Source organism: Arthrobacter oryzae, assembly GCF_031454875.1.
In the GTDB taxonomy this organism is placed as follows: Bacteria; Actinomycetota; Actinomycetes; order Actinomycetales; family Micrococcaceae; genus Arthrobacter; species Arthrobacter oryzae_D.
The window spans coordinates 173,015-230,685 of record NZ_JAVDRQ010000005.1; the positions used below are offsets into that span (position 1 = coordinate 173,015).

The following is a 57,671-nucleotide window of genomic DNA, read 5'->3' on the forward strand; positions in this document are numbered from 1 at the left end:
GCCACGCCGGAACAGCAGGAGAACCTGCGCACGCTCCTGGAATCACCCGCAGTGGCCCAGTACATCAACGACTTCCAGTTCGAGTCCAAAGACGACGCGTACAGGCACTTCAAAGAGCAGTTCTCCAACTCCCCGATTGTTGACTCGGTGACCCCGGACCAGCTGCCGGCCTCTTTCCGGATCAACATGAAGGATCCGGAAAAGTACCAGATCATCAGCGAGACGTTTTCCTCGCAGCCAGGCGTTGAGACCGTGATCGACCAGCGACAGGTCCTGGAACGCCTCTTCTCGGTGATGAACGCCGCGTCCCTGGTGGCCGTGATCATCGCCGGCGTGATGATCATCTGCGCGATCCTGCTGATCGCGACTACCATCCGGCTCTCCGCTTTCAGCAGGCGGCGGGAGACCGGAATCATGAGGCTGGTCGGCGCCTCCAAGATCGTTATCCAGCTGCCGTTCATTCTCGAAGGCGTCATCGCCGCCGTGATCGGAGCTGCGCTGGCATCCGGCACCCTCTGGGCCGTGGCCCACTTCTTCCTTGGCGAGTACATGTCCAAGCAATATCCGGACACGGCGTTCATCTCGCCGGCGCAGACGCTGATCCTCGCCCCGGCGCTGCTCGCCTTGGGCGCAACTTTGGCTGGAATTTCGTCTCTCTTGACCTTACGTAGATATTTGCGGGTCTAGGCTGTGGCTACCAACGAAGGAATGATGATGACAGCTATGGACCAAAAGGCCCGCCGGTTTCGGCCTGCCGGCCGGGGCAGCCGCATAGTCAGTGCCGCCCTGGCCCTGATCCTGGCCGCCAGCCTGGGTGCCTCCACGCCCGTGGCCTTCGCGGACGAGCTTGAAGACAAGCAGGCCGCCCTCGAAGCCGAGGCAGCCCGTGTGCAGCAGTCCCTTGAGTTCGTGGACGCCAAGATTGCCAAGGCCGCAGGGGACCTGGTGATCTACCAGGGGCAGCTTCCGGCCGCACAGCAGGCGCTGCTTGAGGCGCAGGGCCGGGTTGCGAGTGCAGTCAAGGAAGTCGAGGCCCTTGCCGCCCGCGTGGATCTGGCGCAGCAGAACAAAGCCAAGATCACGCAGCAGCTTGAGACGGACAAGCAGAAGATCGCCGACACCAAGAAACTCATCGGCCAGATTGCCACCCAGGCCTACAAGTCCGGCGGCGTTCCGTCCAACCTCACGCTCTTTTTCGGGTCCAAGAGCGGCGGAAGCCTGACGGACACCATCGACCTCGCCGATCAGGCGATGCGCAGCCAGAACTCGGCAATGGACAAGCTGTCCCAGCAGAACGCAACCAACGTCAATTCGCAGGCACGCCTGCAAGCCGTTGAAGCGGAGATCAAGGACCTCAAGGCCAAGGCTGACGCCGCCCTGGCCCGGGAGAAAGCAGCCCGTGACGAGGCCGCGGCCAAGAAGGAACAGGTGGACAAGCTCATCGCTGACACCACCCGCCTCAACAACGAGCTGCAGGCAGCCAAGCCCGGCATCCAGAACCAGCTCTCCAAGGTCCAGGCGGCGCAGAATGCAGTAGCCGCCGAGATCGTCGAGCGGGACCGGAAACTCCGGGAAGCCTGGGAAGCCGAACAGCGCCGCATAGCCGAGGCTGCCGCCGCAGCAGCAAGGGCGGCCGGACAGGCAGCCCAGCCGTACGTCCCGCAGATCGGGCCGCCCTCAGCTTTCGGGCTGCGGCACCCGTTCTCGTCCGACGTCGCCATCACCTCGGGATTCGGCTGGCGTGCGACGCCTCCCGGTACCGTGGACTTCTACGGCTCCGGTGGATACATGCACACCGGTATCGACTTCGGCGCAGGCTGCGGCACTCCTGTTTATGCTCCGGCTGCCGGCACCATTGTCTCGGCGGGCTGGAGCAACGACGGCGGCGGCAACAACGTCAAAATTTCACATGGCGTGGTCCAGGGCAACTCATTGACCACCATCTATTACCACAACAGCAGCGTGGTGGTCTCGATGGGCCAGCAGGTCAGCCAAGGCCAGCTCATTGCGTATTCAGGAACCACCGGCAACTCGACGGGCTGCCATTCGCACTTCGAAACCTGGCTCAACGGGCAGGCCGTGGATCCCATGATCCTGCTCTGACGGTCCCCGCGTGCCGGGCGATGACCGGCACAAACGGCATGCCCCCGGGCCTGCCGTAGAATTAAGTAGCTCCGAGCCACGCGGCCGGGGCGTCCATCCAGACCACGAGCTGAGGAGTTCTACCGTGCCGAAAGAAAGTGGCCGTAAGGTAGTGGCCACCAACCGGAAGGCCCGGCATGACTACCATGTCCTCGATACCTACGAGGCAGGCATCGCCCTGATGGGGACGGAAGTGAAGTCCCTCCGTGAGGGGCATGCGTCCATGGTTGACGGGTTCTGCACGTTCTACAATGACGAGCTGTGGATGGAGGGCATCCACATCCCTGAATACAATCAGGGAAGCTGGACCAACCACTCAGCCCGCAGGCGGCGCAAACTGCTGCTCCACCGCGAGGAACTGACCAAGATCTCGCATAAGATCCGTGAATCCGGCTTCACGATCGTCCCCCTTCAGCTGTACTTCCTGGACGGCCGGGCGAAAGTGGAGATCGGCGTCGCCCGCGGTAAGAAGGAATACGACAAGCGCCAGACGCTCCGCGAACAGCAGGACAAGCGCGAAGCGCTGCGCGTCATGCGCGAGCGGAACCGCGGCTGACCCCGGACCCCGGCCGCGGGCAGTCGTACGAAGCTGCCCCGCGCAACCAGCAGCGGCTCGGAACACGCAGGTGCCGCCGGGAATGATTCCTGGCAACAGTGCGTTATGATTGGTAGTCCGGGAAGGAACGGCGCGGAACCCGCAAAACGGTTCCGCAAGGGTCCTGACCGGTTTGATAACAAAATACGGGGATGATCGGTTTCGACGATGTTAGTCGCGACAGGTGAAGCGGGCCGAGGATGCAGAATTATCTCGTAAACGCTGTCTGCAAAACAATAAGTGCCAAACAAACGCGCACTGACTTCGCTCTCGCTGCCTAAGCAGTAAGACAGTCCGTCAGCCCGGGAATGCTATCGTCCCGGATCCTGGCGTCATTAAGATAGCCACTGCTGTTTACCTTCGTCATTGGGGTGAACGGGACTCTTAAATGACTGGGCCCGGATCAGCTACTTGTTTGCAGGATAGCTGGGGCCGAGAAAATCCGACGCAAACTGCGCCCGGAGAAGCCCTGACAACACGACATCGGACGGGGGTTCAATTCCCCCCATCTCCACCATCGGGACGGCGGCAACGCCGTCCCACCCCGTGCAAAAGGCCGGAAGCGAAAGCTTCCGGCCTTTTGTGTTTTCAACACCGTTTCCGCATCCCCTCGGCCACCAGCGGCCGCGGGGCGTCAGCGCTTCTTGATGTGCGCGACAGGGTCCACGTGGGCGTCCGTCTCGTGCTTGGACTTCTTGTCGGCCCTTTTTTGCTTGATAGTCTTGTCCGATTTCTTGGTGACCTGCCGGTGCGGCGATTTGTCAGGCATGTCGCCCTCCCTAACGTCGGGGCCCTGAATAGGCCCCGTGCTTGTAAGGTACGCCTGTTTCGTCGCGAATGTAACTGGCACCAGCGCCGGATTCGTGCCTCGCTCCGTTCACGCCCGGCAGCGAACCCTGCCCGGCGCGAAGGCCGTCAGGAACCAGGTACTTCAACGTCTACGATGCCGACAAAACGGCTGCCGATCCCCTCATATTCGCTCCGAACCAGTCCCGGCAGAACCGGCGGGAGGTCATTGAGCGCGTGGTGGGCGCAGCAGACGTACGTAAACGGCGGCCACCATTTCTTTGGCCGCGCGGCTTCCGAGAAACCGCAGACGGCGCAGGTCAGCTGGACCCAGACGGGGCGCTTGCCGGTCCGGTTGGCCTTGGACTGGACCAGCCAGGCCGGGGGATTGTCCAGGAGTTCGGACAGCTCGGCGTCGGACAGCCTGGCGGGGATACCGTGACGGTGTGCCATTTCCAGCGGGATATCAAGGATCTGAGCTGCTTCACGTCGCGTAACCATTCGTTTAACGATACGGGATGCGGGGCCGCCGCGGATTCACGGTTCACCCGCGGCGCGACGCACGCGCACCGTTTGGGAATTCACAGGCACGTCAGCCCGCGAGGGCTATGCCCGCCGCTGCCGCGGAGAGCCCGGCAACGAGATTTGCGGCGACGTTCAGCGCCGCTGCCGGGTACCGCCCTTCACTGACCAGCCGGATGGTTGCCGTGGTCCAGGAGCTGAACGTCGTCAGGCCGCCAGCAAGTCCCGTGGCGATCGCCGCGTGCCATTCCTCGCCGAGCCCCAGCCGTCCGCTGACGCCCACGGACAGCCCGATGATGAGTGATCCAATGACATTCACCAGCAGCGTGGCCCATGGCCAGTGCCGACGCGTGCCGGTGCGGTGCGCGAACCAGGTGTCGATGGAAAACCTGAGCAGTCCTCCGGCGACGCCAAAAATACCCACGAGTACAGCCGTCATGAGGCTCCTCCGGTCCGGTCGCTCAGGGCCTTGCCGGCCTTCCACCCTGCAGCCGCGGCGCCGAGGCCCAGGACCAGGGAAAGGCCAAGATAGACCAGCAATATCAGGTGGTGACCGGAACGTGCCTGCTGGTCAACCGAGAAGACCACCGCCGAGAAGGTAGTGAAGGACCCGAGCAGCCCCGGACCGATCCCGGCCCTCAGCCAGAACGCCGTCGTCGGGCGGGCGATCCAGAGCGTGGTGAGGGCCGCGAGGATAAAGCTTCCGCAGACATTGATGACCAACGTGGTCCAAGGGACCGTTCCTGCGGTTTCCGGGAAGAGGAAGCCCAGGCCGTAGCGCAGCTCCGTCCCCACGAGCGCGCCGATGGCCACCGCCGCCCACGCCCGCCAACCCGGGCCAGTGACAGCCGTCATGCAGGCAACACCGACGCAGGAAACACCGACGCAGGCGTCACCGGTTCAGGCGTCGGCAAGCCGGCAGCCGGCATGGCCCGTGTCGCTGTGTACCCACAGCGCTGATGAAACCTCATCGGCGAGGTCGAATTCGCGGTCGGCACCGGCCGGACCGATCCGGACCACAAGCGCTCCGCCGAATGGTTTCCGTCCGAGGACTTCGATGTCGGCGTCAAGGTCGATCTTCTCGGCGGACAGATAGCGCAGGAGGTCGGGGTTTTCGTCGCTGATCCTGGTGATCCGGCCCCGGTGGCCCTCATCGAGCTCGCTCATCCGGTGGGCTCGGGGCATGTGGACGGTGCCGTCCGCTGCGGGGATGGGATCGCCGTGCGGGTCGCGGAGGGGATTGCCGAGCTTCCCGGCCATCCGCTCAATGAAGGTGTCGGACACGGCGTGTTCCAGGAGCTCGGCTTCGTCGTGGACTTCGTCCCAGCTGTAGCCGAGTTCCTGGACGAGGTAGGTCTCAATGAGGCGGTGTCGCCTGACCATGGACAGCGCCAGCCGGATGCCGTCGTCCGTGAGGGTGATGGCACTGTAGGGCTTGTGGTCCACCAGGCCCTGGTCCTTGAGCTTGCGGACCATTTCCGACACCGAGGAGTTGGCGACGCCGAGCCGCTGTGCCAGTTGGGAGGAGGTAATCGGCTTATCCTGCCACTCCGTAAAGGAGTAAATGACCTTGACGTAGTCCTCGATCGAGGAGGAGGGCGCGCTGGTCTTCACGAGTCCAAGCCTACCGCTTTGCCTGCAGCACTCATGCCTTGAATGCCCGCCAGGTCTGGGTGAGGTAGGGGAGTCCGATGACGTCCCCGCGCGCGTGGGCCAGATGCTCGTGGAGGTACCAGTCCAGGTTTCCCCGGACTTTGGCCCTGGTGCCCTCACCGGCAGCCAGGTAGTAGCTGCGGGATTTGGCCAGTTCGACAATATCCTCGGTGGTTACCGCATCTTCCCAGCGTGTCAGGTGGCTCGCCAGCCCGGTGAACTCCGGCCCGATCGCAGGGCGGAAGTCCGGTTTGTGCACATCGCCGGCATGCATGATCCTGGAGAGCCGGTGGACCCACGGGACGGACGTATCCAGCTGGTTCCAGACCAGGCCCAGCACGCCGCCGGGCCGGAGGATACGGGAAAGTTCCGTGCTCGCCAGCCGCGGGTCGCACCAGTGCCACGCCTGGGCAACGCTGACGACGTCGAACGCACAGTCCGCGAGTCCGGTAGCCTCTGCGGTGCCCTCCGTCGCGGGAACTCCCGGAAGGGCGAGCCGCAGTTGCGCCAGCATGTCCGGCGAGGGGTCCACTGCCGAGACAGCCAGTCCGCGCTCCACCAGCAAGGCGGTGAACTTGCCCGTACCGGCTCCGACGTCGGCGGCAGCGGCCACTCCGGCTATGCTGCCGATCAGCCAGTCCGCCGAATCGGCAGGATAGCCGGGGCGGACACGGTCGTAGTGCTCCCCGCCGTCCTGGAAGCTTTGGCCGAGTTCGAACCGGCGCTGGTGGTGCAGTTTGGGGCCTCCCCGTGCCACGTGCAGTCTCCTTCGGGCAGGCTGGATTTCTTACCCCTCGAATTTACCGCACGCGCAGTGGCCTAGTCGTCGGTGCAGGGCGCAGCACCCGCGGTGCCGGGGGTGTTGGGTGCCCAGTCCGGGTAGGTGCGCGTGTCGTTGGCCGGCACCCACCGGCCCGCGTCAACCACGTAGTCCCAGCCGAGGCCGGTGCGGCGGAGTTCCTCGATGCCGGCGAGCAGGCGCTGGGCATCCTCCAGCCTGGACCCGACGCCGAAGCTTGCACGCAGCGAGCCGGACGGGAGTCCTAGGCGCTTGAGCAGCGGGTGGGCGCAGAACCGGCCATCACGGAGGCCAACACCGTGTTCGGCGGAAAGGTAGGCGGCCACCAGGCCCGCGTCGTAGCCCTCGACCGAGAAGTTGACCACGCCGATGGTGTCTGTCGCCTGGTCGGTGTCGCTGAAGATCTGATGGACGGTGACGCCGTCGATCTTCCGCAGGCCTTCCACCAGGAAGGACCTGATGGCGGTCTCGTGGGCGTGCCACAGCTCCTGGTCCAATGCCCCGATGACCTGGGTGGCACGGGCCAGCGTGGCTGCACCGAGAACGTTGGGCGACCCGCCTTCATGCCGTGCCGGTCCGGTGGCCCAGCTGACGGAATCCAGCCGCGCCTCACGGACGGCTCCGCCGCCGGCAAGGTGGGGAGTGCCGGCGTCGAGCCAGTCAGGCCGGCCCACCAGGACGCCCGAGCCGAACGGCGCGTACAGCTTGTGGCCCGAGAAAGCGAGGTAATCGACGTCGTCCGCTGCGATGTCAATGCGGCGGTGCGGAGCGAGCTGCGCTGCGTCCACAGCGATCCTTGCGCCGTGTCGGTGGGCCAGCGCCGCCAGCTCCCGGATCGGGAGGATCTCGCCGGTGACGTTGGAGGCCCCCGTGACTGCCAGGAGGCTGACGTCGCCCTGACTGAGCTCGGCGCGCAGGTTCTCCAGTGTGGCGCTCAGGGTGGGAGAGGCAACAACGCTGCGGTGCGGCACTCCCTGCCAGGGGAGCAGGTTGGCATGGTGTTCGATGTCGAGGTACAGCACCTCACCGGTGTGGCGGCCGTCGGCTACCGGCAGGCAGCCGGCCAGCAGGTTCAGGGAGTCCGTGGTGTTCCGGGTGAAGATGACGGAATCGTCAGCCCTGCCGCCGACGAATTCGCGGACGATGTTCCGGGCATTCTCGTACACCGAGGTGCTGATTTGCGATGCGTAGCCGGCGCCGCGGTGAACGCTGGCGTAGTACGGCAGGATTTCGTTCAGGTAGGCAGACACCACGGACAGGGCCGGAGCGGACGCTCCATAGTCCAGGTTCGCGTAGCGGACGTGGCCACCCTGGATGAGCGGAGCCTGGATCTCCGCCCCTGTGACGGCCGAGAGCGGGCGCTTGGCAACAGCAAAGCGTTCGTCCAGCAGGCCTGCGGCGGGGGCGGACGCGGTTCCGGGGTTTGCGGGGAACGTGGCAGTAGTCATGGGGACCTCACTGTAAAGGACCCCTCACTCCGGGGATCCGCGCTTGCCGGGTCCGTTCCGGACCGGCCTGGTCGTCACCCGGGGCACCCCACCGCGAATGGAGGGTTGCCGGCCAGCAAACCGGGGTTTAGCGCTGGCACTCGTGACCTGTTTCGAGATTAGGACATTCACCGCTCCGCGGGAAAGCCGCGGCAATTATTAAGCCTTTTGTTACGCCCGCCGAAAGAACGGGATTCGGCCGAATAAACGACGGCGGACACCCCTTTGGGAGGGTGTCCGCCGTCGTTTGTTCTGCGGTCTGCCGGTAACGCCGCACCGGGTAGCGGTGCGATGCGCCTGTCAGAACAGGTCGTCGAGGTCCGGGTTGAGCCGTTTAAGGACTTCGGAGTGGAGGATCGAGTTGGTGGCGAGTGCGTTGCCGCCGAAGGGGCCGTCCACTCCCTCCAGTGAGGTGAAGCGGCCGCCCGCTTCGGTAACAATCGGCACCAGGGCAGCCATGTCGTAGAGGTTCAGTTCCGGTTCGCAGGCGATGTCCACCGATCCCTCGGCCACCATGCAGTAGGACCAGAAGTCACCGTAAGCGCGGGTCCGCCACACCTCCTCGGTGAGGCCAAGGAACTCGTCCAGGTTGCCGCGCTCCTTCCAGCCGCCCAGGCTTGAGTAGGAGAGCGATGCGTCCGACAGCTCGGATACGTTCGACACTTTCAGGCGCGTGGCAGCAGCAAGGGACCGCCCCATGTAGGCGCCGGCGCCCTTGGCGGCCCACCAGCGCTTCCCCAATGCCGGCGCGCTGACCAGGCCGACCACCGGTTCGCCCTCATCGACGAGCGCGATCAGGGTGGCCCAGACGGGTACACCGCGGACGAAGTTCTTAGTGCCATCGATCGGATCGATGATCCAGCGGCGGGAACCATGCCCCGAACTGCCGAACTCTTCGCCCAGGACGGCGTCTCGCGGACGGGAGCGCGAGAGCTGTCCGCGGATGGATTCTTCAGCTGCCTTGTCGGCATCCGTTACCGGCGTCAGGTCCGGTTTGGTTTCAATCTGAAGGTCCAGCGCCTTGAAACGGCTCATGGTCTGGGAGTCAACAGAGTCGGCCAGGACATGGGCGAGTCGCAGGTCATCGTTGTAGCTCGTAGCGGGTTGGGTCATGGTTCCAAACTACCGTCTCTGCGGCCGGCCGGCCGGGATGCCACGTCCTGCACGGCGCTTACGCGGCCCTGAGCCATGGTGCGGCCGAGGTGCAGGCCGCGAAAACGCTACGAAACAATGCCGAGTTCTTTGGCTTCCTGCGCTTCCATCCGGGGATCGGTGCCGAGCAGGCGGCGCAGCGAGGCCAGCCGGGCTGCGCCGGACGGCCCTGCATGGCCTTCGGACACCCAGGCGTCCACTCCGCAGTTGACGGCGGAGGCGTCGTGCTTGCATCCGCGTTCACAGGCATCCGTGCCGGGTTCCAGGTCGGGGAAGGACCGCAGGATCCGGTCCGGGTCCACGTGGGCGAGGCCGAAGGACCGGATGCCGGGTGTGTCGATAATCCAGCTTCCGGTGGGCGCGTCGCTGATCCGGAGGGCAAGGGCCGACGATGATGTGTGCCGTCCCCGCCCGGTAACGGCATTGACGCCTCCGGTTGCGCGTTCGGCTCCGGTGAGGGCGTTGACCATGGTGGACTTTCCCACGCCGGAGTGGCCCAGCATGACTGTCACCTTGCCGTCGAGGTAGGCGCGCAGCTGCGCCACGGCGTCGCTGTCGAGCCGGGCGGAGAGCCCGTCATCGGAGCGGGCATCGATTCCCGAGGCGGCCGCATCGGCGGTCTTGCTGATGATGACGGGGAAGTCCAGGTGCCGGTAGTTGGACAGGAGTTCGGTGGGATCCTTGACGTCCGCCTTGGTGACGAGCAGCAGCGGCTCGATCCCGGCGTCGTAGGCCGCTACCAGGGCGCGGTCAATGAAACCGGTGCGCGGTTCGGGATTGGCGGCGGCAACCACAACCACGAGCTGGTCCGCATTTGCGACGACCGCGCGCTCGATGGGGTCGGTGTCATCGGCGCTGCGCCGCAGGAGGGTGCGGCGGTCCTGGATCTTCACGAGCCTGGCGAGGGTGTCGGGCGCGCCGGAGACATCGCCGACGAGGGACACGAAATCACCGGCTACCACCGGCGAACGGCGCAGTTCACGGGCCCGCGCGGCGATGACGGTGCGTTCGTTCCCGGTATCCTCGCCAACCACGGCCGTGTAGCGGCCGCGGTCCACGGTGATGATGCGGCCGATCACGGCGTCGTCGTGGCTGGGACGGTCCTTGGTCCGGGGACGCGACCCTTTCTTGTTGGGCCGGATCCGGATATCGGACTCGTCCCAGGAACCGGTGCTACGCCCCACGGGCCTGTTCCGTCTGCTGGCCCGGCCGCGGTGTCAGCATGGCTTCCCACAGTTGCGGGAAGTCCGGCATGGTCTTGGACGTGGTGCCAATATCTTCGACTTCGACGCCCTGGACGGCAAGGCCAAGGATGGCGCCGGCCGTGGCCATGCGGTGGTCAGCGTAGCTGTGGACGACGCCGCCATGGAGTTTCACGGGCCGGATCACCAAACCATCGGCGGTTTCTTCGGCATCACCGCCAAGGCGGTTGATTTCGGTGACGAGGGCCGCAAGCCTGTCTGTCTCATGGCCGCGGAGGTGGGCTATGCCACTGAGCCGAGAGGGGCCGGTGGCCAGCGCGCAGAGTGCGGCGACGGTCGGCGCAAGTTCACTGGTGTCGGCGAAGTCCGCACCCTTGATTTCGGGCCCGCCGGTGACCGTGAGCGTCCCGTTGTCCAGCGTGACGGTCGCGCCCAACTTGGTCAGGATGCTTCGCCAAAGATCGCCGACCTGGGTGGTGGGCGCGGGCCAGTTGGGAATGCGGACCGTGCCGCCGGTTGCCAGCGCCGCGGCGAGGAAGGGGCCGGCGTTGGACAGGTCCTGCTCAATCCGGCAGTCGAACGCACGGATAGGGCCCGGCGCCACAATCCAGTGGTTTGGGACGGAATCGTCGACGGACACGCCGACTTCCCGCAGGACGGCCACGGTCATGTTGATGTGGTCCAGGCTGGGGACGGGCTTGCCCACATGCTCCAGGTGCAGGCCCTCAGTGAAACGGGCGCCCACGAGGAGCAGCGCCGAGACGAACTGCGACGATGCGCTCGCGTCGATGACGAGGTGGCCGCCCCGGACTTCACCCGTGCCGTCCACGGTGAAGGGAAGGGACGACGGCTTGGTTCCGTCCCCTGCACTGACCTCCACGCCGAGGGCAGCCAGTGCCTCAATGATGGTGCCCATGGGCCGCTTGCGGGCGTGCGGATCGCCGTCGAAAACGGTGGCACCGTTGCGGAGCGCAGCCACGGGCGGAACAAAGCGCATGACGGTTCCGGCAAGTCCGCAGTCGATGGCGGTATCGGCCGCCGCGGCGTCCGGGCTGAGCGGCGTGATCTCAAGATCGGGCCCGAACGATCCGTCTCCCGGGACTTCCCGGATGCCGGCTCCCAGCTGGCGCAGGGCCTGGATCATCAGCCCGGAGTCGCGCGAATGCAGTGGCGCACGGAGGCGGGACGGACCGTCGGCCAGGGCGGCAAGGACCAGATACCGGTTCGTCAGGGACTTGGAGCCAGGGACGGTAACCGTCGCGTCAACGGGTGCCTCGGCGAAGGGTGCGGGCCAGTGGGCGGCCCCGTCTGCCGGAGCGGACGTTGCCGGGGTGATGGGGGCGGTGCCTGTCATTCGTGCCTATGCTTTCACTGCGTGGTCCACGGCTTTGCGGACGGCCTTGTCGGCCTTCTTGAGCTGTTTGCCGGTGGTCTTCCGAACATCTGCGGTCAGGTGGCTGGCACCCTTGCGGGCATCAGCGGCCAGGTGCTCGGCCCGCCAGGCCAGGCTGGGCCTGCCGGCGGTGTCCACGGATGCCAGCAGGACTCCGCCGGTGAGCGTGACGTTCTTCAGGAGCTGGGTGCGACGGGCGTCGCGGCCTTCCTTCGACGTGATATCCGCGCTGCGCCACTCGACGAAGGCATTCAGCGCTGAAATGACTGCGAGCACGGAGGCAGCGAGCCGGGCTGACTTCCCCAGGGCGAAAAGCACGCCGGCACCCACCTGGGTGCCGCCGATGACCCGTGCCAGGACCTTTTCGTTCGTGGCGAACGGGAGGGACTCCGCCGCGCGGCGCAGCAGGGGGGACAGCTGAGTCGCAGTGTCATCCGCGTTCTTTAGCTTGTCCAGGCCGGCGAGAACGAAACTTGAGGCCAGCATGGGCCGGGCGAGAAAACGGACTAAGGACATGAATTTCCTCCTGGGTGGACGAGCCGCTGAACTTCTGCGGGGGAACCGGTTCTAGTCTTGCACTTTTGCGGAATATTTGCCTGCCGGACGTGGTTGTGAAAAGCAGGTCCCCATGAGTCAGGGGCCGTGCATGGGCGCGGCCTCGGGTCGCCTGCGGATGCCGGGCGGGTTTCCACGCTGAAGCTGTCAGCGCGCGCGTCGGCACGGCTTCCGCAGCATGGAAGCCGACAGTACACAGAGCGGAGATGGAGCTTTGACATTTGTTAGGGACAGCGTGGAACTCCTCGCCCCACCGGAGTTCTCCGGACGCGACGGCGAGGCCGGCGGTGGTCCGCCGGGAACCGCCGCACGCGTCACAGTAGACTTGAAGGCAATGAGCACCATCGATCCGGCCGTTGCGGCCATATACGAGGCCGCCGGTAACGACGCCAAGACCACGAGCAAGTCCCCGCGGGACGCTACGGTCCGTCCTGACTCCGGGCCGCAAGCTGCGGAGGCTGAAGCTGCGGACGCTGAAGCTGCAGCGACTGACGCTGTGGAGGCCGGCGAGGCGGAGGCCGAAGTCGACGTCGTGTCCGAAACCACTGAGCAGCGCAGGCAGCGCTTCGAACGCGACGCCATGCAGTACGTTGACCAGCTCTATTCCGCTGCCATGAGGATGGCGCGCAATCCTGCCGACGCCGAGGACCTGGTCCAGGAGGCGTACACCAAGGCCTTCTCCGCGTTCCACCAGTACAAGCCCGGGACAAACCTCAAGGCGTGGCTCTACCGGATCCTCACCAACACGTACATCAACCTCTACCGCAAGAGGCAGCGCGAACCGCTGCAGTCGAATTCGGACACGATCGAAGACTGGCAGCTGGCGCGTGCGGAGTCGCACACCTCAACAGGGCTGCGCTCCGCGGAAGCGGAAGCACTGGACCATCTCCCCGATTCTGACGTGAAACGGGCCCTGCAGGCGATCCCGGAGGAATTCCGGCTGGCGGTGTACTTTGCAGACGTGGAGGGGTTCGCCTACAAGGAAATCTCGGACATCATGAACACCCCCATCGGCACTGTGATGTCCCGGCTCCACCGCGGCCGGAAAATGCTGCGGGACATGCTCGCGGACTATGCCGCAGAGCGGGGTTTCAAAGCCGCAGCCGATTCCGGCGCAGCGGCCGAAAGCACAAAACAGGAGAACAGGAAATGAGCGACTGCCAGGGACTGGGCGATTGCGACGACGCCCGGATGCAACGTATTTACGAATACCTGGACGGTGCGTTGACACACAGCGACATCGCCGAGATCAAGGACCACTTGGACGGCTGCCCGGAGTGCCTTGAGGAGTACGACCTCGAGTGCGTCATCCGTAAGGTGGTCAAGCGGTCCTGTACGGAGGCTGCCCCGGAGAACCTGAAGAACGCAATCCTGGATCGGATCCACTCGATCCGTCCTGTGGAGGCTTAGCTTCCCCGCGCAGGCCGGAAGGTTTTGCGCCGGTGTACCGGCCCGGCTGGACTCCGCCGGCCGGGCCGGATCTACAGCGAAGGGCCCCGGAAACCATGTGGTTTCCGGGGCCCTTCGCTTTAAAGCTCTGTTCCAAACCGTAGCTTAGGTGTTGGGGCGCTTCCCGTGGTTCGCGCCGCCACGCTTACGGTCACGACGTTTACGTGCACGCTTGCTCATAGCTGGCCTCCTTAATCTTGGTACTCAAAAGAGCTGCCCTCAAGTCTCCCACATCACGCGACGGCCCGCGAACCGAGTCAGGCTCAGTGACTGTCGGCCTTGAGCGATTCGCGGATGGATATCCGCGCCTGATCCAGGACCGTTCGGATCGTTTCCAAGGTGACGCCGCTGATGGGGGCGGAGCCGGCGCGAACCCGAAGCTCCACCCTGAGGCCGTCCCTGAAAGCCTGGAGCAGCATTTCGGCTTCCCGCAGCGTTCGGTCACTATCGGAGGTATGCCGGCTCCCGCGGTCCGGAATGCCGGCGGAACGGGCCGAGGACCTGGCTGCTTCGGCTGTGGCGGCAAGGTCGGCCCGGAGTCCGCGCATGTTGGCGCGGATGTCCTCGCGCAGGTTGTCGGCGAGCCTGCGCACCGAAGCGGAGATGTCATTTTCGACGCCGGCGAGTTCGTCCCGGCGTCGGTTGAGCTCCACCAGTCCGGCCGGTGTGATGCGGTAGTTGGTGCGGCGTCCCTCGGACTCGGTGGCCACCAGGCCCTCTTCTTCCAGCTTGCCGAGCCGCGGGTAGATGGTCCCGGCGCTGGGGGAGTAAGTTCCCCCGAACCGCTCGCTGAGCGCTTTGATGAGTTCGTAGCCATGTTTGGGGCCGGACTCCAGGAGGGAGAGGAGATAGAGGCGTAGCGCGCCATGCGCGAAGACGGGAGGCATCTAGACCCCTGTTTCTGCTTCCGGGGGCATCTGGCTGTGGATGATGGACGTTTTTCCGGACACGGAGTTGGTGCGGACCAGCATGAGCTGGGTATCCGGGCCGGCGATGGTTTGGACCTTGCCGCCGGGCTGGACGTACTTCCGGTCATCTATGACCACTGCGCCGCTGGCGGACTTGGCCACGATGTCCACGCCGACGTCGTGGGGCAGCCGGACGGTGAGGTCACCTGACACCGAATTCGCCCCGAAGTCGTGGGTGAAGCCGTGCAGGTCGAAGCTCATGTCGCCGCTGACTGTGTTGGCGCGGATGTTGGTGAAGCGGCCGGACGCGGTGACTTCGCCGGAGACGCTCTTGGCGGTGAGGACGCCGTCGTGGTTCCTGGCGATGACTTCGCCGCTGACGGTGTTGACGTGGAGCTCGCCGGCGGTGCCGTCCGCCATGACGGAGCCCGAGACGGTGTTCAGCTTCGTGTGCCCGCTGATCCCCGAGACGAGGCCGTCGCCGCTGACGGTGCCTGCTTCGACTTCCACTCCGGCGGGTAGCGCAATGCTGATCACCGCGGTATTGGTGCTGCTGTTGCTGACTGTTTCCATGAGGTTCTTGAACCAGCCCTGGGCTCCGTGAAGCTGGTGGCGCACCTCGAGGCGACCGTTGGTCAACGTCACGCTCAGCGGATCACCGTGGACCTCGGAGACTTCGATCCGCGTGACTTCCTCGGCATGGGTGACCACATCGAACCGGCCCCGGATGATGCCGAGTTTGAGTGACCTGACGCCGTCGACGTCGATGGTCTGCGGACCGGTGACGGTCCAGGTATTGTCGTCCACAGTTCCTCCAGGTTGCGATATATCGTGAATATTGCTTCACGATATATCGCGTCTGACCGAAAGGCAATACCGACGACGGTTAGCGGTACAGCTTTCCGATGAGGGTGCGGGCGATGGTGGTGGCCGGGTCCCGGCCGTCCGGCGTCGGGGCCAGGCTGGTCCAGACAACCAGCGTGACCTTGTACCCGGGGTCATAGCCGGCGAAGGTGTTGAAACCGGGCAGTTCACCGGTATGCCCGAAAAGCTGCCCGAACTTCGCGATCCCCAGCCCGTAGAGGGCGCCTCCCGGGTCGTCGGCCTTGACCGGACGCAGGCTGTCCAGCCGCTGCTTCTGCAGGTCCGGCCCCAGCACCTTCCCGCCGCCGAGCGCCTCAGCCCAGACGGCCAGGTCCTCAGCCGTCGATATTCCCGCACCGGCGGCCCACCCCCACGAAGGGTTCATGGCCGTCTGGTCCGTGGGCTTGAGTGTCCCGTCAGCCGCTGCCTTTTGCATATCCTCCGGCAGCGCCGGGTCGTCGAGGGTCAGCACGTTGTTCCCGAACATATACCCCTGCGGGTGCGGCGCGGGAATAGCGTTGGACGCCTGCTCGGGAAAGACGGATCCGGTCAGGCCAAGAGGCGTGAACAGCCTGTCGCTGAAGGCCTCGGCCAGGGGTTTGTCGTCCAGGGCTTCCGCGATCAGGCCCAGCAGTACCGTGTTCGTATTGGAATAATGGAAGCCCTCGCCGGGCGGGAAGTACGGCGGATGCCGGAAGGCAACGGCGAGGAGTTCGTCGGTTGTCCAGGCCTTCCCGGGATCTGAGTCGAGAATCTGGTTGACTTCCAGGGCCTCGGTGTAGTTGTAGAGACCGCTGCGCATCGTCAGCAGCTGTTCGATCGTGATGTTGGCACCGTTGGGCACATCGGGGCGGTAGTCCGCCACTGCGTCGTCGAGCTTGATCCTGCCTTCCTGGACCAGCTGCAGAATGACCGTGGCGGTCCAGGTCTTGGTGACGGAGCCGATCCGGACGTGGTCTTCCGGAGTGACCTGCTCGGAACCTCCCACGCTTCGCGTGCCATAGGTTCGGGTGAGGTCACCGCCGGGGGTCCGCAGCAGCATCACCGCGCCCGGGACGCGCAGTTCGCGCGCAGTTTCGCTGAAGACCTGTTCAAGTGCGGCCTGGTCAAAGGGGTGCAGCGCACCGTCGGCCGACGACGGGGCATCGCTCGCGGTGCTGTACGGCGAAATCGAGGCCGAATCCGACGCTGTGCCGGACGGTGCAGGAGCCGGTCCGGCACTGCATCCCGTCAGGGCAAGGATGAGTGCCAGGGCCAGTGCTGCCGGGGCGCTGGAGACCTTGTAATATCCGGGTATGGCCATGACCCACAACCTTCTGTCGACGGCGTTATGGGGCCATTGGGTCACGGGCAGCAGTTAAGTGTAAAGCACTTCCGGAACGGTACAGCCAATTGCTTCCGGCGCCGTGGCAGAAATTTGGTGTCACTCCGGGGCGGCGATGCGGAGCCACTGGAACCAGCCGCGGTGCAGCACCAGCCAGGCCATCAGTCCGTAGCCGGCCTGACCTGGTGTGCCGCTGTTGGCGGCGAGGTCCTGCCGCCATTGTTCGTGGTTAAGCAGGGGTGAAAAAGTGTCCACGTAGAGATGCTTGCGCCGTGTGGTGACGTCTGCGAAGGCCGTGTTCAGTTCACCCAGCCGGCGGTTCTGCGCCGGATCGAGCGACGGCGGCGGGCCCACCACAAAAACCTCGATCTTGTTCTGCGACGCGGAATCCAGGATGTTGGCGAGGTTCAGCCGGCTGCGGGCGGTGGAAAGGCCGAACTCGACATCCCGTCCGCTCAATCCGATAACGAGCCGGTTTTCGTGATTGTTGCCGAAGCGGCGTCCGGCCTCATCCAGCCAACGGCCGGCCAGGCCTTCAGTGCCTTCCTGCGGGCAGGGGAGGGGATAGCACTCAACGGTGATGCCGTCCTGTGGAGTGCGGGCCAGCACGCGGCCCAGCCAGCCGAGCGCGCGGGGATCGCCCAGGCCGGCCAACAGTTCATCTCCAACAGCCGCAATCCGCAGCTTCCTGTCTTCCACGACTACCTCTTTACCTCAATATGCAATTAGTTCAGCGTTCCATGGATACGGGTTTCCGGCCAACTCCGGTGACAGACCGGGGTGCCTTTGACCAACAATCAGCGCTGCCGCTTCCATTAAGCAGCACTGCCCGGCCGGAGTCGTGAATTTCGAGCTCCGGCCGGGCAGTGTTCAAGCTACTTTCGTGCAAACGCCTGCTTGAGGAGGGTATCCTGCTCCGCGGCGTGCCGCTTCATGGAACCGGCGGCCGTGGAGGCCGATGCCGGACGGGATACCAGCTTCACCCGGCGGTCCAGTGCCTCGGGCAGGTTCAGGCCCATGAACGGCCACGGTCCCTGGTTGGCGGGTTCGTCCTGTGCCCACACCACTTCGGCGTTGGGGTACTTGGCGAGCTCGGCGGCGATTTCAGCGGCGGGCAGCGGGTAAAGCTGCTCGACACGGATGATCGCGGTGGTCTTGTCGCCGGTCTTCTGCCGCGTTGACAGAAGATCGTAGTACAGCCGGCCGGAGACCAGCAGCACACGCTCGACGGCATCCGCCTGCAGCAGCTCGTGCTCGCCAATGACGGGCTTGAAGGTGCCTGTGGTGAAGTCCTCCACGGAAGAGGCTGCGGCCTTCAGGCGGAGCAGCTGCTTGGGCGTGAAGATGATGAGCGGCTTCCGCGGCCGGCTGTACGCCTGGCGGCGCAGCAGGTGGAAGTGGGAGGCCGACGTCGTGGGGTTGGCCACGATCATGTTCTCTTCGGCGCACATCTGCAGGAAGCGCTCGATCCGTGCCGACGAGTGGTCCGGGCCCTGGCCCTCGTAGCCGTGGGGCAGCATGAGCACCAGTGAGGAGCGCTGGCCCCACTTCTGCTCGGCCGAGGAGATGAACTCATCGATGATGGTCTGCGCGCCGTTGACGAAGTCACCGAACTGCGCTTCCCACAGGACCAGCGCATCCGGACGCTCCACGGAATAGCCGTATTCGAAGCCCATGGCCGCGTATTCGGACAGCAGGGAGTCGTAGATCCAGAGCTTGGCCTGGTTATCGGAGAGGTTGCCGAGGGGAAGCCACTCGTTGCCGTTCGCACGGTCGTGGAACACGGCGTGGCGCTGCACGAACGTTCCGCGGCGGGAGTCCTGGCCGGCGAGCCGGACCGGGACGCCTTCCATGATGAGGGAGCCAAAGGCTGCGATCTCGCCAAAGCCCCAGTCGATGCCGCCTTCGCGTGACATCTGCTCCCGCTTTTCCAGGAGCTGCTTGAGCTTGGCGTGGACGGTAAAGCCTTCGGGAATCTCGACGTGCGCCTTGCCGATGCGCGCCAGGGTCTCGGCGGAGATCGCGGTGGAGGCCGGTGCGTTGGTGCCGAAGTCGGACTGCTGGGCGATGGGCCGTTCGATGTCCGACACGGCGGCGGAATCCGCAGTGATAATCGGGATCGGTGAGGTCTGGGCCGCGTGGGTCTCGGCGAAAACGCGTTCCAGCCGCTCCTGGTAGTCGCGGAGCAGCTGCTCGGCTTCTTCCTCGGTGATGTCACCGCGGCCGATCAGCGATTCGGTGTACAGCTTACGGACCGAACGCTTGGCTTCGATCAGGTTGTACATCAGCGGCTGGGTCATCGAGGGGTCATCACCCTCGTTGTGCCCGCGGCGGCGGTAGCACACCATGTCGATGACAACGTCCTTGTGGAAACGCTGGCGGAACTCGTAGGCGAGCTGGCCGATACGGACCACTGCCTCCGGGTCGTCGCCGTTCACGTGGAACACCGGCGCCTGGATCATCTTGGCGACGTCCGTGGAGTAGGTGGAGGAACGGGACGAGGACGGTGCGGTGGTGAAGCCGACCTGGTTGTTGACCACCACGTGGATGGTGCCGCCGGTGCGGTAGCCGCGCAGCTGGGAGAGGTTGAGCGTTTCCGCCACCACGCCCTGACCTGCGAAGGCGGCGTCGCCGTGCACCATGATGGGCAGCACGGGGAAGGCCTCGCCCTGGTCCAGGCGGTCCTGCTTGGCGCGGACAATGCCTTCGAGGACGGAGTCCACGGCCTCAAGGTGTGACGGGTTGGCTGCGAGGTAGACCTTGGTCTCCTTGCCGTTGTCCGACGTGAAGGTGCCCTCGGTGCCGAGGTGGTACTTCACGTCGCCGGAGCCCTGCACGGAGCGCGGGTCCTGGGTGCCTTCGAATTCGCGGAACACCTGGGCGTAGGTCTTGCCCGCGATGTTGGTGAGCACGTTCAGGCGGCCGCGGTGGGCCATGCCGATCGCCACTTCGTCGAGGTTGTCGTCAGCCGCATCGGAGATGATGGCGTCCAGCAGCGGGATCAGCGATTCGCCGCCCTCCAGCGAGAAGCGCTTCTGGCCCACGAACTTGGTCTGCAGGAAGGTCTCGAAGGCTTCCGCCGCGTTCAGCTTGGACACAATGCGCAGCTGCTCTTCGCGGCTCGGCTTGGAGTACGGGTGCTCCAGCTGGTCCTGGAACCACTTGCGCTCCACCGGGTCCTGGATGTGCATGTACTCGATGCCGGTGGTGCGGCAGTACGCGTCCCGGAGGACGCCCAGGATGTCGCGGAAAGCGAGCTGGGGTTTGCCGCCGAAACCGCCGGTGGGCCATTCGCGGTCAAGATCCCAGAGGGTCAGGCCGTAGGTGAGGACGTCCAGGTCGGGGTGCTTGCGCTGGACGTATTCCAGCGGATCGGTGTCCGCCATCAGGTGGCCGCGGACGCGGTAGGAGTGGATCAGCTGCTGGATCCGGGCAACCTTGTTGATCTGGTCGGCGGGGTCGATCTGCAGGTCCGGGCTCCAGCGCACGGGCTCGTACGGGATGCGCAGGGACTCGAAGATTTCGTCGTAGAAGTTCTGCGCACCGAGCAGGAGCTGGTGCACAAGCTTCAGGAACTCGCCGCTGCCGGCACCCTGGATGACGCGGTGGTCGTAGGTGGAGGTCAGCGTAAGGACCTTGCTGATGGCGTTGTGGGCGATGATCTTCTCGCTGGCACCCTGGAACTCGGCCGGGTAATCCAGTGCGCCGACGCCAATGATGGCCGCCTGGCCCTTGGAGAGGCGGGGCACGGAGTGCACGGTGCCGATGCCGCCCGGGTTGGTGAGGGACACGGTGGTCCCGGAGTGGTCATCCGCCGTCAGCTTGCCGTTGCGGGCGCGCTTGATCAGGTCCTCGTACGTGTGCCAGAACTCGGAGAAGTTGAGGGTCTCCGCTTTCTTGATGTTCGGCACCATCAGCAGGCGGGTGCCGTCCGGCTTGGGCATGTCGATGGCGATGCCGAAGTTCACGTGTGCCGGCTGGACCGCAACGGGCTTGCCGTCCACTTCGTCGTAGTAGACGTTCATGGAGGGGAACTGGGAGAGGGCGCGGATGACCGCGTAGCCGATCAGGTGCGTGAAGGAGACCTTGCCGCCGCGGGCACGGGCCAGGTTGGAGTTGATCACCACGCGGTTGTCGATCAGCAGCTTGGCAGGAATGGCCCGGACGCTGGTGGCCGTCGGAACTTCCAGGCTGGTGACCATGTTGGACGCAATGGCCTTCGCCGGTCCGCGAAGGACGGAGACGACGTCCTCCTCCGGAGCGGTGGGAGCCTTGATGTTCTTGGGCAGCTGTGCCGGGATGGGCGGCGTGCCGGCGGATTCGGGCTTCTTTGCGCCGTCGCGGGCAATCGTGGCAGGAGCTTTCTTGGCCGGGGCCGCCTGCGGCTGTGCAGCTGCGGGCTGGGCAGGAGCGGCCGGCTTTGCCGGGGCTGCCGGCGACGCTGCCGGTGCCGCCGCAGCCGGAGCTACAACTGGAAGTTCGCGAGTTGCGGGGTCGGCGGCTGCCGGTGCCCCCGAGGTCCCGTTGGAAGACGAGCTGTCACCGGCGTCGAAAGACTCGAACAGCGGCCACCACTTGGCATCCACCGTGTTCTTGTCCTGCTGGTAACGCTCGTACAGTTCGTCAACGAGCCACTCGTTTCCGCCAAATTCCTCTGGTAGACGGTGGCTAGGCTGCTCTGGCACTTGAAATACGCCTCTTCCATGAGTTTGATTTCCCTCTGGTCGCCTTCGGTGCGTCAGCACAACAATCGAACCAGTCTCTGCGTCCTGTGAACCCAGACCTTTGCCAGTCTAGTGACGATTCTTGGTTAACTGCCAATAAGGGTGACCCAAATCATGTAGCTGCGAAACTATTGCGGGAATAAGCCTCCGGGGCCGTCTTTCGCGCTGTCCCCGGCGTCGTCCCTCTGGGGGCGCGCCCTCGCCTAGACTCGCAGTGAGAACCCCTTTTTGACGAGGAGCAGCCGTGCGTTTTCTGAGTGAACCGTCCACCGACCTGACTTATTCAGACGCCTTCCTGGTGCCGTCGCGTTCGGATGTGACGTCGCGGCTGGATGTGGACCTCGCCGCCGACGACGGCACGGGTTCCTCCATCCCGCTGGTGGTGGCCAACATGACGGCCGTGACCGGAAAGCGGATGGCGGAGACGATGGCCCGCCGCGGCGGGCTGGCCGTCCTGCCGCAGGACGTTCCGCTGGAGGTGCTCCGGGATGTCACCGCCTGGATCAAGTCCCGCCACACGGTGTTCGAAACCCCCGTGAGCCTGCTGGCCTCGGAAACCGTCATCGACGCCCTCCACCTGATGGGCAAACGGCCGCACGGTGCCGTGGTGGTGGTGGACGACGCCGGCAAGGTGGCTGGCGTGGTCCGCGCCGCCGATTGCGAGGGGCAGGACCGTTTTGCCTCCCTCGCGTCTGTCATGCGGCAGGCGCTGGTCCTCGACGCGGGCGGATTCGACACCGCTGCGGCGAACGGCGGAGCAGGTTCCGCCCCCCGCGATGCCTCCCTCCGGGCGGCGTTCGGGGCCATGGACACCGCGGGCACGGACTTTGCCCCGGTTCAGCTCGGCGGTTCCCTCACCGGGGTCCTCACCCGCAAAGGCGCCCTGCGTTCCACGATCTACCGGCCCCTCCTGGACGCTGCCGGGAAGCTCAAGGTGGCTGCCGCCGTCGGAATCAACGGCGACGTGGCGGGCCGTGCAGCGGAACTGCTGGCCGCGGGGGTGGACGTCCTCGTCATCGACACTGCCCACGGCCACCAGCAGAAAATGTTCGACGCCCTGGCGGCTGTCCGCGGCCTGAACCCCACCGTTCCCCTCGTGGCGGGCAACGTCGTGACCGCGGGTGCCACCCGGGAACTGATCGACGCCGGCGCGAACATCGTCAAGGTGGGAGTGGGCCCGGGCGCCATGTGCACCACCCGCATGATGACGGCGGTGGGCCGCCCGCAGCTCTCCGCCGTGCTCGAATGCGCCGCCGCGGCCCGTGCCGCTGGAGGGCGGATCTGGGCCGACGGCGGCGTGCGGTATCCGCGTGACGTGGCCCTGGCGCTGGCCGCGGGGGCAAGCCAGGTCATGATCGGCTCGTGGTTCGCAGGGACGCACGAAAGCCCGGGGGACCTGCAGCCCGATGCGAACGGCCGCCTATATAAGGAAAGCTTCGGCATGGCGTCGGCCAGGGCGGTGCAGAACCGGAACCAGCGCGAGGACGCCTTCGAGAAAGACCGCAAGGCGCTCTTCGAGGAAGGCATTTCCACCTCCCGCATGTACCTGGATCCCGCCCGGCCGGGTGTTGAGGATCTGGTGGACATGATTACCGCGGGGCTTCGCAGTTCCATGAGCTACGCGGGGGCCGCCGACCTCGCCGGGTTCCGCGAGCGTGCCGTTGCCGGAATCCAGTCAGCGGCCGGCTACGAGGAAGGCCGGCCCGTTCCGCAAAGCTGGTAACGGACGGCTGACCGGACCGGCAGGAAGGAGCGGCCCGGCGCCCGGCCGCCGCTCCTGAACGCCGCGGCTGCTCCTGTAGACTGAACTTCTTATGGACAGTAAATCTAGGTGCCGGCCTGGGGGCTGTCAGCGGAGCTGGAACATCAGCTCCCCGCAGTCCACCCACAGAGCCGGCAAACCCCGTTCACGCGCCCATCACTCTGCAGCAGTCCGCCATGCCGCAGCCTTCCAGGAAACAGGGTCGGCACCGGCCGACCATCCTCCGCCGGCCCGTCTCCCCGGCAACACCTCCTCCACTTCACGCGCTGGATCCCCGGCATCTGCTGACCCCGGGAGCGCACTTCTGCTGCCCGGTCGTCCGGAGGCCGGCCGCTAATGGAATGGTTACTGCTTGGAGCGGGCATCCTGCTCATCCTTGGCACGGGCTTCTTCGTCGCCGTCGAGTTCTCTCTGGTCGCCCTGGACCAGGCAACGGTCCAGCGGGCCGTGGACAACGGCGACTCCGCGGCCGTGCCGCTGCTCAAATGCCTCAAATCCCTGTCCACCCAGCTTTCCAGCTGCCAGCTCGGCATTACGCTGACCACGCTGCTGACCGGTTATGTCATGGAGCCGTCCGTCGGACAGCTGCTGGAAGGTCCGCTTACCGCGGCCGGCATCCCCGAACCCGCAGCGGCTTCGATATCCCTGGTGCTGGCCATGACCATCGCCACCCTGCTGTCGATGCTGATTGGCGAACTGGTTCCCAAGAACATGGCCATTGCCCTCTCGCTGCCAATCGGCAAAGCCGTTGCCCGCCCGCAGCTGGTCTTCACCGCCATCTTCAAACCGGCCATCATCGTGCTGAACGGGTTCTCCAACAAGGTGCTGAATGTCTTCGGGCTGGAAGCCAAGGAAGAGATCTCCGGTGCGCGGACCCCGGCGGAACTGGCCTCCCTGGTGCGGCGCTCCGCCGCCATGGGAACGCTCGACGCCGGGACGGCCAACTTCATCGACCGGACGCTCAAGTTCTCCGGCCGTACTGCCGCGGACGTTATGACGCCCAGGATCCGGGTGGAAACCATCGCAGCCGAACAGCCGGTATCGGACATTGTGGACGCTGCGAAGCGCACCGGGTATTCGCGTTTCCCGATCATCGGCGAGTCCGCCGATGACATCCGCGGCCTGGTTCACGTCAAGAAGGCGATCGCCGTACCCTGGGACCGGCGCGCCAACCTCGAAGCCGGCGCCATCATGACGGACGTGCTGCGGGTGCCCGAAACCATCCACCTGGATGCCCTGCTTGCCGAACTGCGGGAAGGAAACCTGCAGCTCGCCGTCGTGCTGGACGAATACGGCGGCACTGCCGGCATCGCCACACTGGAAGACCTCGTCGAGGAAATCGTCGGCGAGGTGGCGGATGAACACGACAAAGTCAGGCCCGGGCTCCTTCAGAGCGCCTCGGGCGACTGGTACTTCCCCGGCCTGCTGCGCCCGGACGAACTCTCCGAACAGATTCCCGGACTGACCGTTCCCGATGAGTCCGCCTACGAGACGGTGGGCGGATATGTGATGAGCCAGCTGGGCCGTATCGCGGTAGTGGGGGACACCGTGGACGTCGGAGGCGGAACGCTGAACGTGACCCGCATGGAGGGACGCCGGATCGACCGGATCTGCTTCAAGCCCGCTCCGGTGCACGGCGAAGAGCACGTCGCCGGAAAGGGAGGCACAGTATGAGCGACTGGGCAGGAATCCTGTGGCTCGTCGTCCTCCTGATCGGCAACGCCTTCTTCGTGGCTGCCGAGTTCGCCGTGATGTCTGCGCGCCGGAGCCAGATCGAGCCGCTGGCGGAAGCCGGGTCCATGCGGGCCCAGACCACGCTGCGGGCCATGGAGAATGTGTCGCTGATGCTGGCCTGCGCACAGCTGGGCATCACGGTCTGTTCCCTGCTGATCCTGCAGGTGGCTGAACCCGCGATCCACCACCTGATGGCGGTGCCCCTGGAAGCGGTGGGCCTGCCGATGGAAATCGCTGATGTTGTGGCGTTCACCGTGGCACTGCTGGTGGTGACCTTCCTGCATGTGACCTTCGGCGAGATGGTGCCCAAGAACATTTCGGTTTCCGTCGCGGACAAGGCGGCGTTGCTGCTGGCGCCGCCGCTCATGTTCATTGCGCGGCTCGTGAATCCGGCGATTGTGGCACTTAACTGGTCCGCGAACCACATCCTGCGGCTGATGCGGATCGAACCCAAGGATGAGGTCAACTCCTCGTTCACGCTGGAGGAAGTCCAGTCCATCGTGCAGGAATCCACCCGGCACGGGCTGGTGGACGATGATGCCGGGCTGATTACGGGTGCGCTGGAATTCTCGGAACATACGGCATCCCACATCATGGTCCCGCTCGACAAGCTGGTCATGCTGAAGGCTGCCACCACGCCGGTTGAGTTTGAAAAAGCGGTCAGCCGGACCGGGTTTTCGCGCTTCCCGATGATGGACGACGACGGCATGCTCTCGGGCTACCTCCACATCAAGGATGTGCTGTCCATCCCGGAAGGCGACTACGAGCATCCGATCGCGGAGAGCCGGATCAGGTCCTTGGCGAACCTGTCCATGGAAGACGAGATCGAGAAGGCGATGTCCGTGATGCAGCGCACCGGTTCGCACCTGGCCCGGGTGATCGGCCCGGACGGGAACACCGGTGGCGTGCTGTTCCTCGAGGACGTGATCGAGCAGCTGGTAGGCGAGATCCGCGATGCCACCCAGGCGAAGGGCATCCGCCGGCTGGGTCAGCCCGACCGCGAGTAGCCGCTCAGCCGATGGCAGCATCCGCCGGTGTGGCCCTAAATAGGAATCATTCCCATTTAGGGCTACACTCGTCCTGTTGCTAATTGCTCCTGATTCTCATGTAGCAAGTCCAGATAACAAGATCCGAGGTCCTTCCGTGCGCCGTTCAGCCATCCTTCCCGTCACCGCCCTCGCCGGCCTCAGCCTGCTGCTGTCAGCCTGCAGTACGACGGCGGGAGGCCAGCAGGAGGGTACGGGCGCCATCGAGGTGGTCACCTCCACGAACGTCTACGGGGATATCGTCCGGGAAATCGGCGGCGACAAGGTCAACGTCAAAGCCCTCATCTCCAAGGCCAGCCAGGATCCGCATTCCTACGAGGCCACCACCCAGGACAAGCTGGCGGTCTCCAAAGCGAAGCTGGTGGTTGAAAACGGCGGCGGGTATGACGACTTCATCCACAAGCTGGCGGACGACAGCAACCTGGACCATGACAGCGTCATCAGCGCGGTCGAGGTGTCCGGACTTGCCCCCGAGGAGGAGCCCGCCGGCGCCTCCACCGCGGCGGCCGACGAGCACGGTCACTCCGACCACGGCGAGTTCAACGAACACGTCTGGTACAGCTTCGACGCCATGACCAAGCTGGCCGATGCCGTTGAGGCCAAACTCGCAGCGCTGGAGCCGGCCTCGGCCTCAACCTTCCAGGCCAATGCCGCCGCCTTCAAGCAGGAGATCTCCGGGCTAAATGCCCAGGTTACGGGCCTCTCGGCGACGTCCGCCCAGGCTCCCGTCGCCGTCACTGAACCTGTTCCGCTCTACCTGCTCGAGGCCGCCGGCCTGGTGAACAAAACCCCGGAGGACTACACGGCGGCGATCGAGGAAGGCTCCGACGTCCCGCCCGCGGCACTCAAGGAGGCCACTGAACTGGCCGGTTCAAAGGACATCAGGTTCCTGGCGTACAACACCCAGACGGAGGGCCCGCAGACGCAGGCCCTCAAGGAAGCCGCCGAAGCGGCCGGCGTTCCGGTGCTGGACTTCAGCGAAACTCTTCCCGACGGGAAGACGTACGTGCAGTGGATGAGCGGCAATGTGGACAGCATCAAGCAGGCGCTGGGTAAGTAGCCCGCCGCCTGCCAGGGCCGCTGGCAGGATTCCGCAGGTGAACCGCCGGCATCGGACCGTGCCGGATTAAACCATCTTTGGGCCAGGCCGTCCTAAGATGGTGTGGGCGCTTCGCCCGCATGAATCGAGGATAAAGAACGTTGAAACCGGTAGTGAGCCTCCGTGGAGCCACCCTGAAGTTCGGGAAGCGGACGCTCTGGGAGGACCTGGACCTCGACATCAATCCCGGCGAGTTTTTTGCCGTGCTCGGCCCGAACGGCAGCGGCAAGACCACCTTCCTCAAGGTTTTGTTGGGGCTCCAGGAGCTGCATTCGGGCACGGCGACCCTGGGCGGCCGCCCGGTGGAACGGGGCAGCAACCTGATCGGCTACGTTCCGCAGCAGAAATCCTTCGCCCCGGACACGCCCCTGCGCGCCCGCGACCTCGTGGGCCTCGGCGTCGACGGCCACCGCTGGGGACTCCGGCTGGGCGCCGCCAAGGCCAACCGCAGGATCGATGAGCTGCTGGACCTCGTCGGCGCCGCAGACTACGCCAAAGTACCTGTAGGCCAGCTCTCCGGCGGTGAACAACAGAGGCTCAGGGTGGCCCAGTCGCTGGCCGCCGATCCGCAGGTCCTCCTGTGCGACGAGCCGCTGCTCTCCTTGGACCTTCAGCATCAGCAGGCCGTCAGTGCCCTGATCAACAAGCAATGCCGCAGCCAGGACAGCGCCGTGGTTTTCGTGACGCACGAGATCAACCCGATCATCGACTATGTGGATCGCGTCCTCTACCTTGCGGGCGGACGGTTCCGTGTAGGCAAGCCCTCTGAGGTGATGACCACCGAAGTGCTCTCCGGGCTGTACGGCAGCCGGGTGGAAGTTATTCACGCCAACGGCCGGATGATCGTGGTGGGCCTGCCGGAGGCGGCAACGCACCACCATGAGGACGCGCATTCCGTGGCGGGGGAGTTGGGCTAAATGGATTTCGACAGCATCCTGGGTGCCATTTTCAATTTCGAGAACTACGGCGAGCTCCTGGTCCTGGTGCAGAACTCCATCTGGGCGGGAGCGCTGCTGGGCCTCCTGGGCGGGCTCATGGGCACCTTCGTAATGAAGCGTGACCTCGCCTTCGCGGTCCATGGAATTTCCGAGCTGTCCTTCGCCGGCGCGGCCTTCGCGCTGCTCATCGGGGCAGACATCGTTTTCGGATCCCTCATTGGATCGGTGCTCGCGGCCCTGCTCCTGGGAGTGATGGGCGTCCGTGCCCGCGACAAGAATTCCATCATTGGTGTGATCATGCCGTTCGGCCTTGGCCTGGGCATCCTGTTCCTCTCGCTTTACGAGGGGCGGGCCTCAAACAAGTTCGGCCTCCTGACCGGGCAGATCGTGTCCGTGGACACGGTCCAGCTCCAGGTGCTGGCCACGGCGGCCGTTGTGGTGATGATTGCGCTGGTGGCCATCTGGCGTCCGCTCACGTTCGCGAGCGTGGATCCTGAAGTGGCGGAAGCGCGGGGCGTGCCGGTCCGGACGCTGGGCATCGGCTTTATGGTGCTGCTGGGAATCAGTGTGGCGCTGTCCATCCAGGTGGTGGGGGCGCTGCTGGTGCTTGCGCTGCTGATCACCCCTGCGGCCGCGGCGCTGCGCGTGACGTCCTCACCGCGGCTGGTGGTGATGCTCAGTGTGGCCTTCGCTGTGACGGCCACGGTGGGCGGGATCATGCTTGCCCTGGGCGGCCGGATTCCCATCAGCCCGTATGTGACCACGCTGTCATTCCTGATCTACGTTGCGTGCCGGGTCGTCGGCGGCGTACGGGCCGGGCGCGGACTGAACGGACGCGTGCTCGAGCCGGATGCGGGCGCCGCCTAGCACTCCGCGGCTTGGCTGTGTGCTAGCCCGCGGCGGCCTTCCGTGCCGTGCAGTCCGGGCACAGGCCATAAATCTCAACGGTGTGGGCCACCTCGGTGTACCCATGGTCCGCTGCGGTCCGTGCGGCCCAGGTCTCTACTGCGGGAGCCTCCACTTCCACGGCCTTGCCGCAGTTGCGGCACAGGAGGTGGTGGTGGTGACCGGTGACGGCGCACCTCCGGTACACGGCCTCGCCCTCGCCGTTCCGCAGGACATCAACCAGCCCGTCGTCGGCGAGCGACTGCAGGATCCGGTAGGCAGTGGCCAGGGATACGGAGGTGCCCTGGTTCTGCAGGATCCGGTAGAGCTCCTGGGTACTGACGAAGTCGTCAAGCTCATCCAGGGCGGCGCTCACCGCAAGTCGCTGCTTGGTGACACGCTGCTCCCTGCCGCCGGTGGCGGCCGGTGCGGCTAGCTTTGTGCCGTCGGCTTTGGCGCCGTGGGCCATGGATGGACTCGCTTCCCTGAGGGGTGTTGGCAATGTCCAAGATTACCAGCCGGGGTCGATGGGACTGCCTTCATACGCACTGCCGTTCATGGACACCGCCGTGCGGGCCACCCTAGGCTGGCTCCATGAAGCTGACCAAGTTCACCCACGCCTGTGTCCGGCTCGAAAAGGGCGGACAGGCGCTCGTACTGGATCCAGGCACGTTCTCCGAGACCGGCCAGGCACTCGACGGTGCCGGGGCCGTCCTGATCACCCACGAACACGGCGACCACGTTGATGTCCCCGCCGTGGTCCTGGCCCTGCAGGGCAATGACGCGCTGCAGGTCTTTGCGCCCGCGGGCGTCGTGGGGAAGCTGCGGTCCGAGGCGCCGTTTGCGGAGCCCAGGATCCATGAGGTGGATCCGGGCTCGACCTTCAGCGCCGCCGGATTCGACGTGCGGACCTTTGGCGGGCAGCACGCACTGATCCACCCCCAGATTCCAGTGGTGGCCAACATCGGATACCTGATTGACTCCAACGTGTACCACCCCGGGGACTCCTTCGTGATTCCGGACGGCATCCCGGTCCGGACCCTCCTGGTGCCGGTGCACGCGCCCTGGAACAAAGTGGGCGAGGTGGTGGACTTCGTCATCGGCGTCCGCGCCGCCAAGGCGTTCCCCATCCACGACGCACTGCTCAACGAAACCGGGCTCGGCCTCATTGAAGGGCACGTCAAGCGGCTGGGGGGCAAGTACGGGACTGAGTATGCGCACCTGTCCAGCGGTGATTCGGTGGAAGTCTAGGCGCCAGCTGGCCAGGTTCCGGTGTCAAAGAAATCCCTGAGGGTGTCCTCATGCGGCCGCGGGTCCAGGCCGCGGGCCTGAAGCCACGCGTCGTTGTAGTAGCTGCCCGCGTACCGGTCACCGGCGTCGCACATGAGCGAGACCACGCTTCCCTGCGTTCCGTCCTCGACCATTTCCGCGATCAGCTGCCACACGCCCCAGAGGTTGGTCCCGGTGGACGGACCGGCATGCAGCCCGGCAAAGTCCCTGAGGTGCCGCATCGCGGCCACCGACGCGGCATCGGGCACCTGGATCATGTGGTCGATCACGGCCGGCACGAAGCTGGGCTCCATCCGCGGCCGCCCGATGCCCTCGATGCGTGACGGCATCCCGGTGCTGAAGCCGGCAACGCCGTCCCTCCAGCCGGGGTAGAAGGCAGAGTTCTCCGGGTCCACGACGGCGAGCTCCGTGCCATGGCGGTGGTAGCGCAGATATCTTCCGATGGTGGCGCTGGTGCCGCCGGTGCCCGCCCCCACCACGATCCAGCGGGGAACCGGGTGCTCTTCGAGGGCAAGCTGCTGGAAGATGGACTCGGCGATATTGTTGTTGCCCCGCCAGTCGGTGGCCCGCTCGGCGTAGGTGAACTGGTCCATGTAGTGCCCGCGGGTTGTCCGGGCGACTTCCTCCGCGGCGGCGTAGACCTCCGAAGCGTGGTCCATCAGGAGGCAGGACCCGCCGAACTGCTCGATCAGGTCTATCTTCTCCGGACTGGTGGTGCGGGTCATGACGGCGATGAACGGAAGGCCCAGGAGCCGGGCAAAGTAGGCCTCGGAGACGGCCGTGCTGCCGCTCGAGGCCTCCACGATGGTGGTCCCTTCCCGGATCCAGCCGTTGACCAGGCCGAAGAGGAACAACGAACGCGCCAGCCGGTGCTTGAGGCTGCCCGAGCGGTGCGTGGATTCGTCCTTCAGGTACAGGTGGACGCCCCAGTGTTCCGGCAGCGGAACAGAGTAAAGATGAGTGTCCGCTGACCTGTTGTTTTCGGCGTTGATCCTGCGGACGGCTTCATCGGCCCAGGCGCGGTCCTGGCTGCTCACACGGTTACCTGCTCTGTTCACCGATTCAGCCTACCCGGCACGGAGCACCTCCACGGCTACAGTTGGAATCGGCTGACCGCCCGCACCAAGCCTGCCTGCACATGGTTTCCAGGACCGGGCCGGACAGCCTGGCATCCGAACCAAAGGAGATTTGATGAACCCCCTCATGGACGTGTCGGCGCTGAACCACCGGATGACCTCCGGTGAGCGCACCGTTCTGCTCGACGTGCGCTGGGCGCTGGGCGATCCCCACGGCCGCGAGCACTACTTGGCGGCCCACATTCCGGGCGCAATCTATGTCGACCTGCCCACCAAGCTGGCTGCGCCGGCGGATCCGAGCCAGGGCAGGCACCCGTTGCCGCCGCTGCAGCAGTTCCAGGAATCGGCGCGGTGCTGGGGCATCCGGGACCACGACGTCGTGGTTGCGTATGACGACACGGGCGGCACCGCGGCCGCGAGGCTTTGGTGGATGCTCCGGAACGCCGGCTTGTCCGCCGTCTTCCTGCTCGACGGCGGCCTGGCCGCGTGGCGTGCGGCGGGGTACGCCACCGAAGGCGGCCTGGAGCAGGCATCGCTGGGCGACGTCACACTGACCGACGGCGCGATGCCGGTGATCGACGCAGCCCAGGCCGGTGAGTGGTCCGGACGGGGCGTGCTGCTGGACGCACGGGCGGGGGAGCGCTACCGCGGCGAGATCGAGCCGGTCGATCCGCGGGCAGGCCACATTCCCGGCGCTGTGAGCGCCCCCACGGCCGAAAATATCGGAAGCGACGGACGGTTCCTGCCCCCGGAACAGCTGCGGGAACGGTTCACCGCCCTGGGCGTGCGGCCGGACGTGCCCACTGCCGTGTACTGCGGTTCGGGCGTCACGGCTGCGCACGAAGTCGCTGCCCTGGAAATCGCGGGGTTCCCGGCGGCGCTTTACCCCGGATCGTTTTCCCAATGGTCCAATGACCCCGCCAACGAGGTAGCCACGGGGTCGGCTCCCTAAGCCCTGCTCCCTAAGCCCTGCCCGCTAAATCCGGCTCCGATTGGAACAGTGGACGGGGACGGGGGTAGCGTCGGACCATGACTCCCGGACGACCCGTACCGCCGCCCCTTGCCAAGCCCCTTCCCGGCACCGCGAACCCTGAAAGTGCATCCCACGAACCGGGGTCCGCCCCGGTTTCACGCCCGCGGCTGGCCGCAGCGTACGGCGCCACAGCCGGCGACAGCGGCCTCGTTCCGCTGACTGTCGCCCGCCGGGCTCCAAAGGATGACGACGTCGAGATCGCGATCGATTTCTGCGGCCTCTGCCATTCCGACGTGCACGCAACACGCGGCGAGTGGGGCGCGCAGAAGTACCCGCTGGTGCCCGGCCACGAGATCGTCGGCCGCGTCAGCCGTGTGGGTGCCGCTGTCCGGGATTTCGCCCCGGGCGACCTCGTCGGAGTGGGCTGCATGGTGGACTCCTGCCGTGAATGCGACAGTTGCCTGGACGGCTTGGAGCAATACTGCGAAAACGGCATGACCGGAACCTATGGCGCAACGGATGCCCGCAACGGCGACTCCATTACCCAGGGCGGCTACGCGACCTCGGTGGTGGTGGACCGCCGCTACGTGTTGCGGGTGCCGGAAAGTCTTGACCCCGCCGCCGTTGCGCCGCTCCTCTGCGCCGGCATCACCACCTACTCCCCGCTGCGGTATTTCGACGTCGAAGCCGGGGACGTCGTGGGCGTGGTGGGCCTGGGCGGACTGGGCCACATGGCCGTCAAGATCGCCAAGGCCATGGGCGCCGAGGTGAAGGTGTTCACCACCTCCGAATCGAAGTTTGACGCGGCCCGCGAACTTGGTGCCGACGAGGTCATCCTCTCCGGCGACGAAGCGTCCATGGCGGCCGCGAACCGGAGCATCGACGTCATCATCGACACGGTGGCGGCACCGCATGATCTCAACCCCTACTTCCGGACCCTGCGCCTGGACGGGGCGCTCTTCCAGCTGGGCCTGCCGTCCGAAGCAATGCCGCCGGTCAATCCCGGGGCACTGATCCGGCGGCGGATCGCCTACGCGGGCTCGCTGATCGGCGGCATCGCCGAGACCCAGGAGATGCTGGACTTCTGTGCCGAACACGGTGTCGTTTCCGACGTCGAGGTGGTGCGGGCCGACCAGCTGAACGAGGCCTATGACCGCATGGTGGCCGGCGACGTCAAGTATCGTTTTGTCCTGGACACCAGAACCCTCGGGACCCCATCGGAAAAGGCAGACGCATGAGCACCGTTTTCACCAAGATCATCAACGGCGAGATCCCCGGGCGGTTCGTCTGGCGGGACGAGGACGTGGTGGCGTTCCTGACCATGGGCCCCCTCGCTGACGGGCACACACTGGTGGTTCCCACCGAGGAAGTGGACCGCTGGACGGACGCTCCGCCGGCCCTCCTCGCCAGGGTGATGGAGGTTGCCCAGAAGATCGGCGCGGTCCAGGTGGATGTTTTTGATGCCGCCCGGGCCGGACTGATCGTGGCCGGGTACGAGGTCCACCACCTCCACGTCCATGTTTGGCCGTCCAACTCCATGGCCGACTACGACTTCGGTTCGGCGGACCAGAACCCCGATCCCGCAGAGCTGGATGCCAACGCCGAGAAACTCCGCGAAGGGCTGCGCCAGGCCGGTCACGCGGAGCACGTTCCCGCATCCTAACGCGCGTACCTGTCCTGCAAGGCGGGATTCGAGCAAGCCACGATTCGAGCGCCGGCTGGCCCGGACCGAGCGCGAACGGACACTTGAGGCCCCTTGGATGAAGGGCCTCAAGTGTCCGTTCGCGCATATCTGTGAGTAGGTGCCCTTTTTTTTGGGGGGGGCTACGCCGGGGCCAGCGCCTTGTTCAGCACCGCGCGGATCCGCTTCTCGGAGACGGAATAGGCCGTTCCGAGCTCGACGGCGAAGAGGCTCACCCGGAGCTCTTCGATCATCCAGCGCACCTGCGTTAACTCAGTGCCCGCGCGGCGCCCGGGCAGCAGCGCGGAGACGGCGTCGTCGTAGTCATCTTCCAGCGCCTGGACCGCTGCCATACTCAGGGCGTCCCGCTGGACGTTCCCGGGCAGTTTCTCGAGGCGTTTCTCGATCGCGGCCAGGTAGCGCGGCAGCTGGCTGAGCTGGGCGTAGCCCGTCCGTGCTACAAAGCCCGGAAACACGAGCTGTTCGAGCTGGCTCTTCACATCGTTGAGCGCGCTGATCAGCGCCAGGCTGGTAGTCCCCCTGAGCTGTTTTTCGATCCGGCGCGTACTGGCCAGGATCCGTTCGACGACGGCGGTCACGGTGAAGACCGTATCGATCAGCTCCGCCCGTACCTGCTCGAACAGGGCCTTGAAGGACGCCTCATCCCAGGGCAGTTCCGCCGGCGTGAGCTTGTCGATCGCCGCCAGCGCGCAGTCCGCGATCAGCGCTGACACGGAACCGTGCGGGTTCTGGCTGAACGTCAGTTTTTCGGTGTTGTTCAGGTGTTCCAGGACGTAGCGGTCCGGTGCGGGGACCTTCAGCGCCAGCAGGCGGATGACGCCGCCGCGCATGGCCTGTGCCTGTTCGGACGGGGTCTGGAACAGGCGGAGGGCAACGGAGGAGCCCTCATCGACCAAGGCGGGGTAGCCGGTGACGGTGTGTCCTTTCACCATGCCTTGGACCTGGCGCTGCACAGCGCCGAAGGTCCAGTCCGTCAGCCCCGTCTTCTCCACGAAGCCCGGCGTTCCGGCCACGTCCCCGGACGCTGCAAAGCCGCCGGCCTTCTGCGATGCCGGAGCGGTTTGGCCGTTCTTCCGCCCCTTGGGGGCTGTGGTCACCGGGGTCGCCCCCAGTGACTCGGCAATCGCCCGCCGTGTAGCCGGGGCAAGCCGTTCCTGCAGTTCCGCCAGGTCTTTGCCTTCGTCAAGCGTCTTGCCGTTGGAATCGACCACGCGGAAACTCACGCGAAGGTGGGGCGGCACGGCAGCCCAGTTCCACGACCCCGGCGGGATGACCTGGCCGCGGATACGGCGCAGGACCAGCTCGAGGGATGGTTCCAGCTCGTCGGTGGCGGGATCGAAGTCGGCCTCCAGTGCGGCCACTGCCTGTCGCGCGACATCAGGGGCCGGCACAAAGTTCTTCCGCACCTGCTTGGGCAGCGACTTGATCAGGGCGGTGACGAGCTCCACCCGCTGGCCGGGAATGAGCCAACGGAATGCTGCGTCGTCCAGCTGGTTCAGGAAGAGCACCGGAACCTCGGCCGTGACGCCGTCGGACGGGTTGGGCGGCGAGCCTGGAGCCACGGGGTGGAACTCGTAGCTCAGCGGCAGCTCGAAGCCTTTGTGCAGCAACGTCTTCGGGTAGGCCGAATCGTCGAGGGCCTCGGCATCTTCGCTGATCAGCAGCGCCTGGTCGAAGTCGAGCAGCGCGGGATCCTGCTGGCGCGCCTCCTTCCACCACTTGTCGAAGTGGCGTTCGGACACCACGTCCTTGCCAATCCGGGCGTCATAGAACGCGAACAGTGTCTCGTCGTCCACCAGGATGTCCCGGCGCCGCATCCGGGCCTCGAGCTCTTCGACTTCGTGCAGCAGTGCACGGTTGCGGTGGAAGAACTTGTGGTGGGTCTGCCAGTCGCCTTCGACCAGGGCGTGCCGGATGAACAGCTCCCGGCACAGCTCCGGATCCACCTTGCCGTAGTTGATCCGCCGGCTGGGAATGATGGGCACCCCGTAGAGGGTGACCTTCTCGTGGGCCATCACCGAGCCCATCTTCTTGGACCAGTGCGGTTCGCTGTAGCTGCGCTTGACCAGATCCGGCGCCACCTGCTCGGCCCAGAAAGGATCGAACTTCGCCGCGACACGGGCCCACAGCCGGCTCGTCTCCACGAGTTCGGCGGCCATCACGAAGGTAGGCGACTTCTTGAACAGCGCCGAGCCGGGGAAGATCGCGAACCGGCTGCCGCGGGCGCCAGCGTATTCGCGCTTGCGCTCATCGAGGATGCCGATGTGGCTCAGCAGTCCGGAGAGCAGGCTGATATGGATGCCGTCGTGGTTGCCCACCGGATCGGCGAGGCGCTTGTTGTCGAGGCTTATGCCCAGCGGCCGGGCCAGCTGGCGGAGCTGCGCGAACAGATCCTGCCATTCCCGGACGCGCAGGTAGTTGATGAACTCGGTGCGGCACAGCCTGCGGAACTGCGTGGAGGAAAGCTCCTGCTGCTTTTCCTGCAGATAGTTCCAGAGGTTCAGGAAGCCGGTGAAGTCCGAGTTCTCGTCCCGGAAACGCGCATGCTTCTCCGCAGCGAGCTGCTGCTTGTCCGTTGGACGCTCGCGCGGGTCCTGGATGGTCAGGGCCGCGGCCAGGATCATGACCTCACGGACGCAGCCCCGCTTGCCGGACTCCACGATCATCCGGCCGAGCCTGGGGTCCACGGGAAGCTGGGCAAGCTGCTGCCCGACGGCGGTCAGGCCGCCGCCGTTCCTGCCGGGGCCAGTGCCGGTGCTCAAGGCGCCGAGCTCCCGGAGGAGCGTGACGCCGTCGTTGATGGCGCGCGAGTCAGGCGGCTCCACGAACGGGAAGTTCTCCACGTCCTTGGGGCCGCGGGCCACACCCATGGCCGTCATCTGCAGGATGACGGCGGCGAGGTTGGTGCGCAGGATCTCGGGATCGGTGAACTGTGGCCTGGACTCGTAGTCCTCCTCCGAATACAGCCGTATGGCGATGCCGTCCGAGACACGGCCGCAGCGCCCGGAGCGCTGGTTGGCCGAGGCCTGGGAGACACGCTCGATGGGCAGCCGCTGCACTTTGGTCCGGTGCGAGTACCGTGAAATGCGCGCTGTGCCCGTGTCCACGACGTACTTGATACCGGGCACGGTGAGGGAGGTTTCCGCGACGTTGGTGGCCAGGACGATCCGCCGTTTGCTGCCGGGGTGGAACACCTTGTGCTGTTCCTGCAGGCTCAGGCGGGCGAAGAGGGGGAGGACCTCGGTGCCGGCAAGCCGCCGGTTGGACTGGATCCGGGCGTTGAGGGCCTCGGCGGCGTCGCGGATTTCGCGCTCGCCGGAGAAGAAGATGAGGATGTCGCCGGGCGCTTCGAGGGCCAGTTCGTCGACGGCGTCGCAGACGGCGTCGAGCGGGTCGCGGTCCTCTTCGAGTTCGTCGTCGGACGCGTTGTCTTCATCATCACCAGCGCCCGCCGCGCCGCCTGCCGGCTGGGACAGCGGCCGGTAGCGGATTTCCACCGGGAAGGTCCGGCCGGAAACCTCGATGATGGGGGAGGGCTCCTCCTCGGTGCCGAAGTGCTTGGCGAATCGTTCGGGATCGATGGTGGCGGACGTGATGATGATTTTCAGATCCGGCCGCTGCGGCAGGATGCGCTTGAGGTAGCCCAGGATGAAGTCAATGTTGAGGCTGCGCTCGTGGGCTTCGTCGATGATGATGGCGTTGTACTTGCGCAGCAGCTTGTCGCGCTGGATCTCCGCAAGCAGGATGCCGTCCGTCATGAGCTTGACCTTCGTGGACCGGCTGACCTCGCCGGTGAAGCGGACCTGGAAGCCCACCTCCTGGCCGATTTCCACCCCGAGTTCCTCGGCGATGCGTTCCGCCACGGTCCGGGCAGCGAGCCGGCGCGGCTGCGTGTGGCCGATCAGTCCGTTCTCGCCCAGGCCCAGTTCCAGGCACATCTTCGGAATCTGGGTGGTCTTGCCGGAGCCGGTCTCGCCGGCAATGATGGTCACCTGGTTGGCCGCTATGGCGGCCATCAGGTCCTCGCGGCGCTCGGAGACCGGCAGCTCGGCGGGGTACGAAATATGAAAAGTCATGGCTGGAACCAGTCTACTGTGGCGGGGCCTGACCGTTACGATCCGTTGCCGTACCACCCGCAGGGACACCACCTGCCGCCGGGGTCCCACCGCCTGCCGCGTTCCGCAACCGTTCGGCCAGCCTGCTGACATGCTGTGCGAACTCCGCCGGGGCCAGGATCTCGAAGTCCATGTCCAGCCCTGCCAGGTGCGCGGCGGGGGCCTCGAGCCGGTCCCAGCCCGCATGCAGGATGGTCCGGTCCGGTCCTTCGGCCGTCAGGGTGGCCACGTGCGGACCCACCAGGGCTGCCACGTCGTGCAGCGGCGCGTGCAGCCGCACCACGACGTCGTACCGGTACGGGGACCGCGTCACCGACCGCTGAACGTAGGCGGCCAGGTCGGGCGCAGGCAACGGCCGCGGCACATACTTCTTCCGTTCCACCGGCATGGAGGCAATCCGGTCCGCCCGGAATGTGCGCCAGTCCGCCCGGTCGCAGTCCCAGGCGACCAGATACCAGCGGCGTCCCGTGTCCACGAGCCGATACGGTTCCACCAGGCGTCGGCCCGCGCCGCCGTCGGCCCTTGTGTAGTCGAAGCTCACCTGGCGGCGGTCTGCAATGGCCGTGGACATCGCCGTCAATAGCAGCGGGTCCACCGGCGCAGCGTCGCTGGCGAGCGTGGTCACTGCGTTCCGTAGCGTCGAGAAACGGGTACGCAGCCGGGAGGGCAGAACCTGTTCGAGTTTGGCCAATGCACGCACGGAGGCCTCGCCGATCCCCGCAACCGGGCCCGCCGCTACCGAACTGAGGCCCAAAGCCACGGCCAGGGCCTCGTTGTCGTCCAGCAGGAGCGGCGGAAGCTGGGCTCCTGATCCCAGCTGGTAGCCACCTGCCACGCCGGGTGAGGCCTGGATGGGATACCCCAGGCTGCGGAGCTTGCCGATATCGCGGCGGACGGTCCGTTCGGTCACCTGCATGCGTTCCGCCAGCGCCGGTCCGGTCCATTCACGGCGGACCTGCAACAGGCTCAGCAACTGCAGCAGGCGGGCGGACGTCTGGATCATAGGAAAGAATGTACGCCCCTATGCGGACTAAAACTGTCCGGATAGGGGCGCAGGCTGGTGGGGTGGGATGAAGTTGGGTGCCGGGATGAGGAAATCGGGCCGTTGGCCGGCGCTGCGGCAGCCGGCCGGCACGGCGGTGGTCAGTAGTTCCGCAGCGTGTAGTTGACGCTCGGGAGGTCCAGCGCGGACCAGTCCTTCTCCGAACGTTCGGGAGGCGTGTGGCCCCGCCCGTCCTTGAGGAGTGCGGCGATGGTGGCCGACAGGATGACGAGCAACAGGATGATGAGTGCGACTCCAAAGGTTTCCATGCCTCTATGTTTCTCCCGTACGCGGCAACAAAACAGTGGCAGAAATGACCAAAAAGCTATAATTTCTGCCACAATGGAAGCATGCTCAAATCAGTGGCAGTGATTGTTGTTCCCAACTTTTCGATCTTCGAGTTCGGGACCGCGTTCGAGGTGTTCGGCATTGACCGGTCGGCGCGGGGGACCGGTGTGCCGGCCTTCGATTTCCGCGTCTGTACGCCGGAACCGGGCGATATCCGGCTCAAGTCCGGGTTGTCCCTGCACGTCGACCTGGGACTGGAGGCGGCCGCCGACGCGGACCTGGTCATCATGGCCCCCTATGGCCACGACGAGGACGTTCCCGAATCAGTCCTGGACGCGCTGCGGGCTGCGCATGACCGGGGAGCCTGGGTGATGTCCATCTGTTCCGGCGCCTTCGCCCTGGCACGCGCCGGCCTGCTGGACGGGCGCCGGTGCACCACGCACTGGCACTATTCGCAGGTACTGGCCAGCCGCTACCCGGCGGCACTCGTGGACGAAAATGTCCTGTATGTCCAGGACGGGCGGATCATCAGCAGTGCGGGCACCGCGGCCGGCATCGATGCCTGCCTTCACCTGGTGCGGGTGGAACTCGGTGCCAACGTGGCGGCGAGCATTGCCCGAGACATGGTGGTTCCGCCCCACCGGGACGGCGGCCAGGCGCAGTTCATCGACCGTCCTATTCCTGCCTGCGGCTCACAGCCGATGGAAGAGCTGCTGCGGTGGATGGTGCGGAACCTCGAACATGAGCACACCGTGAACGAACTGGCGGCCCGTGTCCACATGTCGCCGCGGACGTTCGCGCGGCGCTTCCGGTCCGAGACGGGCGCCACTCCCGCCGCCTGGCTGAACTCGCAGCGTGTGCTCCGGGCGCAGGAACTCCTCGAGTCCACGGAGCTGAACATCGACGAGATTGCCAGGGAGTCCGGATTCGGCCACTCCGTGCTGCTCCGGCACCATTTCGGCAAAGTGCTCGACACGAGCCCGCAGTCCTACCGGCGCGCTTTCCGCGGGAACCTGGAGCCAGCCGTCTAGCCGAAGCCCGTCTGGCCGACGCCGTCTAGGGGAACCCCCGCCGGCCGAAGCCCGTCTGGCCGACGCGCCCGGGGCCTACACGGAGCGGGGTCCGCCGTTCCGGGCGGCTTCGGCCGCCGCCCGCGTGTTATCCACGAGGACCCGCCACGGGCCGGTGACTGCCTGCTCCGGGAGGGTGGCCCGGTGCTGGCCGGCCTTGATCGAATACATGAATCTGTCCGGCCGGCCCCCGGCCTCAGCCGAGCGCGGGACGGCGTCCCAAGGGCAGGCCTCAACGAGCGGCTCCCAACGGCTCCTGTCCGTCGGCGTTGTGGCCTGGACACTCCACACCCGCTTGATAGCCGCAATCCCACCGCTGCGCTGGACAGTGATCTTCATGGCCTGGTTCCTGTGCTTCCGGTACTGCTGGCCGCCGGCTGACCGCTCCGGCGGCGATCCAGTTACAGCTTTACCTTCACAGTTTCCCACGCCTTCCGGACGGCGTCATGTTCCGGGGAGTCCCCGCCGAACAGTTCTTTCGCCGATGCGGCGGTTGCTTTGGCGAATTTGGTGAACGTGGCGTTGGCCGGCAGGGATCCTCCGGTGAGTGTGTCATACCAGATCCGGCCCGGCGTTTCCCAGGCATTGCCGCCGAGTTCCGACGCCACCAGGTAGAACGCGCGGTTGGGGATGCCTGAGTTGATGTGCACCCCGCCGTTGTCCGCACTGGTCCGCACATAGGAATCCATCGAGTCCGGCTGCGGATCCTTGCCCAGCACATCGTCGTCGTAAGCGGTCCCGGGCGCCTTCAGCGACCGCAGGGCGGCGCCTTCCACCTGATCGGTGAACAGGCCCTCGCCGATGAGCCAGCTGGCCGCAGATGACGGCTGCTTGGCGACGTACTGTTCCACGAGTGCGCCGAACACGTCCGACAGCGATTCGTTGAGTGCCCCCGCCTGATTCCGGTAGACGAGCCCGGCAGAGTGCTGCGTCACGCCGTGGGCCAGCTCATGTCCGATGACGCTGAGGGACCGGGTGAAGCGCTGGAAGATTTCGCCGTCGCCGTCGCCGAAAACCATCTGGCTTCCGTCCCAGAACGCGTTGTCGTACAGGTTTCCGAAGTGCACGGTGGCATCGAGCGGAAGGCCCTGCCCGTCAACCGAGTTACGGTCAAAGGCCTCGGCGTACAGCCGGTGCGTGTGCCCCAGCCCGTCATAGGCCTCGTCCGCGGCGGGGTCGCCCGTGCAGGGTTCCCCCTCCTTGCGGACCACTTGGCCGGGCAGGACTTCGGAGCCCCTGGCGTCAAAGACCGTGCGGCTGGGCGGACCGGGCTTGAGCTGCCGGATTCCGGAGGGGACAGCCGGCAACGGCTGTGCGCGGGTGGCCTGGATGGACCTGACATGGAGCAGCGCTTCCTTGGCTGCCCGCGCAACCGCGGAGAGGCGCGGTTCGTCCCGGGCCGCCAGCCGACGCAGCAGGTATGGCGGGATGATTGAGCAGTACATGAATTTCCCCTTCGCTCGTCGTTGGAACCAGCCTACGAGGGGGTGCCGACAATGCCGGGGGACACGCCTTCGGCGCCACGCCCCGGGAAGGCAGGTTCACGCCGGGCAGGTTCAGGCCGTGCAGGTCAAGGGCGGGCACGCGTTAAGCAGGAAACCCCGCCAGCTGGGCTGGCGGGGTTTGTCTGTGCCCTCGATAGGATTCGAACCTACGACCTTCTGCTCCGGAGGCAGACGCTCTATCCCCTGAGCTACGAGGGCAGTCAGGGTTTCCTGCCGTTGCCGGCGGGACGTCCTAGAGCTTAGCAGGAAGGTGGCCTCCAATGGAAAATCGGCCGTCAGTAGCCCGCAAAAGAGTCGGTGCGGATGCGCCGCGCGCCGGCGCTCCGGGCGGCGGCGCGCAGTGAACGGACGCTGGCGGGCGAGCCGGAAACAAACACTTCCCGCGCAGCAATATCCGGAACAAGTTCCTTGAGGGCCGCTCCGTCGAGCCGCGCCGGCGGCCGGGAAACCTTGCACGCGTCCTCCATGAACGGCGGCGGCGCAGAGCCGTCGGCGAGACGTGCGATGACCCGGGCACCGGACTGCTCAAGCGCATCCGCGTAGGCAAGTTCCGCAGCAGACTTGGCCAGGTACAGCAGGACGACGTCGCGGGTCTTCGCAGAACCTGCGGCGAGCTGGGCCAGGTACGGCGTGATGCCGATGCCGGCCGCAACCAGCAGGACGGGGCCGTCCGACTTGCGTGGAAGGACGAAGTCGCCGCCCACCGCAGTAGCCGTCACCGAATCTCCCGGCTGCAGCGCCAGCAGGGCACGCTTGGCTGCCGACACCGGCTCGGCGGTACCCACGCCGATCGTCACTTCCCGGGCATCCGGTGCGCTGGTCAGGCTGAAAACGCGCCGCCAGCCTTTCCCGTCGGACCTGGCGTGCGGCAGGTGCAGTTCCATGTACTGTCCCGGCGCGAAGCGGACCGCGCGTTCGGGCCGGAAGCTGAACTCCGTCGTCGTCGGGGTCAGTGGCCGGGATTCCTGGAAGTTCAGGCGGACGCCGCCGCGCTGCCCGGCCAGGAACGCAATCAGGTTCCCCACGAGCAGTGCGAGTTCGGGCGAGTTTGCCACGAAGCCCAGGTTGTAGGGCACCGCGAACACCACACCGACGACGGCGGCGAGCGCCAGCTGCTGCCAGCGCCGCGGCGGGAGGGTCAGCGGTTCGGTCAGCATGAAGCCCACGAAGAACAGCACCGGGCGCTGCGCGAGGGGCTGCCAGAGAGCTCCGCCCAGCGACATCCCGGCCCGGAGCAGTTCCGTGGCCACTATGGACACGGACACGGCCGTAAACACAGCACCCATGAGGATCTTCCTCGTGCGGTAGAGCACCAGCAGGATGCCGGGAACCAGGAGGAAGAGCATCGCCGGGGTGGCCGCCCACCACGTGGCGATGTTCAGTCCCGTCAGCCCTGCCGCGAAGGCACCGGCGGCGGCCGGATTGAAGATGTGCCGGCCGCGCCAGGCCAGGGCGTACTTGGAGGCCGACGCCAGGACGCATGCGAGGGCGACGCCCGCGACGTCCAGGGCTTTGAAGCTGGGCCAGAACAGGAAATACAGCAGCAGCCCGGTGATGAGCGAGGATTCGGAGTGCGGCCGGACGTGGAACAGTGCGGCCAGCCCGCGGTTCGAGGCGTAGGTCAGTCCCAGGCAGAGCGCCAGATGGGCCAGCATTTCGGGGATGCCGAACGTCAGCCAGCCCAGGACGTTGAGCAGCAGGCTGTACGCGGCCAGGACCGCAAGCACCCACAGCACCAGCCGGTACATGGTCAGGCGGTTCAGGGACGTGTCCGCCCGCTGGATCATGGAACTCATTCGAACAGCACTCCTTCGAAACCTGCTGAGTAGGCGGCGCTTCCGTCCGAGAAAACCGTAAGCCAGGAAAACTCAAAATCCTGCTCCAGCGCCTTGCCGGAAACGAAGAACAACGCGGTGGCAAGCGCATCGGCGGTCATGGCAGTCCCGGCCAGCGCCCACGTGGCAACCACTGTCCGCACCGGCGTCCCCGTGGTGCCGTCCAGCACATGGTGCAGCCCGTCACCCCAGGCCCGGCGGTTGGCTGCCGAGGCGCACAGTGCGCCAGCACCCAGGCTGATGGTGCCGATGGCCCGGCCGGGATCGTACGGATGCTCCAGCCCCACGGCCACCGGAGCGGGTCCGGAATTGAGGAGGTCGCCGCTGGCATCAATGAAGTGTTCGCTGACGCCCTGCGACCGGAGCTCCGCCGCAAGCAAATCGGCCAGCTGGCCCTTGCCGGCGGCTCCCACATCCAGCAGCACGGGGGCCATGGTGGTCAGCACGGTGTCGTCCCAGTCCAGCACGTCGTCCCACCGCGGGGCGGGCAACGGGGTTCCGCGGGACCGGAGCGAGTAGTTTGCGTCGTACCCCAGCTGTTCCAAGCTGCCGCCGATCAGCGGCGTCATGGCACCCGCGCTCAGCCGGTAAAGGCTCCGGTACAGGCGGCCCAGCGCGCCTGCACCGTCCGGCATCCGGTAGCGCCCCGGTTCTCTTGCCACCTGCGCCACGAGCGAGTCCGTCCGGAAACGGGACCACGCGGCGTCGTAATCCTCCACCACGTCCAGGAGCCGGCGGCGCTGGCCGTCGTCCAGGGGACCGGGCGTGGAAATCTCCCAGCCGGTCCCGATTCCTTCGAAACTAAACACTGCCCAGCCGGGTTGCGGCACGTTTTCTCCTTTTGGCGCGTGAACGGCTGGCGCGTGAACAGCTGATGCGGCGCCGCGCTACTGGGCTTCGGACTTGATCTTCTCCACGGCCTCGTTGAAGCCGCCGCTGGTCAGCGAGGAGCCGGCAACCTTGGAGACGTTCAGCTCATCCAGCTTCTTGCCCACGATCTGCGCCTTGATTCCGCCGGCGAACTCGCCCTGGAATTTACGCGTGTTGGGGTTGGAGGGATGCTGCGTGATGTTGACGTCGGACACCGTTCCGCCGGCGAGGGTCAGCTCAACGCCCACGGTTTCCGTGCCGTTGGGGGAGACATAGTTTCCGTCGGCGCTGTAGGTGCCGTCCTTGTAGCCGGACGCGGCAGATGTCGAGGCGCCCGTACTGGCGATCGGTGCACTGCTGGTTGCCGAGCCGGTGGAGGCGGCAGGGGACTGGGCCGCGGGTGCCTGGGCGGAGGGTGCACAGCCGGCGACGGTTCCGATCAGGGACATGCCGGCAAGGCCGACGAAAACGCTCTTGCGTACCGGGAAGCTCATGCAGGGACTCGTTTCGTGTAGTTGCGTATGGATGCGTGCTGACCAACATCCTGACTGAACCCGGGCACCGGAGTGGCCGGGTTCAGTCAGGCCGTTACAGGATGGACAACGTTGGAATCAGCGTAATGGTTCATGCTGTGACGAAACCCATGAATTTCCGTGCGCCTCCGCAGCGTCATGGCATGGCCCCGATTCCGCCGCTTTCGCAGGCCACCGGTAGGCTAGAAGGGTGACTCCCGAAGAACTCTCCCTCGCCATATCCGCCTGCCTGAAAGATGCCGTCACCACCGGTGAAATTGCTCTTTCCGCATCAGCCGTGCCGGACGAGGTGCGCGTGGAGCGGCCCAAGAACAGGGACCACGGCGACTGGGCAACCAACATCGCCCTCCAGCTCGCAAAGCAGGCGGGCACCAATCCGCGGGAATTCGCCACCATCCTCAGCGCCCGGCTGAAGACGATCGACGGCGTGTCGGCCGTTGACATCGCCGGACCCGGCTTCCTGAACATCACCGTCGACGCCGCCGCAGCGGGGGCGCTCGCCAAGGCCATCGTCGAAGCCGGACCGGAGTACGGCACCAACTCGGCGCTCGCCGGCCACGTGGTCAACATGGAATTCGTCTCCGCCAACCCCACCGGGCCGCTGCACATCGGCCACACCCGCTGGGCTGCGCTGGGTGACTCCATCGCCCGTGTGCTCCGGGCCTCCGGCGCCAAGGTCACCGCCGAGTACTACATCAACGACGCCGGCTCGCAGATGAACGTCTTCGCCCATTCGGTACTGTCCCGGCTGCACGGCCGCGGGGTTCCGGAGGGCGGCTACCCGGGCCAGTACATTTCCGACCTGGGCCACCACGTCCTGACCGAACACCCGGACATCCGCGAGCTGACGGACGTGGCGGCGCTGCCGGTCATCCGCGGCGCGGCCTACAAAGCCCAGATGAAGGACATCAAGGACACCCTCGCCGACTTCGGCGTCGCCTTCGACGTCTACTTCTCCGAGCAGGAACTGCACGACGCCGGCGCCATCGAAAGCGCCGTCGCGCGCCTTCGCGAGCAGGGCCACGTGTTCGACGACGGCGGTGCCGTCTGGCTGCGTACCACGGACTTCGGCGACGACAAGGACCGCGTGATGATCCGCGCGAACGGCGAACCGACGTATTTCGCCGCGGACGCCGCCTACTACCTCTCCAAGAAGGACCGCGGCTTCGACCAGAAAATCTACCTGCTGGGCGCGGACCACCACGGCTACATCCACCGGCTCAAGGCGATCGCAGCGGCCGCCGGCGACGATCCCGAGGCCAACATCGAGGTGCTCATCGGCCAGCTCGTGTCGGTGAACGGTGCCAAGCTGTCCAAACGGGCCGGCAACATCATCGAACTCAAGGACCTCATCTCCTGGCTGGGCAAGGACGCCGTCCGCTACTCGCTGGCACGGTTCCCCGCAGACTCCCCGCTCACCCTGGATCCCGAGCTCCTCAAGAAGCACAGCAACGAGAACCCCGTGTTCTACGTCCAGTACGCCCACGCACGCTCCCGCGGCACCGCCCGCAATGCGGTGGCGGCCGGAGTGGAACGCAGCGTTGACGGGAAGGACGTGTTCAACGCGGCACTCCTGGACCACGCCACCGAGAACGAACTGCTGTCCTACCTGGGCAGCTACCCGTCCATCGTGGCCAAAGCCGCCGAGCTGCGCGAACCGCACCGGGTGGCCCGCCACCTGGAAGTCATCGCAGGTGCCTACCACCGCTGGTATGACGCCTGCCGCGTCGCGCCGCAGGGCGATGAGCCCATCACCGACGTCAACCGCACGCGGCTGTGGCTCAACGACGCCACCAGCCAAGTGCTGGCCAACGGACTCGAACTGCTTGGCGTTTCGGCGCCGGAACGGATGTGATCCCCATGTCAGGACAGCCCGGGAATTCCTTGAACCACGCATCGCCGCTGGCACCGGAGTGGCTTGCCGTCCCGGCAGACCTCAACGCGCTCCATGAGTCCATGTGGGCCGCTGGCGTCGCCCGGAACGACGCCGGCGAACTCGCCATAGACGGCATTCCGGTCAGCGAGCTTCGGCGCCAGTTCGGTACGCCGCTGTTTGTGATGAGCGAGAACGACTTCAGGGCACGCGCCCGGGCCTTCAGCGACGCCTTCAATGACGCCTTCGCCGACATCTGCGGGGGAGTGGATGTCTACTACGCCGGTAAGTCCTTCCTATGCACCGCCGTCGTCCGGTGGGTGGAGGAAGAAGGCCTGCGGCTGGACACCGCCTCCGGCGGAGAGCTCGCGGTCGCCGACCGCGCCGGCATCCCGGGGGCGGACGTCGCCCTGCACGGTAACAACAAGTCCGACGGCGAGATCCACCGTGCGCTGGACATGAAGCTGGGCCGGATTGTGGTGGACAGCATCGCGGAGCTGGAGCGCGTTGCGAAGATCGCCTCGGACCGCGGTGAAACCGCCAAGGTGATGCTGCGGCTCACCCCCGGCGTGCATGCGCACACGCACGAATTCATTGCCACCGCCCACGAGGATCAGAAGTTCGGCCTCTCCATGGCGGAGGATTCCACCGACCAGGCCGGGCTGTCCGCCGCCGAGGAAGCCGTGGCCGCGGCCACAAGCTACCACAGCATTGAACTCCTTGGCCTGCACTGCCACATCGGCTCGCAGATCTTCGAACCGGACGGCTTCGCGCTGGCCGCGGTGAAACTGCTCAATTTCCTCGCCGCGATGCAGCAGAAATACTCCATCGTCCTGCCCGAACTGGACCTCGGCGGCGGATACGGCATTGCCTACACGCCGGTGGACACACCGCGCCCGCCGGCCGAGATCGCACAGGCGATGGCCGCCGTCGTACGTTCCACCTGCGCCGAACTGGGCATCACCGCTCCGCGGATCTCCATTGAGCCGGGGCGCGCCATCGTGGGCAGCACCACCTTCACGCTCTACGAAGTGGGAACCCTCAAGACCGTCCGCGTGGACGCTCCAGCCGATGCAACCGGCGAAAATGCCGGTGCTGCGGAGGGAACCGTTACGCATCCCCGCCGCTATGTGTCGGTGGACGGCGGAATGAGCGACAACGCCCGTCCGGTGCTTTATGACGCGGATTATTCGGCAATTGTGGCGTCGAGGACCTCCGACGCGGCGCCGCAGCTGTCCCGCGTAGTGGGCAAACATTGCGAGAGCGGCGACATAGTTGTTAGAGATGTATATCTGCCCGAGGACGTGGCAGCCGGTGATCTGCTCGCTGTACCGGGGACCGGCGCGTACTGCTGGGCCCTGTCAAGCAACTACAACTATCTGGCCCGGCCGGGCGTTGTCGCTGTGCGCGACGGATCAGCCCGGCTGATTGTCCGCGGGGAAACCGAACAAGATCTGCTGAACCGCGACATGGGAGTCTGAATGACTGAATTGCGAACCCTGAAGGTGGCCCTGCTGGGCTGTGGCAACGTTGGGGCCCAGGTGGCGCGGATTCTGACTGATGACGCCGACGCGCTGGCCGCCCGCGCCGGAGCACGCCTGGAACTGACCGGCATCGCCGTGCGCACCATCGACGCGCCCCGCGACGTTGAGCTGCCACGGGAACTGTTCACCACTGACGCGGACACCCTGGTCAAGGATGCCGACCTCGTCATCGAACTGATGGGCGGCATCGAGCCTGCCCGTTCCCTGATCCTCGCCGCCATCGAGAACGGCGCCTGCGTGGTCACCGGAAACAAGGCGCTCCTGGCCCAGGACGGTCCGACCCTTTACGAGGCGGCAGACAAGGCCGGCGTCCAGCTGTCCTACGAAGCAGCAGTAGCCGGCGCCATCCCCATCCTGCGCCCCATCCGCGACAGCCTCTCCGGCGACCGCATTACCCGGGTGCTCGGCATCGTCAACGGCACCACCAACTTCATCCTTGACCAGATGGATACCACCGGTGCGCAGTTCGCCGACGCCCTCGCGGAGGCGCAGCGCCTTGGCTACGCCGAGGCCGATCCCACCGCCGACGTCGGAGGCCTGGACGCCGCTGCAAAGGCGACCATCCTCGCCTCGCTGTCCTTCCACACCCGGTTCGACCTTGAGAACGTCCACTGCGAAGGCATCACCGAAGTCAGCGCGGCGGACATTGCCGCGGCCAAGGACGCCGGGTTCGTCATCAAGCTGCTGGCCATCGCGGAAAAACTGACCGCCGCCGACGGCAGCGAGGGCGTCTCCGTCCGCGTTCACCCCACGCTGCTGCCGCGTGAGCACCCTCTGGCGGCCGTACACGGAGCCTTCAACGCCGTGTTCGTCGAAGCCGAGAACGCCGGCGAGCTGATGTTCTACGGCCAGGGCGCCGGCGGAACCCCGACGGCGTCGGCTGTCCTGGGCGACCTCGTCTCCGCCGCCCGCCGTATCGTCCTGGGCGGACCCGCGCAGACCGAGACCACCATCGGCCACGTTCCCGCGCTGCCCATCGACGCCGTCAACACGAGCTACTACATCGGCCTCGACGTCGCCGACCAGCCGGGCGTGCTGGCACAGATCGCCCACCTGTTCGCCGAACACGGCGTGTCCATCGAGATCATGCGCCAGACCATCCACCGCGACGCCGACTCCAACGTGGAATCGGCCGAACTGCGGATCGTCACCCACCGCGCAACCGAAGCTGCACTGGCAGCGACCGTCCAGGCCGTGAAGGGCCTCGACGTTATCAATTCCGTTACATCCGTTCTTCGGGTAGAAGGAGTCTAAGTGGCTCACCAATGGCGCGGTGTCATCCGCGAATACGCTGATCGTTTGCCCGTAACGGAGAGCACCAAGGTCATTACCCTCGGTGAGGGCGGCACGCCGCTGGTCCACGCGCAGAAGCTGTCCGAGCTGACCGGCTCCACCGTGTACCTCAAGGTAGAAGGCATGAACCCGACCGGTTCCTTCAAGGACCGCGGGATGACCATGGCCATGACCGCAGCGGTGGCCTCCGGCGCGCAGGCCGTCGTGTGCGCCTCCACCGGGAACACGTCGGCGTCCGCCGCCGCATATGCCACGGCTGCCGGGCTGAAGTGTGCGGTGCTGGTTCCCGAAGGCAAGATCTCCATGGGCAAGCTCAGCCAGGCCATCGCGCACGGTGCGACGCTGCTGCAGGTGGACGGGAACTTCGACAACTGCCTGGACATCGCCCGCAAGCTCGGCGAGTCCTACCCCGTGTTCCTGGTGAACTCGGTGAACCCCGCCCGCATCCAGGGCCAGAAGACCGGTGCCTTCGAGATCGTCGATGCGCTCGGTGATGCACCCGACATCCATGTCCTGCCGGTGGGCAACGCCGGAAACATCACTGCGTACTGGAAGGGCTACAAGGAATACTCTGCGCCGTTCGAGTCCGAGACGGCCGGGACGCTTCCAGCGGTGTCCACCAGGACACCGCAGATGTGGGGCTTCCAGGCCGCCGGCGCGGCCCCTTTCGTGGCCGGCCACCCCATCACGGAGCCGGACACCATCGCCACGGCCATCCGGATCGGCAACCCTGCTTCCTGGGACGGCGCCATCGAGGCCCGTGACGAATCCGGCGGATTCATCGACTCCGTAACAGACGAGGAAATCCTGGACGCCCACCGCTGGCTCTCCGCCCGCGAAGGCGTCTTCGTCGAGCCCGGTTCCGCCGCCGGCGTTGCCGGTCTGATCAAGAAGCACGCGGCGGGCGAGGTACCCGCGGGCAAGACCATCGTGATTACGGTGACCGGCCATGGCCTGAAGGATCCGCAGTGGGCGCTGCGCACCGAGGACGGCAGCGATGTTCAGCCCGTCAAGGTGTCCAACGATGTGGTCACCGTGGCCGCCGAGCTTGGCCTGGAAGAAAAGTAGCCTTGGAAACCACCCTTACAGTCCCGGCCGAGTCTGCCGCGGGTACGCCGGCAGTCCCGGCCGGGCAGCTGGTGACCGTGCGCGTCCCGGCCACCAGCGCCAACCTCGGCCCGGGATATGACAGCCTGGGCCTCGCCCTTTCGCTGCACGACACCCTGACCGTGGAAACCCTGGGCAGCGGGGAGCTGCAGTTCGAACTGAGCGGCGAAGGTGCGGAGACGCTCCCTCGCGACGCGAGCCACCTTGTGGTCAAGGCCATTACCGAGGCGCTGCACCGGCTGGGCTTCCGGCACGCAGGCCTCCGGATCACTGCCGACAACGTGAACCCGCACGGCCGCGGCCTGGGCTCCTCGGCTTCCGCCGTTGTGGCCGCGGTGACCGCCGCCAATGCGCTGGTTCCGGAGTCTTCCCGCCGGGGCAAGGACTGGATCCTGCAGCTCACGAGCGAAATGGAAGGACACCCTGACAACGTCGCACCGGCCATATTCGGCGGGCTGGCGCTGTCATGGCAGGACAGTGACCAGTACAGCAGCACTTGCGCCACCGTGGCGGACTCGGTGATTCCGGTCGTCGCCGTGCCGGACTACGAGCTTGCTACCGAAGCGGCCCGCGCGCTCCTGCCGGCGTCGGTAGGCCATCATGCGGCGGCAATGAACTCCGGCCGGGCGGCGCTGCTCATCCATGCCCTCACCAGCAAGCCTGAATTCCTGCTAGCCGGCACGGAGGACTACCTCCACCAGAGCTACCGCGCGGAGGCCATGCGCCCCAGTGCCGAACTGATCCGTGCCCTGCGCCGCACCGGGCATGCAGCCGTTGTTTCCGGCGCGGGACCCACCGTGCTGGTGCTGGCCAACGGCGAAGACGAGGCCGCCGCGGTAGTGGACTTCATTAGCGCCTACACCCAGGCAAACACGCCGGATGTTGGCTGGCGCGTGATGAAGCTGGCGGTGGACGTCGAAGGTGCTAAAGTGGGAGTGCACCGGCGGTAATCCCGCAGGCAGTTAGTTCAAAGAATCAGAACCCGCAGTCAAAAGAATCCGATGTTGGCCATGGCGCCTGTCTAATCGTTTGCTGCTCTGAATTTCAACTGCGCAATAGTCTCCGGTGCCGCCTGCTAGGTCTGTCGCAGGAATCTGCAGAATCACTCTGCACCCCTGAAGCGTCAGTCCGCCATTCCGGTCTCTTGTTGGAATGTCGAGGTGTATCAGTATCCGGCCCTGCTGGCCGAATTCCATCCGGCAAGGCCGAAATACGGCTGTAGATCTGAACTGCAGCCCAGATCAAATCATCGCGTCCAGCTCCCAGTCTGGACGCCGTCGAGGGGGAAGGATCCTTCGTGACCGAAACCACTGAGCTGTCTCCAGCTGTGGACATATCATCTTCTGCTACCGATTTGTCGGCAGCACCCGCCAAGAGCAGCGGCCTTGCCGGCCTCAAGCTCGCCCAGCTGCAGGCTCTCGCCAGCCAGCTGGGTATTTCCGGCGGATCCCGCATGCGCAAAGGCGATCTGGTGACCGCCATTTCCGCTCATCGTGCGGGCACTCCAGCCACCAAGGCTCCGGCCAAGGGCGCTGAGAAGACCGGCGAGACCATCTCGTCACGGGCAACCGCACCGGCTGCTGCCCCTGCGGCTGAAACCGCTGAGGCTCCCGCCGCGGAAGGCACCCGTGCCCGCCGTGGCCGCAGCCGCCGCGCCGGCAGTGACGGCGTCGTGACCACGCCTGCCACCGAAGCCCCTGCTCCGGAAGCTGCACCCAGCGAGGCTCCCGCCGCGCCGTCTGCTCCTGAAGCCGGCCAGGCCGCCGTGTCCGAGGGTGCTGCGCCGGAAGCCGCAGAGCGCCGCCAGCCCCGCACCCGCAACCGCCGCCGCGGCGAAGCGGCAGCCCAGGCCCCCGCCGAAGCTGAAGCCCCGGCAGAGGCCCCTGCCGAGCAGCGTGAACAGCGCACCGAACAGCGTGGCGGTGAACAGCGCACTGAACAGCGCGAACAGCGTGGCGGTGAACAGCGCACTGAGCAGCGCGGTGCGGACCAGGGCGGCGAAGTTGCCGAAGCCGGTCAGCGCAGCGAACGCCAGGCCACCCGCACCCGTGGCGGCCGCGACGGCGGGGACACTTCCGGTGCGCGTGAAACCCGCCGGGAAGACACCCGCGAAAGCGATGACTCAGACGGAGGAAGCCGCCGTAACCGCCGCAACCGCCGTGACCGCAACGACCGAACCGGCGGCCAGGACAGCCGGGACAGCCGGGATAGCCGGGACAACTCGCGCAACGACCGCTTCCGCGACCGTAACGACCGCCGTCGTGGACGCGCCCAGGGTCCGGACGTCGACGACGTCGAGGTCACCGAGGACGACGTCCTGCTGCCCGTTGCAGGCATCCTGGACGTGCTGGAAAACTACGCGTTCATCCGCACCTCCGGCTACCTGCCGGGTCCGAACGACGTGTACGTGTCCCTCGCCCAGGTCAAGAAGTACAACCTGCGCAAGGGCGACGCCGTTGTCGGCGCCATCCGTGCACCGCGTGACGGCGAAGACCGTAGCCAGCAGTCGGCCCGCCAGAAGTTCAACGCCCTGGTCCGCGTCACGTCTGTAAACGGCAAGACACCGGAAGAGCTCAAGGACCGCGTCGAGTTCGCCAAGCTCGTCCCGCTGTACCCCTCCGAGCGCCTGCGCCTCGAGACGGACCCCAAGAAGATCGGCCCCCGCGTCATCGACCTGGTTGCCCCGATCGGCAAGGGCCAGCGCGGCCTGATCGTCTCGCCGCCGAAGGCCGGCAAGACGCTCATCCTGCAGTCCATCGCCAACGCCATCACCACCAACAATCCTGAGGTCCACCTCATGATGGTGCTCGTTGACGAACGTCCCGAAGAAGTCACGGACATGCAGCGCACCGTGAAGGGCGAGGTCATTGCCTCCACCTTCGACCGTCCTGCCGACGACCACACCACCGTGGCCGAGCTCTCCATCGAACGCGCCAAGCGCCTCGTGGAAATGGGCATGGACGTTGTGGTGCTCCTCGACTCCATGACCCGCCTGGGCCGCGCCTACAACCTGGCAGCACCGGCTTCCGGCCGTATCCTGTCCGGTGGCGTCGACTCCGCAGCGCTGTACCCGCCGAAGCGCTTCTTCGGTGCAGCCCGCAACATCGAAAACGGTGGCTCCCTCACCATCCTGGCAACCGCTCTCGTTGAGACCGGCTCCAAGATGGACGAGGTCATCTTCGAAGAGTTCAAGGGCACCGGCAACATGGAACTGCGCCTGTCCCGCCAGCTCGCGGACAAGCGCATCTTCCCGGCCGTGGACGTCAACGCGTCCGGTACCCGCCGTGAGGAAAACCTGCTTTCCCCCGAGGAAGTCAAGATCATGTGGAAGCTGCGCCGCGTCCTCTCCGGACTCGAAACGCAGCAGAGCCTTGAGCTGCTGACCAATAAGATCCGGGAGACCCAGAGCAACGTCGAGTTCCTCATGCAGGTCCAGAAGACGACGCTTGGTGCGAAGTCGGATAACGACAAATAGCTAAGTCAAAGGCGGGGTGTCGGGACTCTTTACGGTTCGCCGTACGGGATTCCGCCCCCGCCTTCGCCGTTCGGTTTTGCCGCCCCCGCCCCTACGCTGGGTGGCTGGCGATCTACGATCGTCAGCCACCCAGCTCCGGCAGGCCCGATGCCACTCCCGGGGCGGCAAAACCGAACGGCTCTTCAGTCTGGCCGCCTTCTCGGTTTACCCACCTTCGCCGTCGCGTAACTAGACTTGAAAGAGTCGAAAGAGGTTTTGAAAATGTTTGAGTCCGTACAGGGCCTGTTGGATGAGCATGACTCTATCCAGGCGCAGCTCGGGGATCCTGCTGTTTATGCTGACCAGAAGCTTGCCCGGAAGCTCGGGCGGCGTTCTGCTCAGTTGAACGGCATTGTGGAGGCGTACCACAAGTGGCATGCCATCCAGGATGATCTTGCTGCTGCGAAGGAGATGGCTGCCGAGGATCCTGAGTTTGCTGCGGAGGTTCCTGAACTGGAAGCCGCCCTGGAGACTGCTTCGGCCAAGCTGCGGCGCCTGTTGATTCCCCGCGATCCGGACGATGCCCGCAATGTGATCCTTGAGGTCAAGGGCGGTGAAGGCGGCGATGAGGCTGCCCTGTTCGCCGGCGACCTGCTGCGCATGTACACCCGCTATGCGGAGTCCCGCGGCTGGAAGACCGAACTCATTTCCGCCACCGAATCGGACCTCGGCGGCTACAAGGACGTCCAGATGGCCGTCAAGGGCAGCTCCAACGATCCGGCCGAAGGCGTCTACGCGCGGCTCAAGTTTGAAGGCGGCGTGCACCGGGTGCAGCGCGTGCCCGTGACGGAATCGCAGGGCCGCATCCACACCTCGGCGGCCGGCGTGCTGGTACTTCCCGAAGTGGACGAGCCCGAGGAACTCGAAATCAACCAGAACGATCTCAAGATCGACGTCTACCGGTCCTCGGGACCCGGCGGACAGTCGGTTAACACCACGGACTCCGCCGTCCGCATTACCCACCTTCCCACCGGCATCGTGGTGGCCATGCAGAACGAGAAGTCCCAGCTGCAGAACCGTGAAGCCGGCATGCGCGTCCTGCGAGCCCGCATCCTGGCGCACCAGCAGGAACAGATCGACGCCGAGAACTCCGCCCAGCGGAAGTCCCAGATCCGCACCATGGACCGGTCGGAGCGGATCCGTACGTACAACTACCCGGAAAACCGGATTGCGGACCACCGCACCGGTTACAAGGCCTACAACCTTGACCAGGTCATGAACGGCGACCTTGAGCCCGTGATCCAGTCGGCGATCGAGATGGACGAACAGGCCCGCCTGGACGCCATCGGCGAATAGTCCCCGGCCGGTCCCTTGATGACACTTGGAACAGGACTGAGCCTGGCGGAAGCCGTCCGCGAAGCAACGGCACTGCTTGCCGACGCCGGAGTTCCCAGTCCGCGCGTGGACGCGGAACTGTTGGCCGACCACCTCCTTGGCGTCGGGCTGGGCCGGCTGCGCGCCATGCTCCTGGGTGATTCCCCGGAGCCGGACGGCTATGCCGAGCTGGTGGCGGAGCGCGTGCGGCGCGTCCCGCTGCAGCACATTACCGGGGTGTCCCACTTCCGCTACCTGCAGCTCGCCGTGGGTCCGGGCGTGTTCATTCCCCGCCCGGAGACCGAGTCCGTGGTCCAGCTGGTCATTGACTGGCTTGAGGACCGGAAACGGGTTCAGGGCACCGCCGACCCGAAGGTGGTGGACCTGGGCACCGGCTCCGGTGCGATTGCCGGCTCCATCGCGCATGAAGTACCCGGCGCGGAAGTCTACGCAGTGGAGTTCAGCGAATTCGCACACGCCTGGGCGTCCCGGAACCTGGCGCCTTTGGGCGTCAGGCTGGTGCGCGGGGACCTGCGCGATGCGCTGCCGGAACACAACGGAACGTTCGACGTCGTGGTTTCGAATCCGCCGTACATTCCTGCGGAAGCGGTCCCCAATGAACCCGAGGTGGCCCTGCACGACCCGCCCGAAGCCCTGTACGGCGGGGGAGCGGACGGAATGGAACTTCCGACGGCGGCGGCGGCGTCTGCTGCCCGGCTGCTGGTTCCCCGCGGCTACTTTGTGATGGAACACGCCGAAGTCCAGGCAACGTGGATCGCAGCCATGCTGAAGAAATCCGGCCGGTGGTCCGACGTGACAACACATCTGGACCTCAACGGCAAGGAGCGTGCCACCAGCGCGGTCCTCAAGGAACCGTCCGACCCGTAAACGGCACAAATGAGTGCATGAAGTGATGAAAGAATAGGCCAGTGACCACAACCTATGACTGCACGGCAGCTGACCAGCGGGCTGAAGGCCTTGAGCATGCCCAACGGGCCATCCGCGAACACAAATGCGTAGTGTTCCCGACAGACACGGTTTATGGAATCGCCGCGGACGCCTTCTCGCCGCAGGCCGTCACCATGCTGCTCGCCTCGAAGGGCCGCAGCCGGAAGATGCCGCCGCCCGTCCTGATCCCGAGGCTCAATGCCTTGGACGGGCTGGCAACCGAGGTGCCGGCAGAAGCCCGCAAGCTGGCCGAGGCCTTCTGGCCGGGCGGCCTCACCATGATTTTCCACGCGCAGCCGTCGCTGGACTGGGACCTGGGTGAAACCAAGGGCACCGTGGCGCTGCGGATGCCGGCGGATGACGTAGCGCAGGACCTGCTGACGCTGACCGGTCCCTTGGCGGTATCCTCCGCGAACCGCACCGGCCAGCCCGCCGCACGGACCGCGGCCGACGCCATGAACCAGCTCGCGGAATCGGTGGAGGTCTATCTCGAAGGCGGACTGCGGCCGGCGGGCGGCGAGGCCGCGGAGGCCCTGCCGTCCACGATCGTCGACGCCACCTCCCTCCCTCTCCGGGTGGTCCGCCAGGGCGCCCTCAGTCTGGAGCGGCTTCGCGAAATCGTCCCGGGCATCCTGGATGTTGACGGCAATGCGGCCGACACCCCGGAAGCTGAGCCGGCACCTGACCGCGAGCCGGCGGCGGGAACCGGCGCCGAATGATCATGACGCGGCAGCGCATCCCCGTCCTTGGCGTGGACGCG

The 57,671-nt window shown here is 65.9% G+C and carries 53 protein-coding genes, 1 tRNA gene, 1 other RNA gene and 1 riboswitch (2 of these 56 running past the window's edge); of the genes, 27 read left to right on the top strand and 28 right to left on the bottom strand.

Going from position 1 to position 57,671, the window contains the following annotated elements; all coding sequences use genetic code 11:
- The 4 genes from ftsX to ssrA form a co-directional block, all read left to right on the top strand.
- Window positions 1–687, top strand: partial view of a permease-like cell division protein FtsX gene (gene ftsX, locus J2805_RS10760; protein ID WP_309975934.1) — the 3' portion only. 228 nt of this gene lie to the left of the window's left edge; only the last 687 of its 915 coding nucleotides appear in the window; its start codon lies off the left edge, out of view; the stop codon is at window positions 685–687.
- 27 nt (window positions 688–714) lie between these two features.
- The gene (locus J2805_RS10765) at window positions 715–2,103 is read left to right on the top strand and encodes a peptidoglycan DD-metalloendopeptidase family protein (protein ID WP_309975936.1); all 1,389 of its coding nucleotides are present in this window, start codon (window positions 715–717) and stop codon (window positions 2,101–2,103) included.
- A gap of 124 nt (window positions 2,104–2,227) precedes the next feature.
- Window positions 2,228–2,698, top strand: coding sequence for an SsrA-binding protein SmpB (smpB, locus tag J2805_RS10770; protein WP_214842159.1), 471 nt, complete (start codon window positions 2,228–2,230; stop codon window positions 2,696–2,698).
- Between the two features lie 187 nt (window positions 2,699–2,885).
- Window positions 2,886–3,254, top strand: a transfer-messenger RNA (tmRNA) gene (gene ssrA / locus J2805_RS10775).
- 117 nt (window positions 3,255–3,371) lie between these two features.
- Here ssrA and J2805_RS10780 read toward each other — a convergent pair.
- From J2805_RS10780 to J2805_RS10830, 11 genes are all read right to left on the bottom strand, one after another.
- Window positions 3,372–3,506, bottom strand: coding sequence for a hypothetical protein (locus tag J2805_RS10780; protein WP_309975939.1), 135 nt, complete (start codon window positions 3,504–3,506; stop codon window positions 3,372–3,374).
- A 146-nt stretch (window positions 3,507–3,652) separates the two neighbouring features.
- A complete protein-coding gene (locus J2805_RS10785) occupies window positions 3,653–4,024 on the bottom strand; it encodes a hypothetical protein (protein ID WP_309975940.1) in 372 nt (123 codons plus the stop codon).
- Between the two features lie 91 nt (window positions 4,025–4,115).
- Window positions 4,116–4,484 (bottom strand): fluoride efflux transporter FluC, encoded by a 369-nt coding sequence (locus tag J2805_RS10790; protein WP_309975942.1) that lies wholly within the window; start codon window positions 4,482–4,484, stop codon window positions 4,116–4,118.
- Entirely contained in the window at window positions 4,481–4,900 is a 420-nt protein-coding gene (locus J2805_RS10795; protein WP_309975944.1) for a fluoride efflux transporter FluC, read from the bottom strand. The genes J2805_RS10790 and J2805_RS10795 overlap by 4 nt, the downstream gene beginning before the upstream one ends.
- Before the next feature lie 45 nt (window positions 4,901–4,945).
- Window positions 4,946–5,659 carry a metal-dependent transcriptional regulator gene (locus J2805_RS10800; RefSeq protein WP_309975946.1) on the bottom strand — a complete coding sequence of 238 codons (714 nt, stop codon included), beginning with the start codon at window positions 5,657–5,659 and terminating at the stop codon, window positions 4,946–4,948.
- Window positions 5,660–5,690: 31 nt separating this feature from the next.
- On the bottom strand, window positions 5,691–6,455 hold the full coding sequence (locus tag J2805_RS10805) for a class I SAM-dependent methyltransferase (RefSeq protein WP_309975947.1): 765 nt from the start codon (window positions 6,453–6,455) through the stop codon (window positions 5,691–5,693).
- A 62-nt stretch (window positions 6,456–6,517) separates the two neighbouring features.
- Window positions 6,518–7,945 (bottom strand): aminotransferase class V-fold PLP-dependent enzyme, encoded by a 1,428-nt coding sequence (locus J2805_RS10810; RefSeq protein ID WP_309975949.1) that lies wholly within the window; start codon window positions 7,943–7,945, stop codon window positions 6,518–6,520.
- Window positions 7,946–7,979: 34 nt separating this feature from the next.
- Window positions 7,980–8,093, bottom strand: a riboswitch (SAM riboswitch).
- A 191-nt stretch (window positions 8,094–8,284) separates the two neighbouring features.
- The gene (gene hisN / locus J2805_RS10815) at window positions 8,285–9,097 is read right to left on the bottom strand and encodes a histidinol-phosphatase (RefSeq protein WP_309975951.1); all 813 of its coding nucleotides are present in this window, start codon (window positions 9,095–9,097) and stop codon (window positions 8,285–8,287) included.
- A 107-nt stretch (window positions 9,098–9,204) separates the two neighbouring features.
- Complete coding sequence (rsgA, locus tag J2805_RS10820) at window positions 9,205–10,320, bottom strand: ribosome small subunit-dependent GTPase A (RefSeq protein WP_309975953.1); 1,116 nt, start codon at window positions 10,318–10,320, stop codon at window positions 9,205–9,207.
- Window positions 10,310–11,692, bottom strand: a complete 1,383-nt coding sequence (gene aroA, locus J2805_RS10825; RefSeq protein ID WP_309975955.1) for a 3-phosphoshikimate 1-carboxyvinyltransferase — start codon at window positions 11,690–11,692, stop codon at window positions 10,310–10,312. The genes rsgA and aroA overlap by 11 nt, the downstream gene beginning before the upstream one ends.
- Before the next feature lie 6 nt (window positions 11,693–11,698).
- Window positions 11,699–12,247 carry a DoxX family protein gene (locus J2805_RS10830; protein WP_309975958.1) on the bottom strand — a complete coding sequence of 183 codons (549 nt, stop codon included), beginning with the start codon at window positions 12,245–12,247 and terminating at the stop codon, window positions 11,699–11,701.
- Between the two features lie 253 nt (window positions 12,248–12,500).
- Between J2805_RS10830 and J2805_RS10835 the strand changes: the two genes are divergently transcribed.
- Both J2805_RS10835 and rsrA read left to right on the top strand, forming a co-directional pair.
- The gene (locus J2805_RS10835) at window positions 12,501–13,439 is read left to right on the top strand and encodes a sigma-70 family RNA polymerase sigma factor (RefSeq protein ID WP_396134298.1); all 939 of its coding nucleotides are present in this window, start codon (window positions 12,501–12,503) and stop codon (window positions 13,437–13,439) included.
- Window positions 13,436–13,696: a mycothiol system anti-sigma-R factor gene (gene rsrA / locus J2805_RS10840; protein ID WP_028270137.1), complete on the top strand. Its 261-nt coding sequence runs from the start codon at window positions 13,436–13,438 to the stop codon at window positions 13,694–13,696. Before J2805_RS10835 ends, rsrA begins: the two co-directional genes overlap by 4 nt.
- Window positions 13,697–13,840: 144 nt before the next feature.
- Here the strand turns inward: rsrA and J2805_RS23920 are convergent, their stop codons facing one another.
- The 6 genes from J2805_RS23920 to J2805_RS10865 form a co-directional block, all read right to left on the bottom strand.
- Window positions 13,841–13,915 carry a 50S ribosomal protein bL37 gene (locus J2805_RS23920; protein WP_369299106.1) on the bottom strand — a complete coding sequence of 25 codons (75 nt, stop codon included), beginning with the start codon at window positions 13,913–13,915 and terminating at the stop codon, window positions 13,841–13,843.
- Window positions 13,916–13,998: 83 nt separating this feature from the next.
- Window positions 13,999–14,622: a PadR family transcriptional regulator gene (locus J2805_RS10845; protein ID WP_309975963.1), complete on the bottom strand. Its 624-nt coding sequence runs from the start codon at window positions 14,620–14,622 to the stop codon at window positions 13,999–14,001.
- Window positions 14,623–15,450, bottom strand: a complete 828-nt coding sequence (locus tag J2805_RS10850; RefSeq protein WP_309975965.1) for a DUF4097 family beta strand repeat-containing protein — start codon at window positions 15,448–15,450, stop codon at window positions 14,623–14,625.
- 79 nt (window positions 15,451–15,529) lie between these two features.
- Window positions 15,530–16,810, bottom strand: a complete 1,281-nt coding sequence (locus tag J2805_RS10855) for a serine hydrolase domain-containing protein (protein ID WP_309975966.1) — start codon at window positions 16,808–16,810, stop codon at window positions 15,530–15,532.
- A gap of 120 nt (window positions 16,811–16,930) precedes the next feature.
- On the bottom strand, window positions 16,931–17,530 hold the full coding sequence (locus tag J2805_RS10860; protein ID WP_309975968.1) for a GDSL-type esterase/lipase family protein: 600 nt from the start codon (window positions 17,528–17,530) through the stop codon (window positions 16,931–16,933).
- A 176-nt stretch (window positions 17,531–17,706) separates the two neighbouring features.
- Entirely contained in the window at window positions 17,707–21,516 is a 3,810-nt protein-coding gene (locus tag J2805_RS10865; RefSeq protein ID WP_309975970.1) for a multifunctional oxoglutarate decarboxylase/oxoglutarate dehydrogenase thiamine pyrophosphate-binding subunit/dihydrolipoyllysine-residue succinyltransferase subunit, read from the bottom strand.
- 283 nt (window positions 21,517–21,799) lie between these two features.
- On the opposite strand from J2805_RS10865, the gene J2805_RS10870 reads away from it, so the two are divergent.
- The 6 genes from J2805_RS10870 (at window position 21,800) to J2805_RS10895 (ending at window position 29,001) form a co-directional block, all read left to right on the top strand.
- A complete protein-coding gene (locus J2805_RS10870) occupies window positions 21,800–23,278 on the top strand; it encodes a GuaB1 family IMP dehydrogenase-related protein (protein WP_309975972.1) in 1,479 nt (492 codons plus the stop codon).
- A 375-nt stretch (window positions 23,279–23,653) separates the two neighbouring features.
- A complete protein-coding gene (locus tag J2805_RS10875) occupies window positions 23,654–24,991 on the top strand; it encodes a hemolysin family protein (protein WP_309975974.1) in 1,338 nt (445 codons plus the stop codon).
- Window positions 24,988–26,058 carry a hemolysin family protein gene (locus J2805_RS10880; RefSeq protein ID WP_309975975.1) on the top strand — a complete coding sequence of 357 codons (1,071 nt, stop codon included), beginning with the start codon at window positions 24,988–24,990 and terminating at the stop codon, window positions 26,056–26,058. Before J2805_RS10875 ends, J2805_RS10880 begins: the two co-directional genes overlap by 4 nt.
- A gap of 136 nt (window positions 26,059–26,194) precedes the next feature.
- On the top strand, window positions 26,195–27,157 hold the full coding sequence (locus tag J2805_RS10885; protein ID WP_309975977.1) for a metal ABC transporter solute-binding protein, Zn/Mn family: 963 nt from the start codon (window positions 26,195–26,197) through the stop codon (window positions 27,155–27,157).
- A gap of 152 nt (window positions 27,158–27,309) precedes the next feature.
- Window positions 27,310–28,113: a metal ABC transporter ATP-binding protein gene (locus J2805_RS10890; protein WP_309975979.1), complete on the top strand. Its 804-nt coding sequence runs from the start codon at window positions 27,310–27,312 to the stop codon at window positions 28,111–28,113.
- Window positions 28,114–29,001 (top strand): metal ABC transporter permease, encoded by an 888-nt coding sequence (locus J2805_RS10895; protein ID WP_309975981.1) that lies wholly within the window; start codon window positions 28,114–28,116, stop codon window positions 28,999–29,001.
- 22 nt (window positions 29,002–29,023) lie between these two features.
- Here J2805_RS10895 and J2805_RS10900 read toward each other — a convergent pair whose 3' ends face one another.
- Window positions 29,024–29,488, bottom strand: a complete 465-nt coding sequence (locus tag J2805_RS10900) for a Fur family transcriptional regulator (RefSeq protein WP_309976313.1) — start codon at window positions 29,486–29,488, stop codon at window positions 29,024–29,026.
- A gap of 125 nt (window positions 29,489–29,613) precedes the next feature.
- On the opposite strand from J2805_RS10900, the gene J2805_RS10905 reads away from it, so the two are divergent.
- On the top strand, window positions 29,614–30,270 hold the full coding sequence (locus J2805_RS10905; RefSeq protein WP_309975983.1) for an MBL fold metallo-hydrolase: 657 nt from the start codon (window positions 29,614–29,616) through the stop codon (window positions 30,268–30,270).
- Here the strand turns inward: J2805_RS10905 and J2805_RS10910 are convergent.
- Window positions 30,267–31,346, bottom strand: a complete 1,080-nt coding sequence (locus J2805_RS10910) for a PLP-dependent cysteine synthase family protein (protein ID WP_309975985.1) — start codon at window positions 31,344–31,346, stop codon at window positions 30,267–30,269. The two genes, J2805_RS10905 and J2805_RS10910, sit on opposite strands and share 4 nt — an antisense overlap.
- A 154-nt stretch (window positions 31,347–31,500) precedes the next feature.
- On the opposite strand from J2805_RS10910, the gene J2805_RS10915 reads away from it, so the two are divergent.
- From J2805_RS10915 to J2805_RS10925, 3 genes are all read left to right on the top strand, one after another.
- Window positions 31,501–32,337, top strand: a complete 837-nt coding sequence (locus tag J2805_RS10915) for a sulfurtransferase (protein ID WP_309975987.1) — start codon at window positions 31,501–31,503, stop codon at window positions 32,335–32,337.
- Window positions 32,338–32,414: 77 nt separating this feature from the next.
- On the top strand, window positions 32,415–33,596 hold the full coding sequence (locus J2805_RS10920; protein WP_309975989.1) for an NAD(P)-dependent alcohol dehydrogenase: 1,182 nt from the start codon (window positions 32,415–32,417) through the stop codon (window positions 33,594–33,596).
- Window positions 33,593–34,021: an HIT family protein gene (locus J2805_RS10925; protein ID WP_309975991.1), complete on the top strand. Its 429-nt coding sequence runs from the start codon at window positions 33,593–33,595 to the stop codon at window positions 34,019–34,021. Before J2805_RS10920 ends, J2805_RS10925 begins: the two co-directional genes overlap by 4 nt.
- A 161-nt stretch (window positions 34,022–34,182) precedes the next feature.
- On the opposite strand, the gene hrpA is transcribed toward J2805_RS10925, so the two are convergent.
- The 3 genes from hrpA to J2805_RS10940 all read right to left on the bottom strand — a co-directional run bounded on the left by hrpA (window position 34,183) and on the right by J2805_RS10940 (window position 39,486).
- The gene (gene hrpA, locus J2805_RS10930; protein ID WP_309975993.1) at window positions 34,183–38,136 is read right to left on the bottom strand and encodes an ATP-dependent RNA helicase HrpA; all 3,954 of its coding nucleotides are present in this window, start codon (window positions 38,134–38,136) and stop codon (window positions 34,183–34,185) included.
- A 13-nt stretch (window positions 38,137–38,149) separates the two neighbouring features.
- The gene (locus tag J2805_RS10935) at window positions 38,150–39,178 is read right to left on the bottom strand and encodes a helix-turn-helix transcriptional regulator (protein WP_309975994.1); all 1,029 of its coding nucleotides are present in this window, start codon (window positions 39,176–39,178) and stop codon (window positions 38,150–38,152) included.
- Window positions 39,179–39,318: 140 nt separating this feature from the next.
- Complete coding sequence (locus J2805_RS10940; protein WP_309975996.1) at window positions 39,319–39,486, bottom strand: hypothetical protein; 168 nt, start codon at window positions 39,484–39,486, stop codon at window positions 39,319–39,321.
- 81 nt (window positions 39,487–39,567) lie between these two features.
- Between J2805_RS10940 and J2805_RS10945 the strand changes: the two genes are divergently transcribed.
- Window positions 39,568–40,536 carry a GlxA family transcriptional regulator gene (locus J2805_RS10945; RefSeq protein WP_309975997.1) on the top strand — a complete coding sequence of 323 codons (969 nt, stop codon included), beginning with the start codon at window positions 39,568–39,570 and terminating at the stop codon, window positions 40,534–40,536.
- Between the two features lie 75 nt (window positions 40,537–40,611).
- On the opposite strand, the gene J2805_RS10950 is transcribed toward J2805_RS10945, so the two are convergent.
- The 6 genes from J2805_RS10950 to J2805_RS10975 form a co-directional block, all read right to left on the bottom strand.
- Window positions 40,612–40,914 carry a protealysin inhibitor emfourin gene (locus J2805_RS10950; protein ID WP_309975999.1) on the bottom strand — a complete coding sequence of 101 codons (303 nt, stop codon included), beginning with the start codon at window positions 40,912–40,914 and terminating at the stop codon, window positions 40,612–40,614.
- 62 nt (window positions 40,915–40,976) lie between these two features.
- A complete protein-coding gene (locus J2805_RS10955) occupies window positions 40,977–42,020 on the bottom strand; it encodes a M4 family metallopeptidase (protein ID WP_309976001.1) in 1,044 nt (347 codons plus the stop codon).
- A gap of 185 nt (window positions 42,021–42,205) precedes the next feature.
- A tRNA-Arg gene (locus J2805_RS10960) sits at window positions 42,206–42,278 on the bottom strand.
- Window positions 42,279–42,355: 77 nt separating this feature from the next.
- Window positions 42,356–43,867 (bottom strand): FAD-dependent oxidoreductase, encoded by a 1,512-nt coding sequence (locus J2805_RS10965; RefSeq protein WP_309976315.1) that lies wholly within the window; start codon window positions 43,865–43,867, stop codon window positions 42,356–42,358.
- A gap of 5 nt (window positions 43,868–43,872) precedes the next feature.
- Entirely contained in the window at window positions 43,873–44,745 is an 873-nt protein-coding gene (locus tag J2805_RS10970) for an FAD:protein FMN transferase (protein ID WP_309976002.1), read from the bottom strand.
- A gap of 57 nt (window positions 44,746–44,802) precedes the next feature.
- The gene (locus J2805_RS10975; protein ID WP_309976004.1) at window positions 44,803–45,279 is read right to left on the bottom strand and encodes an FMN-binding protein; all 477 of its coding nucleotides are present in this window, start codon (window positions 45,277–45,279) and stop codon (window positions 44,803–44,805) included.
- Between the two features lie 229 nt (window positions 45,280–45,508).
- Here J2805_RS10975 and argS point away from each other — a divergent pair, with 229 nt between their 5' ends.
- From argS to J2805_RS11025, 10 genes are all read left to right on the top strand, one after another.
- On the top strand, window positions 45,509–47,173 hold the full coding sequence (gene argS / locus J2805_RS10980) for an arginine--tRNA ligase (protein WP_309976006.1): 1,665 nt from the start codon (window positions 45,509–45,511) through the stop codon (window positions 47,171–47,173).
- Between the two features lie 5 nt (window positions 47,174–47,178).
- A complete protein-coding gene (gene lysA / locus J2805_RS10985; RefSeq protein WP_309976008.1) occupies window positions 47,179–48,672 on the top strand; it encodes a diaminopimelate decarboxylase in 1,494 nt (497 codons plus the stop codon).
- Window positions 48,673–49,989 carry a homoserine dehydrogenase gene (locus J2805_RS10990; protein WP_309976010.1) on the top strand — a complete coding sequence of 439 codons (1,317 nt, stop codon included), beginning with the start codon at window positions 48,673–48,675 and terminating at the stop codon, window positions 49,987–49,989.
- On the top strand, window positions 49,990–51,096 hold the full coding sequence (gene thrC, locus J2805_RS10995) for a threonine synthase (protein ID WP_309976012.1): 1,107 nt from the start codon (window positions 49,990–49,992) through the stop codon (window positions 51,094–51,096).
- A gap of 2 nt (window positions 51,097–51,098) precedes the next feature.
- On the top strand, window positions 51,099–52,085 hold the full coding sequence (gene thrB / locus J2805_RS11000) for a homoserine kinase (protein WP_309976014.1): 987 nt from the start codon (window positions 51,099–51,101) through the stop codon (window positions 52,083–52,085).
- Between the two features lie 347 nt (window positions 52,086–52,432).
- Entirely contained in the window at window positions 52,433–54,610 is a 2,178-nt protein-coding gene (gene rho / locus J2805_RS11005) for a transcription termination factor Rho (protein ID WP_309976016.1), read from the top strand.
- 261 nt (window positions 54,611–54,871) lie between these two features.
- Window positions 54,872–55,945, top strand: coding sequence for a peptide chain release factor 1 (gene prfA / locus J2805_RS11010; RefSeq protein WP_309976017.1), 1,074 nt, complete (start codon window positions 54,872–54,874; stop codon window positions 55,943–55,945).
- A gap of 18 nt (window positions 55,946–55,963) precedes the next feature.
- Window positions 55,964–56,851, top strand: coding sequence for a peptide chain release factor N(5)-glutamine methyltransferase (gene prmC / locus J2805_RS11015; protein WP_309976019.1), 888 nt, complete (start codon window positions 55,964–55,966; stop codon window positions 56,849–56,851).
- A 41-nt stretch (window positions 56,852–56,892) separates the two neighbouring features.
- Window positions 56,893–57,630, top strand: coding sequence for an L-threonylcarbamoyladenylate synthase (locus J2805_RS11020; RefSeq protein ID WP_309976021.1), 738 nt, complete (start codon window positions 56,893–56,895; stop codon window positions 57,628–57,630).
- Window positions 57,627–57,671, top strand: the start of a protein-coding gene (locus tag J2805_RS11025) for a WecB/TagA/CpsF family glycosyltransferase (protein WP_309976022.1). Its footprint extends 714 nt past the window's final position; the window shows 45 of its 759 coding nt (coding positions 1–45); its start codon is at window positions 57,627–57,629; its stop codon lies off the right edge, out of view. The genes J2805_RS11020 and J2805_RS11025 overlap by 4 nt, the downstream gene beginning before the upstream one ends.

Coding starts and splice junctions, on each gene's coding strand:
- J2805_RS10765 (WP_309975936.1), top strand. CDS start 715: ATGACAGCTATGGACCAAAAGGCCCGCCGGTTTCGGCCTGCCGGCCGG.
- J2805_RS10780 (WP_309975939.1), bottom strand. CDS start 3,506: ATGCCTGACAAATCGCCGCACCGGCAGGTCACCAAGAAATCGGACAAG.
- lysA (WP_309976008.1), top strand. CDS start 47,179: ATGTCAGGACAGCCCGGGAATTCCTTGAACCACGCATCGCCGCTGGCA.
- prfA (WP_309976017.1), top strand. CDS start 54,872: ATGTTTGAGTCCGTACAGGGCCTGTTGGATGAGCATGACTCTATCCAG.
- hrpA (WP_309975993.1), bottom strand. CDS start 38,136: ATGACTTTTCATATTTCGTACCCCGCCGAGCTGCCGGTCTCCGAGCGC.
- J2805_RS10990 (WP_309976010.1), top strand. CDS start 48,673: ATGACTGAATTGCGAACCCTGAAGGTGGCCCTGCTGGGCTGTGGCAAC.
- prmC (WP_309976019.1), top strand. CDS start 55,964: ATGACACTTGGAACAGGACTGAGCCTGGCGGAAGCCGTCCGCGAAGCA.
- J2805_RS10955 (WP_309976001.1), bottom strand. CDS start 42,020: ATGTACTGCTCAATCATCCCGCCATACCTGCTGCGTCGGCTGGCGGCC.
- J2805_RS10935 (WP_309975994.1), bottom strand. CDS start 39,178: ATGATCCAGACGTCCGCCCGCCTGCTGCAGTTGCTGAGCCTGTTGCAG.
- rsrA (WP_028270137.1), top strand. CDS start 13,436: ATGAGCGACTGCCAGGGACTGGGCGATTGCGACGACGCCCGGATGCAA.
- J2805_RS10785 (WP_309975940.1), bottom strand. CDS start 4,024: ATGGTTACGCGACGTGAAGCAGCTCAGATCCTTGATATCCCGCTGGAA.
- J2805_RS10965 (WP_309976315.1), bottom strand. CDS start 43,867: ATGATCCAGCGGGCGGACACGTCCCTGAACCGCCTGACCATGTACCGG.
- J2805_RS10925 (WP_309975991.1), top strand. CDS start 33,593: ATGAGCACCGTTTTCACCAAGATCATCAACGGCGAGATCCCCGGGCGG.
- J2805_RS10920 (WP_309975989.1), top strand. CDS start 32,415: ATGACTCCCGGACGACCCGTACCGCCGCCCCTTGCCAAGCCCCTTCCC.
- J2805_RS10795 (WP_309975944.1), bottom strand. CDS start 4,900: ATGACGGCTGTCACTGGCCCGGGTTGGCGGGCGTGGGCGGCGGTGGCC.
- J2805_RS10855 (WP_309975966.1), bottom strand. CDS start 16,810: ATGGCCATACCCGGATATTACAAGGTCTCCAGCGCCCCGGCAGCACTG.
- J2805_RS10830 (WP_309975958.1), bottom strand. CDS start 12,247: ATGTCCTTAGTCCGTTTTCTCGCCCGGCCCATGCTGGCCTCAAGTTTC.
- J2805_RS10945 (WP_309975997.1), top strand. CDS start 39,568: ATGCTCAAATCAGTGGCAGTGATTGTTGTTCCCAACTTTTCGATCTTC.
- hisN (WP_309975951.1), bottom strand. CDS start 9,097: ATGACCCAACCCGCTACGAGCTACAACGATGACCTGCGACTCGCCCAT.
- J2805_RS10905 (WP_309975983.1), top strand. CDS start 29,614: ATGAAGCTGACCAAGTTCACCCACGCCTGTGTCCGGCTCGAAAAGGGC.
- J2805_RS10880 (WP_309975975.1), top strand. CDS start 24,988: ATGAGCGACTGGGCAGGAATCCTGTGGCTCGTCGTCCTCCTGATCGGC.
- J2805_RS10810 (WP_309975949.1), bottom strand. CDS start 7,945: ATGACTACTGCCACGTTCCCCGCAAACCCCGGAACCGCGTCCGCCCCC.
- aroA (WP_309975955.1), bottom strand. CDS start 11,692: ATGACAGGCACCGCCCCCATCACCCCGGCAACGTCCGCTCCGGCAGAC.
- J2805_RS10950 (WP_309975999.1), bottom strand. CDS start 40,914: ATGAAGATCACTGTCCAGCGCAGCGGTGGGATTGCGGCTATCAAGCGG.
- J2805_RS10940 (WP_309975996.1), bottom strand. CDS start 39,486: ATGGAAACCTTTGGAGTCGCACTCATCATCCTGTTGCTCGTCATCCTG.
- J2805_RS10975 (WP_309976004.1), bottom strand. CDS start 45,279: ATGAGCTTCCCGGTACGCAAGAGCGTTTTCGTCGGCCTTGCCGGCATG.
- J2805_RS10790 (WP_309975942.1), bottom strand. CDS start 4,484: ATGACGGCTGTACTCGTGGGTATTTTTGGCGTCGCCGGAGGACTGCTC.
- J2805_RS10875 (WP_309975974.1), top strand. CDS start 23,654: ATGGAATGGTTACTGCTTGGAGCGGGCATCCTGCTCATCCTTGGCACG.
- J2805_RS10845 (WP_309975963.1), bottom strand. CDS start 14,622: ATGCCTCCCGTCTTCGCGCATGGCGCGCTACGCCTCTATCTCCTCTCC.
- J2805_RS10915 (WP_309975987.1), top strand. CDS start 31,501: ATGAACCCCCTCATGGACGTGTCGGCGCTGAACCACCGGATGACCTCC.
- J2805_RS10900 (WP_309976313.1), bottom strand. CDS start 29,488: ATGGCCCACGGCGCCAAAGCCGACGGCACAAAGCTAGCCGCACCGGCC.
- J2805_RS10895 (WP_309975981.1), top strand. CDS start 28,114: ATGGATTTCGACAGCATCCTGGGTGCCATTTTCAATTTCGAGAACTAC.